The sequence below is a fragment of the Schaalia dentiphila ATCC 17982 genome (assembly GCF_000154225.1).
GTDB lineage: Bacteria > Actinomycetota > Actinomycetes > Actinomycetales > Actinomycetaceae > Pauljensenia > Pauljensenia dentiphila.
In genome coordinates, this window is the sequence record NZ_DS264586.1 from 30,527 (window position 1) to 88,197 (window position 57,671).

The following is a 57,671-nucleotide window of genomic DNA, read 5'->3' on the forward strand; positions in this document are numbered from 1 at the left end:
CCGATTATGCTATATTCCCGGCGGGCGTGGTTCAGTGATTCGTTATAGGATGATCCAGGCAACCGCGGATATTCTGATGTATAGACATGCATTACTCCATTCAGTATACAATGATTTCGGGGTTATGAGAAGAATAATGAACGGTCTAATTTCGCAATCTAGCGACTTCAACTGTAGCGCATTGTTTGGTGCGGCACCCTGTAGATAAGTGGCGGTTAGTCTCGATGCCTGTTGCAAGGAAGGGGATACGTAGCCTCGCGGAGCAAGGCGTCGAAAAGACAAAATGTGACCGTTCTGTGATGATATCTGATGTATAATGAAGGATGGCGCGTAGTGGACGGAACACTATGCCAGCAAACAATTCACTAGGAGAAGTAAATGAAGCTCGTTCACGCTAGTATTCAACGGTACCGCAGTATCGGCGAACCAACAGAGTTTGATGTGGAACCTGATGTAACAGCACTTGTCGGTAAGAATGAGTCCGGCAAAACCGCAGTGTTGCAGTCTCTCTATAAGAGTAATCCGGTGGATCGCGCTAAGTTTGATCCTGACCTTGACTTTCCAACCCATAGAACTAGAGAGATCGCAAAGGGGGCGACAGTTAAGGTTACTGATTTAACCTATGAACTCGACGGTGATGATATCGCTGCTATCGAAGCATCCCTTTGTCCTGGGGTTCTCGACGATAAACGTGTTGTTGTCGCGGCTGGATTTCGGTTCAATAGAACAAATTGGTCAATATCTGTAAATAGAGAGAAAGTACTGAATTCTCTTCGCGATAGTCTCGACCTGCCCGCAGCAGATAAAACGAAGGTGGAAGGCGCCTCGACTATCGACGGTTTGGTCGAGATTCTTCAACGTCTTGAATCGGACACACCGACCGCCACCGCTACGTTGGAGAAAATCAAAGCCTGGCGTGACAGCGATCCTGTTCTTGCTGCGATTGACATCTTGAGCAAACGTCGTCCGAAGTTTGTCTACTTTGGTGACTATGATGTCATGCCTGGTAAAGTCTCTATCCCGAGATTGATCTCTCACCGCGATAGTGGTGCGCTTGAGCGTGGCGAAGAGGCTCTTTTGGCACTTCTGTCAATGGCCGAGGTGGAACTTGAAGACTTCAGCTCTCCGGATAGTCACGAACATCTGATTCGACAGATGGAGAATGCATGGAACACTATCAGTGACGAAGTCTTTGATTACTGGAGCCAGAATAAAGAACTTCAGGTGAGATTGCAAGTTATCGCAACAGCTGAGGCAGGGGCGGAAGCTCCACTTGACCAAGCACCGCTTCTGCAAGTTCGTGTGGAGAACCGACGTCACCGCGTCACCGTCCCGTTCGACGAGCGCTCCCGTGGGTTCGTCTGGTTCTTCTCGTTCCTGGCGTACTTTTCGAAGTTAGAAGAGGAGTCGACGCAGCCACTTATTCTTCTGCTTGACGAGCCTGGTCTGAGTCTTCATGCGACAGCACAGCACGATCTTCTTCGATTTATAAATGAACGTCTTGCGGCGCGCCATCAAGTAATTTTTACCACGCACTCACCGTTCATGATTGATCCACATAATTTCGGTTGTGTGAGAACAGTGATTGATGCTCCTGAAACAGGCACCACTGTGTCGTCTGATATCCTTAAGACAGATGCTGAGTCGGCGTTCCCATTGCATGCAGCCCTTGGGGTTGAGCTGACGCAAACGCTTTTTGTTGGGCCAAACGTTCTATTGGTCGAAGGTCCGTCAGATGTTATCTATCTACAGTACCTTTCTGAGCAACTTATCAAGGCTGGAAAGACTGGACTTGATGATCGGTGGGTTCTCGTTCCTGGTGGCGGTATTTCGAAGCTTGCTGCGTTCCTGACGCTCTTTGGAGCAAATCAGATGAAGGTATGCGTCCTTGCAGATTCATCAGCGCAGAACAATAAGACCATCGGAAGATTGAAAGCGAGCGGCAAGCTGTACGATGCTGGAATCGTCCAGATCGGTAATGCCTCCGGGACCGAGGAGGCTGATATCGAAGATCTTTTGCCTGCGCAGCTGTATGTTGATTTGGTTAATGAAGCCTATCGTGGTGAACTCGCTGGCACGTCTCTCACACTTGACGAACTGCCTGATGGGCCAAGGATCGTTAAGCGAGTTGAGGATGCTTTCGTTTCCCGCAGTCTCAACAATGGTCGTTTCAATCACTACTCGCCTGCTGGTGCGCTACTGAGGATGAAAGAAACCACCGAAATGTCAGAGGAGCAGTTATCGGCGTCAGAGGTTCTGATTCAGCAAATTAATGCGCTCTTGGATTAGGGGTATAAGAGAGCGACACAGAGGCCTCTATTTCACGTTGCCTAGAGGCGATGGGCAACCTATAGAAACTCGTTGGTTGTCGTTCGTCGGGATCGGCGCAGTGCTGTAGGAGTGCTGCGCCGATCCTTCTCCTACACCTCCAACCCGCTCACCAGCCCACCGGCGTCGGTGTCTTGGGCGTGGGCGATGCGGAGGATGCTGTGGAGGCTGAGGTTGCGTTGGCCGCGTTCGACCTGGCCGATGTACGACCAGTGCAGGGTGGTGCGCTCGGCCAGCTTCTCCTGCGATAGGGGCTCTTCATAATTGGGGGTGTAGTTGGGGTCTGAATCCTCCGGTTTCGAGGAGTGCTCGGGTGATGTAGTGGGTGAGGTTACGGAACCCGAGGGCGGAGCCGCGTAGGTGTTCGAGGCGTCCGTTGATGGCTTCGGTGGGGCCATTGCTGGTGTGGGGGTGGTCGAAGTAGGCCAGGATGTCCCCGGCTCGGAGTTTGAGCGTTCTTCCCAGTGTGACGATCTCCGTGAGGGAGCTAGGCACGCCCGCGTCGCTAAGACAGGCTATTTCGGCTTGCATCAGGGCCTTACCGCGGATTTTGTTGGGATCACGGTAGGCGCCAGGTGATGTTCTGGTGGGCGCTCCAGGTGACTTCGAGGGCGACGTGGTAATCGCTGGCGAACAGGTCGAGGATCTGGTGTTGTTGGCGTGGCGTGAGCAGGCATGAGCGGGTGTGTAACATTCTGCGGGCCTTGTAGAGGGGGTCGGTGGCACGCCCGCGCCGGTGGTGGAGTTCTTGCTGGATGCGCCTGCGGCACTCATCGAGAGCATCACCGGCAAGGTGCACGACGTGGAAGGGGTCCATGACTGCCCTTGCGTCGGGGAGTTCTTCGGCGGCTGCGCTTTTGAACCCGGTGAATCCATCCATCGCGACGATCTCGATGCGGCTGCGCCACGTGTTGGGGCGGGAGGCCAGCCAGGTTTTGAAGACCCGCTTGGATCGGCCCGGGACCATGTCCAGGAGCCGAGAGGGGTCGCTGCGTTCTCGGATGGGTGTCAAATCCAAGATGACGGTGACGTACCTGTCCCCATAGGGGGTGTGGCGCCACACGTGTTCATCCACGCCAATGACACGCACGCCTTCACACCGTGCTGGATCATTGATCAGCAGACGCGCCCCTTCAGCCAGAACAGCGGTGTTGGCGGCTCTTCCAGGACACGCCGAGGGCCTGGGCGATGCGCGTCACCGTCACATGATGAACGACCAGCCCAGTGAGCGCCCAGCGCACCGCTGCGCGCGAGAGCTTGGCGCGTGGATCGGCCGCTTGGCTCATGTCTTGGCGCCACACGTGAGCACACGTCTCGCACCGGTAGCGGCGCACGCTCACGTGCAAGATCGTGGGACGCCACCCGCAGGGCTCGTGCGCCAAGCGCCTGACCACCGTGTCACGAGAAATGCCCTGGCATCCGCAGCGTCGACACCACCGATCCTCACCAGCAATCCGGCACGCCAACACTGCATGGTCTGGCCACATGCGCTGGCCCGTCACCTCCAACCCCAGGTCATCCAGGCGCGTGAACGCGCTCAGATCAGGGCGATCAAAGATAGTATTGGCCACGTCGAGGTCTTTCAGATGGACGGTGTAGGAATCTCCATCATCGAAAGACCTCGACCCCTACCCGGCCACGACACACCCAACCCCGCCCACAACACCTACACCCTCAAATGCGAAGAGCCGCCAATCTCCTGCTTCCCGAAGTTTTTCTGCGGAATATCAACGTCTAAAGAAATCACTTCAAAAGCCGCGGAAGAGAATTACGTGCGAAGTTAAAGAAGATACACGGAATCGAGCACCAGCCGTTCGTCATTTATAGATGGAATGGACGCAGATGTGCATGCCCCCTCCTACCCTACCTACGTGGAAGGAAGGAGGTGACAAATGAACATTCGAGAAGTACGCCGACATGGCGACGGGTGGGGTGTTTTCGATCCGAACGCATCCAGAGCATCCGCGGTTGAACCTACGCAGGCAGCTGCTCAACAGCGCGCACGCGACATTCTGGCTAATCAGGGTGGCGGCGAGATGCGGACGCGAGGAGAGAACGGGAAGATCCGCGCCCAGGACACCATCAAGCCTGGGAACGATCCCCGTCGAAGCAGGGGCTAGTTACCACTGAGGGGGCGGGTCTAACACCCGCCCCCTCAGTTCGTTATTCGGCTTTCTTCTCGGGGAAGGACAGCAGGCGATCCCTGTAGTGCTCGTACTGGGCGCGGCGGGCCGCAATCTCGGCGGGGAGACCCGACGAGATATCGTTGACGAGGGCGTCGAAGCGGTCGAGTAAATCGGCAATAGTAATTTGCGTCTCGATCGGAGGAACACAAATCTGTTGTTGCAGAATTCTATTGTTATACAGACGCTTGATAGTCCCTCCATCAGTAGTCCATCTTGTATTCAGATAGACATAGTATAGATAGCGATTTAGAACAATCGATTCGTCATGTTCGAGCCAGACAATATTTGAGTCCTGAAAATATGCATCAGCTCCATCAAACCGAACTATCTGTCCAATGGTGCCAGCAGCTGAAATCAGAAGGTCACCTTTCTTGGGATAAGGATATTTATCTTTGTATTTCCCATACAGTTCAGCAGAAATGAAGGATGTTGGCGTTCCACCAAATGTGGATATCTTAAAGAAAGGAATATCGCCCTGAATGCTTGTCTCAGCCTTATGTATTCGTTTACACATTCGAACAACACCGACATCTTGCAACTCAATCACATTGACCGGACCTCGAGCAGCAAGTGATTCATACGAGAGCAAGTGGGTGCGGTAGTGCGCATACTGGGTCCGCCTTGCTTCCAGCTCCGCTTCCAGCTCCGCTTCCAGCGTCGTGAACTGATCCAGTATTCTCACAATCTCCCGCTGCACTTCCAGCGGAGGAACCGGACACCTCAGTTTCGCCACATCCTTTGGATAGACATGCGGAACGCCGCCGCCACTCTTCAGCGCATGAATCGCCTCCTGCCTACCACTCAACCAGTGATAGACGAATCGCGGTTGCAGAACGCTACGGTCAACCACGATAGAAAATGCATCGGAAACAAAAATAGGCTCATCCCAAAACGACACAAAACCAGCGTAGGCACCCGAACCCGCAATAACGATTGTCTCCCCCTGCCGATTCGAACGATCGATATAGTACGCAGGCTCGCGACCACCCGCGATAACGGGGACTTGCCCCTCCACGACCTCCTTGCGTGTCACCGCCTCCCCGCGTTTGAGTTCTGCGACATCTCCAAGGGCTCGATACTCCACCCCGTCCGGGCACAGCTCCGCAATCAGGTCAGCGAGGCGGCTCATCGGTCGGCCTCCAGTTCTGCGACGATCGCGTCGATGGAGGCACGCAGCTCACGCTGACGCTCCACGATGCCGGCGATCCGAGTGTTCAGCTCAACGATGTCCACCTGCTCGCGCGTGTCCTCAGGCTCGACGTAGGAGGACACCGACAGGTTCCAGTCATTGTCCTTAATGTCGTCGATCGACACCAAGGCAGCCACATGGTCGACGGCCTGACGCTCGGACACAAGAGAGAGGATCCGCTGCTGATTCTCCGCCGTCAGGCGATTCTTGTTCCCTTCACGCACGCACTCGGCGGACGCATCCACGAAGAGGACGCTATGGTCGGGGCGCGCCTTCTTGAGCACGATGATGCAGGTCGCGATCGTGGTCCCAAAGAACAGGTCCGGCGGCAGCTGAATCACCGCGTGCACGAAGTTGTTTTCGACCAGGTAGCGGCGAATCTTCCCCTCGGCACCGCCGCGATACAGGACACCCGGGAACTCGACGATCGCGGCCGTCCCATCCTCAGCCAGCCAGTGCAGCATGTGCATGGTGAAGGCCAGGTCAGCCTTAGATTTGGGGGCCAGAACGCCCGCCGGCGCGAAGCGCGGATCATTAATAAGAGCGATGTCGTCCTTGCCCACCCACTTCGTCGAATACGGAGGGTTCGAGACGATCGCGTCGAACGGCTGATCGTCCCAGTGGGCAGGTTCCGTCAGGGTGTCCCCCAGCGCGATGTCGAAGTTCGAGAAGTTGACGTCGTGCAGGAACATGTTGATGCGGCACAGGTTGTACGTCGTCAGGTTGATCTCCTGGCCGAAATACTGGCGACTGCTCGACGGCCCGAGAAGCTTCGCGAACTTCAGGAGCAGAGACCCCGAGCCCGCGCAGGGATCGTACACGCGCGCGACGTCGGAGCGCCCATCCAGGGCGAGGGTCGCGAGGACTTCGGCGACCTCCTGCGGCGTGTAGAACTCGCCGCCCGACTTGCCCGCACTCGAGGCGTACATGGTCATCAGGTACTCGTAGGCGTCGCCGAAGGCGTCGATCTGCGCAGCACCGTGCTCCAGGGGCAGATCGCCGATGGCGTCCATGATCTTGACGAGCTTCGCGTTGCGCTGAGCGACCGTGTTCCCGAGCTTCGTGGAGTTCACGTCCACGTCGTCGAAGAGGCCGCGAAGATCCGACTCGGAGCCGCTGCCCCGCGCCGAGTTTTCGATGAAGCGGAAGGCGTAGGAGAGGGTCTCGTTCAGATTCTCATCACCGGCAGCCTGAGCGCGCACGTTCCCAAACAAGTCAGAGGGACGAATAAAGAAGCCTTTTTCCTTGACGATGCCGTCACGTGCCGCTTCCGCATCCTCGTTGCTGAGGGTCGCATAATCGAAGGCCGCGGCCTCTTCGGGGGTTCCACCTTCGGCGATAATTGCCTCACGCTCAGTGGCGTTCACGTAGTCCGTCAGATTCTCCGAGATGAAGCGATAGAACAGGAATCCGAGGACGTAGCTCTTGAAGTCCCACCCGTCCACACTGCCGCGCAGGTCGTTGGCAATACGCCAGATCGTCTTATGCAGCTCCGCTCGCTCAATCACTGCCGCCACGATGTCCTCATTTCCGGCGTAGAGCGCATCAGCTGCGCCCCCACTTGGTCTTTTCATCTCTGCTAGCCCGCTATAAACCCAAGGTGCCGGCCGCACAAATTAGCTTACGGCACGACCCCACATCTGCAGACCATCGCGCTCCGAGAGGCGTCGATGTCCGCCTCCCGCCCCGGCCTCGTCACTATGAACGAGGACGCGGCCGAGTCGAGCGGTCAGATCACCACTGCGGATTCAACGCATGGCGTTCAGCTCAGGACCTTCATGGCCTCGTCACGCGCCTCGGGGGTGGAGAGGCGGTCGAGCGCACCCGGCGTTGTCTGGTAGTAGGTGAGCAGGCTTCTCACGCGCGACGGACGGATGCGCAGAGTCGTGAACACGACGAGACATTCGATATTCTGTCCGGCACCAATCAACAGGCTCCTACCACTGTTGCGCTGCCCGATCACCCTGGGCTGGTCGCTCCACGGGATCGAATAGTGGATGCCGCCCTTGCCCCACATATCCACACGCTGCTGGCTCACGACGATGCATTCACGGCTCTGAGATCCGATAATCTTGGCAACCAGGTAGAGCGCGACCACTGCGGCTGACAGCACGTTACCACCCGCGATGCTCCTGATATCAGCGTCTACGCTGAAGAGAGACACGTAGAAGAAACACACTCCCGCGGCACTGGCAAGTAGCGCTGTGAGGACACGAAGATACATCACGGTGGAACCGGGACGCACGAGAATCGTTCCGTCGGGCGTGGACACGACACTGACAAACCAGGGTGACCGGCCTCCCTCTGCCGCTCCCAGCAGCAGGCAGACGACGCCACCGGTGATCGAAGCCGACGCGTAGAACCATTCGCCGCCCTCGATACCGATCCACGTGAACAAGGCGGCGCACGCCAGCCCAATGCTCCAGATGAGCCAGCGGCCCAGCGATCTCCCGTCCTTGTCTGTGACCGCGTAGAAGGTGCCGTAGCTCGACCTCGCCATCTGCAAACCAGGTTGCGCCACGGGAGCCGGTGCGGGCGCCCAAGGCTGGCTCATCGGAGCACCACTCCCCTGATTCCATGCGCTATTCGGCCCGGGCACCGGCTGGGCAGCACCAGCCTGCTCGGCGGGCACAGTCCCGGGAGCGGCGTTCTCGTCGCCTGTGGGCGGCGCAAACTTGTTCATACGTCTCCGATCCTCCTCGCGTGGTGCCCCGAAGGCACTCATGCATCCAGCCTATCGCGCACGCACTCCTCGACCGCAATCGGCCAGTCCTGCGCGCACGGTTCGGCCCCGACCTCGTTCAGGAATCAACGAGGCCGGGGCCGAGCCTGACGCTCAGGGGCCGTCAGGAGCGAGCGACCTCCACGGCGGTGGTCTGCGCGAGGTTGGACAGAGCGGTCACGAACTGCGCGATCAGCTTGCGGTTGCGGCTGTCCTGCATGAGGTTGGGCAGACCTTTGGTCGTGCAGGTGACTTCAACGATGGTGCTGCCCACGGAGGGAATAAAACCGGCGACGATGTTCTCGCCCCAGGACATCATGCCCATCGGGGTATCGAAGGTGACAACCTGACGGTTGGGGTCGGCGAGCGTCACAGTCGCCTTCGGAACGGACTGCGCGGCCGGGGTGGCGAGCTGGAACAGCTGCTCGAACGGCACCTCGAACTGGAATGCCTGCGTCGTGGAACGCATACCCATGGGAGTGTCTCCTTAAAATCTCAGTGTGCGCAGTCGGCGCGCACAGGTCACGCGTCGACCGGCGAAGAAGGGGCCACGCGCACCGACACCGTCGCCTCGATGTGACGCTGCGTATGCGCGACTTCTTCCAGATGGTTCAGCCTAGCAGCACACGCCCAAATCTCATATTCCGTCACCAGAAATGACCGCGACCTTCGTTGAGAAAGCAAACGCCGTGCCGATAGACGCAGACGAGCGGCGAAACATCATCCGTCTCGCCGCCCGCCTCACGAATTAGCTGGGCCCGCGCGTTCAGGAACGCGGCTCGAAGGGGCTCACCGACACCGAAGGCATCTCCTGGCACACGCGCACGGTCAGCTGCAGGCTCGTCGCGCCGGTGCCCGCCTCGGGCATGATGTCGACCAGCTCCGAATCAGCGGGGTTACACCCCTCAACTCCGTCCGTCGATTCTGCTGTCAGTGTCACGCCCACGCGGCCACCCTGAGCGATCGTGTAGACGTTGCCGGGGTCCTCACCATCGCGCACGGCGGTGGAGATGACGGAGCCGCCGCCGGAGAAGATGATCTGCGGGAAGCCGTCAATCCAGCACGATGGCCCCTCGTTCGTGAAGCCGATTTCCACGTAGGTGGTGCCGCCCGCTTCCTGCTGAGAATCGATGGAGGGCTGCAGGTTCGTCAGGTCGCAGCGCTGGTCGTTGTCGGCGACATTGACGTCGGGGGCCTGGTTTCCCTCGTCGGGCACGCCGCTCTGAGGGCCAGCGCCGCTCTGGGAGGGCATGTCGTTCTGAGAGGCGGAAGCGCTCGGGGAAGCGGACGAGGCCGTCGACCCCGACTGGGGCTGCGCGCCCTGCGGGGAGCAGGCGGCAATGCCCAGGCCCAGGATGGACAGGGAGGTCACGGCAAGAATGCGTCGCGTGTTGATCATGGCCCCATCCTATGAAGTGCCACGCCGCTCACGCACCGCCACGCCGGGCAGAGCCCAGGGGAGACAAGGGGCGCACCGGGTGTTAACTGCCCACCCGGCCCCGGCCTCGTCCCCTCTATCGAGTGACAGGCTCGATCTCCACGGGGGCCACGTCCATCTCAGCCAGCGGCACCACCCGATCCTTGCGCGCGACGTGGTAGCCCCACCAGACCACGCCGAACAGCGGCAGGCCGATGTAGGAAGAGGCAACCTCCCAGACCTGGCCGTGAAGCACAGCTTCATAGTTCTGTCCCGCCATGACCACCAAGCACATGACGAAAGCGATGATCGGGCCCGCCGGGAAGAACGGCGATCGATATGGCAGGTCCTCGAGGCGATACCCCTGCAGCAGGTAGGCGCGGCGGAAACGAATATGACTGACCGCGATACCCAGCCACATGATGATGCCGGAAATACCGACGATGTTCACCAGCCAGATGTACGCGTCGTTGAAGACCAGCTGTGTAAGGAAGCCAAGCGCCGCAGTCACCGTCGTCACCGCCATCGCGTAGGCGGGCACGCCGCCCTTGGTGACGCGGGCGAAGATCGCGGGCGCCTGGCGCTTGAGGGCCATTGAGTGCAGCATGCGCGAGGCCGCGTACAGGCCCGAGTTGCCCGCGGACAGGATTGAGGTCAGGATGACCGCGTTCATGACGGCGGCCGCCGCGCCGATGCCCATGCGCGCGAACACGAGCGTAAAGGGCGACTGTGCGATGTTGTTTGCCGAGTCATCGGCCGCGCTCAGCAGACTCGGGTCCGTGTACGGTAGCAGCGTACCGATGACCGCGATCGCACCGATGTAGAAGAACATGATGCGCCAGAAAACCGTGCGAATCGAGCGCGGCACATCCCTGCGAGGATTCTCAGACTCACCCGCTGCCACACCCACCAGCTCGGTGCCCTGGAAGGAAAAGCCCGCGATCATAAAGACTGCAATAACGCCCACGAAGCCGTTGTGGAAGGGCGCGTCCCCGATCGTCCAATTCGACAGGCCCGGAGAGTTTTCGCCCATCACGCCGGCGATCATGAAGACGCCCGACAGGACGAAGACGATAACAATGACGACCTTGATGGCCGCCAGCCAGAACTCGGCCTCACCGTAGACTCTCGCCGAGAGCGCATTGAGCCCGACGACGATCACGAGGAAGCCCACCGCCCATAGCCACGACGGCACGGACGGGAACCAATAGGCCATGACGAGGCCCGATGCCACGAGGTCCGCGGCCACCGTCACCGCCCAGTTGAACCAGTAGTTCCACCCCATCGCGAAGCCGAAGGACGGGGAGATGAACTTCGTGGCGAAGGTCTGGAAGGAGCCCGCGACCGGCTGGTGCGCGCTCATCTCACCCAGGGACTGCATGAGGAGCAGCACCATCAGGCCAATCGCCGCGTAGGCAAGAAGGGCACCGCCGGGACCGGCGTTCGCGACTGTCGCACCGGAGGCCAGGAACAGGCCCGTGCCGATCGCGCCACCGATGGCGATCATCTGCATGTGACGCGACGCCAGGCCGCGCTTGAGCGCGGTGTTGGAGCGCTCCTGCACATCGTTGGCGATGTCGTCGGGAGTGGGGGTAGCCATGAGTCGGTTCCTCATCTGTCGATCGTCGAGTCCCATATTAGTCCCACAAACGCTTGTGTCGACATTGGTAGATTCTTTTCTCATTCTTTAACGAGGCCGGGGCTCTCCTTCCGTTTATGTCACCCCGTTGCCCACCACGGCCTCGCCCGCACCAAACGAGCCACACACCCGCCGGGCAGTTACACTAAACCCACCCACGCCACCGCAGGAGGTTCCTATGACGCAATCCCTCATGAGCATCGGTTGGATGCTCCTCGCCCTCGTCCTCTCTGCATCCATCGGCCTCGAACGACAGATCCGAGGCAAGAGCGCGGGCATACGAACGCAGGCCATCGTCGGCCTCACCGCCTGCCTCATGATGCTTATCTCCAAGTACGGATTCTCCGACATCCTGGTCGACGGCATCACCCGATATGACCCCTCTCGCGTCGCCTCGCAGATCGTCTCCGGCATCGGCTTCCTCGGCGCGGGCATCATCCTCACCCGTCACGGCGCGATTCGAGGCCTCACGACCGCGGCCACCATCTGGGAAACCGCGGCGATCGGCATGGCGTGTGGCGCGGGCCTGTGGTGGCTTGCCGCGGCCGGCACGGTTTTGCATTTCATCGTCATCGCGCTCCTGACGCCCCTCGTTCAGTTCATCCTCATGCGCACCCATGGCCACAACGTGACGCTCACTATCCATTACACGCCGGGGCACGGCGTCCTCTCCACACTCCTCAGCCAGGTATCAGCCCTCGGCTGGACCGTCTCTGCAGTGTCGACCCACACGGATTCAAGTGACCGCGCGACCACCGCGCGATTCACCGCATCGACGCGCCAGGACCTCTCACGCTCCCTGCTGGTGACCACCCTGGCCGACCTCGATGGCGTCGCAGGCGTCGACTTCAGCGAAGACGACGACGAATAGCGCTCACCGCATAGACGAGGGGCCCGCGGATCACCGCGGGCCCCTCGTTCATGCCATCAGGCTCTCAGCGCATCACGCCTGAGGACCGAAAGGATTGTAGGGCTTGTCGCCCAGCTGGGGCTGCTGGCCCTGCTGCTGGCCAAACTGAGGCTGCCCGGCCTGGGGAGCCTGGGGGGCCTGGAAGCCGCCCTGCTGCTGGCCGTACTGAGGCTGACCGGCCCGCGGGGCCTGGAAGCCGCCCTGCTGCTGGCCGTACTGAGGCTGACCGGCCTGCGGGGCCTGGAAGCCGCCCTGCTGCTGGCCGTACTGAGGCTGACCGGCCTGCGGGGCCTGGAAACCACCCTGCTGCTGACCGAACTGGCCCTGCTGCTGGCCCATCTGCACGCCAGCGAACGCGCCACCGAAGGCATTCGGGTTGTTGATCGGAGCAACCGCACCGGTCTTCAGTTCCATGAGCAGGAGGCCGCCCGCAGCGCCGAGCGCGATAGAGAACAAAGCCAGCAAGAACGCACCGAAGCCCGCGTCGACGTACTGATTAGAAAGCGCGACAATGAACTGAATAATGCCAAGCAACGCCACCACAAGCGCGCCGATGCCCGCCGACAGGAACGCCCACTTCTGGTTCGTGAACCAATAGGCGACGCCCAGGCCGACAACAGCAATTAGCAGGATGAGGTGGAATGCCGAGTAGCCGCCCTTCACCTCGAACATCGACGCGGTCATACCATAGCCACTGAAGTAAGGCAGGAACATCGAGATGAGGATCAGCACTGCCGCCGCGGCAATACCGATGAGCGAGTAGGTCGCGCGAACGGAACGGCCGCTCACCTTGCCCGTTTCGGCCACAACGGCCGTCTGGAACTGGTTGAACGCCGAGTTCGCGGCAGCACCGAACTGCTGGGCGGCAGCACCGAACTGCTGGCCCGTCGACTGGCCGGCCGGAGCATAACCCGGCTGACCGTACTGCTGCTGGCGGGGCTGACCGGGCTGGCCGAAGGGGGCCTGCTGGCCCTGCTGCGGCTGCGCGCCGAACTGGGGCTGACCCTGCTGACCCTGCTGGGGAGCAGTACCGTACTGGGGTTGGCCGGGCTGGCCAAAGGGGGCCTGCTGGCCCTGCTGCGGCTGCGCGCCGAACTGGGGCTGACCCTGCTGACCCTGCTGGGGAGCAGTACCGTACTGGGGTTGGCCGGGCTGGCCAAAGGGGGCCTGCTGGCCCTGCTGCGGCTGCGCGCCGAACTGCGGCTGTCCCTGCGCCTGCACGCCCACCTCGGGCTGACTCTGCGGCTGAGCGTCTGTCTGCGGCGGGTTACTGAAGGGAGACTGCGCGACCTGCTCCTCGGTCGACTGGGCGGGAGCGGCCTCGTCGACAGCGGGAGCCTCGGACTGCGCGGCGCCCTCGAGGATTGCCTGCTCGAGGTTATCGTCGGTGGCCTCGCTCACGGGAGCCTCGGGCTCGACGTGAGCGACCTCGGGCTCTGCGGGAGTCTCAACGTGCGCCTCTTCGACCGCGGGCTGATCGACGGGAACCTCGGTCAGGGCGGCCTCGGCCTCGGGCTGTGCTTCCTCGTGGCCACCGGCGAAAGGCTCGGCCTGCTCGCTGGTTTCCTCCGCGGGAGCCTCGGGCTCGGCGACCGCAGGCTCCTCGGCAGCCGGAGGCTCCTCGGCAGCCGGAGGCTGCGCGGGAACGACGCCCTGGTCCGCCAGCCACTGCCCGAGGGCAGGGTACAGCGACGGGTGCGTTGCGACGTAGGGACGCAGGTCCGGGCGAGCGGCAGTGATATCCGCGAGATCCTGGGCCGAAAGCGCCGGATTGCTCAAGTCGGCAGCGGTGAGCTGCGACGGATCGATAGTGCTCATCTGTATTCCTCTCGCACCCGTAGGTGCAGTTCCTGATGGCGAACAGCCAATACTATCGCGCCGAGGGTTGTATACGTCAAGACGTTCACACCATGAAACACGGGCGTGAAACAAAAGACCCGGCCCCTCACGGGACCGGGTCTGTGGTGGTAGCGGGGACAGGATTTGAACCTGCGACCTCCGGGTTATGAGCCCGGCGAGCTACCGAACTGCTCCACCCCGCGTCGGCTCTAGATACTCTAGCGCATCGACCGGGAGGGCACAAACTGTGCGCGGTGATTTACGTCCCAGCGGTCAGTATCTGTCAGCGGGAACGACTCGCTTCCGGTCGGGGATCGCCAGAAGGATCGCAGCCACGATACACGTCAACGACAGAACCCACGTTGCTACCGACCGCAGGCTATCCATCCCACTGTAATACGGCTGATGCATCGGCAGATACGGGGTGTACCAGGGCATCCTGAAGGCCACGGCCACCCACGGCTGCATGATCAGGTACGTCACCAGAACGACACCAGCAACGATGTAACGAAGCGGGTTCACACGCCTAGCAAGGTAGATGATAAGGAAGGCAATGAGCACGCCATTCACCACCATCCAGAACCAGAATGACGTCCCTTGAGCACGCGATGCGTACAGCGCCGAGAGCTCATTGCTCCAGGGAAAAAACATATCGACGAGGAGCACCAGCTTCGCGAACAGGAGGATGCACGCGGCAACCACCCCACGCCGGGTAGCCACGGCTTTACTCTCCGGCACCACTCGCACGTAGGTCGGGGCATTCACGTAGCCCGTCGGCATCTGCGCAGCCCGCTGCTCATCACTGTTTACGGGACTGGAACATGGGTATCGGGGGCCGCCATCATTCTCCTTCCGTCGGCGAGAAGCGGCGCATTGATCCGATCCTAGCCGCTCACGCGACCGCGTCCACACGGCTCAGAGCAGTTACTGGGGCGCGGCGAACACTGACACGTTCGTCGCCTGAACGGACGAGTCCTTGGGCGCCGCCTCGGACGAAGCACCCTCGGGCGTCACCGCCGGCGAGGTGACGTGGCCGGCCGGGGCCGCTCCTGCGGCAGGGACGGGAGCGCTCATCGCGTAGGGCGAGGGCGCCGGCTTGAAGTCAGGGATCGCGAGCAGGATCGCGGCGATGACACAGACCCAATCGAGCACCCGCATCAGGAGCAAGCGCGCACCCAAGAGTCCGAGCTCATAAATACCGGGCTCAGGCACGAACGCGTAGTACCAGACAGAATCATTAGTAACCAACACGATCGGCGTAACAACAAAGAACAAGACCAAAATGACGCATGCGGCAACATAGCGCGCAATGGCAGCACCCTTACGGATATAGAGCACCGCAAGCACGATGACAACGATTTCCATCAGACGCCACAACCAGAACAACGGGTTCGAGAACCGGCTAACGTAATCATCGAGATGATCAAACCGATAGGGAATGAATCCGTGCACCAGGGAGATACTCTGGCAGACGATGAGCGTCCACGCCGCAATGCGTCCGCGCATGGATCGCGACGAGCGCGCCGAACTCACTGCGCCGGTGTGCAGGGGCGCCGCGCCAAAAGGATGTGCGGCCGGCGCCACCATCACGGGAGCACCCGTCGGAGCCGGCAGCGACGAAGCTTCCGCCGGCTCCTGGCTCGGCTGAGGCACGCCCGAGGGCGTAGCGAAGGGATTATTGGGCAGAGTCATCGTCTTCCTTCCACGATGTCGATGGGTCCCAGGACAGACGTCCTCACCATAGCAACGACGCACCAAGGCGAGCCGGTCAACAACTCATGCTGGGATAAGCTCCCCCATGCCGTTGTTGCCGCAAACCACAGACGACCGCGCGCCCGCCCCCTCACGACATGTGATCGGCGGGACCGGGCGCGCGGTGGCTTCCGTCAGCGGTTATGAGCCACTTTGTGCACCGCTCGTGGCAGATGGGCTCGGGCTGGGCGTCGCCGCGCCGAGCTCCTGCTGGGCGGCCTCGGCGCGGGCCAGGGCGTCGCGCAGACGCGTCTGTGCCTGGCCGAAGGCGGTCCAATCGGACTTACTCATCGCTGAATCGGCGTCACGCATGGCCTGAGCGGCATCGTTGATGGCCTGCGTCAGGCGGGCGTTCGCGTCGCCCGAGGCGGCCGGTGGGGTCGCACCCGACTGGCTGCCGTCGTCGCTCGCCGGCGGCGTCTGCGGGGTCTGCGGCGTCGTCGCACTACCATCGTCGGCGACCAGCTGGCGCAGCGATTCTTCCAGGGTCGGTGCGAAGCCGACCTTGTCGCCGAAGGCCGTCAGGACGGAACGTAGCACCGGGTAGGACGCCGAGCCCGTGCCCTGCACGTAGACGGGCTGCACGTAGAGCAGGCCGCCGCCGACCGGCAGGGTCAGGAGGTTACCGCGGATGACCGTGGAGTCAGCCTGGTTGAGCAGGTTGAGCTGGGTCGCGATCTTCTCGTCCGAGTCGTACTTGTTTTGCACCTGGCCGGGGCCGGGAACGGTCGTCGAGGACGGCAGTGCGAGCAGGCGCAGCTTGCCGTATCCCTCGCGCACCTGGCCGGGGGTGTTACCGGTCTCGGAGTCGACGGCGAGGAAGCCCGCCATGGCCTCGCGCCGGCCCTCGCCGCCGCCACCGGGCACGAAGACCGAGGTCAGGGAGAACTCAGCGCTGTCCTGTCCGGGCATCTGCATGGTCAGGTAGTACGGCGGCTGCAGTGCGGTCGGAGCGGGCACGGGGTTGCCCGCCGCGTCCACGCGCGTGGAGGAGTCGGAGCTGGAGGCAGCACCGTGGGTGGAGGTCTCCTCGGCCAGGCGCCAACGGTCGCCGCCGGAGTAGAAGCCAGCAGCGTCGGTCACGTGGTACGTGGCGAGCAGGTTGCGCTGAACCTTGAACATGTCCTCCGGGTAGCGCAGGTGGCTCATGAGATCGCCCGAGATCGCCGAGACGGGCTCCACGCTGCCGGGGTAGATCTTTTCCCAGGTGCGCAGGATCGGATCCTGGTCATCCCAGCGGAACAGGCGCACGGAGCCATCGTAGGCGTCGACGATGGCCTTGACGGAGTTACGCATGTAGTTGATCTTGTTGGCCTGGACGTACTGGCCGACCTCAGTGGAGCGAGAGTCCACGGTGGCATTCGAGAGGGTCTCGTGCTGCGCGTACGGGTAGTTATTCGTGGTCGTGTACGCGTCGACGACCCACACGAGGCGCTTGGGGGTCGACGGGTCGCCGTCCATGTCGACGACCGCCGGGTAGGCGGACTGTTCGAGCGTCAGGTAGGGCGCGACCTTCGCGACGCGCTGGAGGGGATCGCGATTGTAGAGGATCTGCGAGGCCTCGTTCGTCTGCGAGGAGAAGAACAGGTCTGTGGATCCGAACTTGATCGCGTACAGGAGCTTGTTCCACACGTTGCCCACTGAGGGGCCGCCGTTGCCGACGAAGGTCGTGGATACCTGGCCGCCAACCGCGGTGTCGTCCGGGTAGTCGAGCTCCTGAGGCTCGGAGCCCTCGGGAGCACCGACGATCGAGTAGTCGGGCGAGCCGGGGCTGAAGTAGACGCGCTCCTCGTAGTCACCCATCTCGCCGACGGAGGGCACGGACTGTTCCCAGTAGGAGGGCAGGCCATCGCTGGTCAGCTGGTTGCCGTATGCGGCGACCGCGCCGTAGCCGTGGGTGTAGACGGTGTGCTGGTTAACCCAGGTCTGCTGCTCGGCGGACAGGCCTGAGAGGTTGAGCTCGCGCACAGAGATCACGGTGTCGCGGCGCTCCCCGCCCACGTTGTAGCGGTCGACCTTCATGCCCGAGTTGAAGCCGTAGTACAGGCGAGACTGCTGGAGCTGCTGGACAGTCTTTGTGATGACCTGCGGGTCGAGCAGACGCACCTGGGAGGTGAGGGACTCGGTGTCGAATTGACCGGCCGAGGCCGTGGTGGCCGCGTCGTAGTTCGTCTGATAGTCGACGTCCTGCAGGCCGTAGGCGGCCAGCGTGGCGTCGATGTTGCGCTGAATGTAGGGAGATTCAAGGCTGCGCTGGTTAGGGCGCACGCGGAACTGTTCGACGAGGGCCGGGTAGGCGCCAGCCAGGACGAGGGCGGCGATCACCGTCACCGCGACGCCGGTGACAGGCAGGCGCCACGTGCCCTTGAAGGCTGCGACGACGAAGAGGACAGCAACGAGTCCGGAGATGACCGCCAGGATGGAGTGCGCGGGCAACGTCGCGTTGATATCGGAGTACATAGCGCCATGAATGGAGCCGGAGTCCGAGGTGAGCAGCTCGTAGCGGCCCAGCCAGTAGTTCGCGGCGATGAAGAGCGATAGGCAGGCGGCCATCAAGCCGGACTGCAGGCGCGCCTGCTTCGAGGCGTGGGGGCGCGGTGCCAGGCGGATCGTTCCGTACAGGTAGGACACGATGAGGGCTGCGATGAGGGCGATGGTGGTGACGGTCATCAGGAAGGATACGAGGACCTTCAGTGCGGGCAGGACGAACACGAAGAACGAGATGTCTAGACCGAACTGGGGATCAACCTGATCGAAGGAGGAACGGTTGAGGAACTGGAGCAGCGTCTGCCACTCCGTGGCCAGACGAGCACCGTTCGTGAAACCGAAGAACAGAGCGACACCCCAGAACGCGAGTCGGCGCACGGGCTCGAGAGCCTTCTGGTAGGCGCGCAGGGAGGCCGACGCCTGCCCGCGCGTCGAGGACGCGCGATGCCGGTACGCGTAGGACATCGAGAAGAAAATGAGGGCCGCTGCCACGATGAAACCAACGACGAACAGGCCGATGTGCGCGCCCCACTGGGTAAGAATGACACGGGTGGCGCTCATCTGGCGGAACCACAGGATCTCGGTCCACACGATCGACGCGGCGTAGATGATAGCGCCGATCGCGATGAGGACGCCCAGAGTGATCGCTCCGGGGCCGGGCTTATGCATCTTCAGCTCGACGGGTGGGCTATCGGGGTCTCGGGGCGCACGCGCTCCCCCCGGTGGGAAGACCGAAAAATTGAAGCTCACGGCAGTCCTCTCTGTAAAACCGATCAGCTCCGATCCAGTGTAGCCGCGCACATGCACTTCTTCGTCTCTGTCTTATTCGCTCTCCGTGAGATTATGGGGGCATGACTGTTGAAATGATGCCGAGCGCGCGCGAGATCGCGCTGGCCAACGTGGTTGTCGATATTGAGAAGGGCGCGGCCCGCGTGGGTTGGGATCACGCCCCGTCCATCTACGCGCTGGTACCGACGGCGATGCTGCTGGCCGACCCGAATCTGCCTGCTGACATTGCCGAGCAGCTGCGCACTGGTTGGGATGGGACCGAGGACCACCTGAGCGCGATCATCCAGGAGGACCTGGCTGACGACGACATTGAGCAAGTTCTGGCGCATCTGGCCTGGCCCGAGACCGTTCCGGGCGCCGCACTGACCGTCGAGCGTATCGTCGTTCCGCCGGAGGTCGAGGACGAGGCCCCCGAGGACCCCGACGAGGCCCTGGCCTTCATCTCGAATCACCCCCTGCGAACGGACGTGCGTCTGGCCGTTGGCGTGATGCGTACGGGCGAGTCGTGGTGCGCTTTGCGTACCCGCGCCTTCGACTCAGACGACAAGGTCGGGCAGGGCTCGGCGCTCGTCCCCGCGCTGGTGGATGCCCTGCGAGCGTCTCTCGAGCCGGTGACGGACGAGCAAGCCTGACAGCGTTAAGAGGCCCCGGCCTCGTCCGGACCAGATGGACGAGGCCGGGGCCCTTTGTCGCCTACCTGACGAAAGTCGGTGGGCGGGCTTGAGAGCGCCCCCGCGCTACTGGCAGGTCGGCAGGGCATCCCCGGTACCGTCGGCGATGGAGCGCACGGCGTTCACTGCCTCGTCGAGGGTGGACACCGAGACGACGCGCAGCCCGTCGGGGACGTGTCCAACGACCTCGTTACAGTTCTCGGAAGGGGCGAGGAACCACTGGGCCCCGTCGCGGTGCGCACCCCACAGCTTCTGCTGAATGCCACCGATACCTCCGACTTGCCCGTCGTAGGACATGGTTCCAGTGCCCGCGATGACCTTGCCGCCGGTCATGTCACCGGGGGTCAGGCGATCGATGATACTCAGTGAGAACATCATGCCAGCACTCGGGCCACCAACGCCGTCGATGTTGACGGTGATGTCGACGGGCAGGGCGGGGTCGACGGAGAGGTAGACGCCGAGCTTGGAGCCGCTCTCGTTGGCGGACGCGGCGACGGATGCGAAGGAGACGTCCTGCGTGGCACCTTCTCGCTCGATCGTCAGCGTCATCGTGGAACCGGCCGGCACCGAGCGCATGAGTGCGAAAGGAGTTGCGGCGCTGGTGATCTCGTGACGTACTCCGTCGGGGGTCGTGATCGCGCGGAGGATGTCTCCCTGTTGGACGATCCCTTCCGCGTTGGTTCCCTCGACCGCACCCTCAATCGTGACCGTCGCGGGGACCTCCCACCCGAGGTACTCGAGGGCGGCGACCTGCGAGGTCGTCTGCGAGTTGCGCATCATGGCCAGCTGAGCCGCGCTCGACCGTTCCTGCGTCAATCCCTTGGGATACACCGACTCGTAGTCCACGATCTTGCTGTGCGGGTCAAAGTACGCGGCGATGAGCTGCGCGAAGTTCAGGCGAGACTTGGGGTTTCCCGATTCGGAGACCGTCACCATGCGCAGCTGCCCCTGCCCCGGCTTCGCGGGTGCCTTGTACGAGGTGGACTGAGGCTCGTCCTGCTCGATCGCTTCCCCCGTTGTGGGGTCGGTTCCCTCGATCTGGAGCATGGGAACTCCGTTGTCGGATCCCAGCACATTGAAGGTCGGGCCAGGGCTGTTAACCACGAAGGGAACAGGGATCCAGAAGAGGATCACCACCATGGCGAGCGCGGCGAGGACCGCCGTGACAATCCGCCAGCTGACGATGGGGATACGCCGGGTAGAGTCGTCCTCCTGCAGGGGCACCAGCTCGATATTCTCCGAGGTCATCTGCGCATCGTTCACCGTGTCATTGTGTCCCACCCGCTGCCCCTGCGCACGCGCGCCGCGCGCCACCCCTTCAGCTCTCAGCGTTTTTGCAGAAGATTGTCAGCCCCCGCGAACAACGGGCGGCTAGTCTGTTGTCATGAACGAGTTTGACTCCGGCACCCCGTTTGAGGACTTCCTGCGCTCGATCCTGGGCGAGGAGGCGGCAGCTGAGGCCGCGCGCGCCCTGCAGGCTCAGGGTTTCGATCCCGCGAATCTTCCCCCGGAGTTTTCCGATCCCGCGCGTATGCGCGCGGCGATGGGCCAGTTCCAGTTCCTCATGAACACGACGGTAGGCCCCGTCAACTGGCGCGTGGTGGAGGACAGCGCAAAGCAGGCCGCGTACGCGAGCGGCGACCCCTCCCCCACGGCCACGGAGGCCGAGGCCGCACGTCAGGCGATGACCGTCGCGGACCTGTGGCTCGACGCGGTCACCGATTTTGCTTCCGGCCCGGTTACCCGCGACGTGTGGAGCAAGGTCGCGTGGGTCGAGCACACCATTCCGACGTGGAAGCGCATCTGCGAGCCCGTGGCACTCAACGTCTCGCGCGCCCTGTCCGCCGCCCTCTCGGAGCAGTTCGGTTCCGAGGGCCTGGGGGACGCAGTCTCCCTGCCGGACGGTATGGCTGCAATGCTCGGCAAGACACAGGAGATGATGCCGCGCCTGTCGGCGATGATGTTCTCCGCGCAGATCGCACGCGCGCTGGCGGCCCTGGCCGGCGAGTCGTTCGGCACCTTCGACACGGGCATCCCCCTGTCGGATAGGTCGCACGCCGCCCTACTGCCGCACAACGTCGCGCAGTTCTCCGAGGGGCTCGACATCCCCTTCGATGAGGTCCGTCAGTTCCTCGCCGTGCGCGAGGCCGCGCATCGCCGACTCTTCGCCTCGGTCCCGTGGCTGGAGGGCGACCTGGTGCGCGCGGTCGAGCGCTACGCGTCCCAGATCGCGATCGACACGGAGGCGATTTCCGAGGCTGCGCGCTCGGTGGATCCCTCGGATCCGCACTCGGTGGAGTCTGCCCTCAGCGGCGGCGTGTTTGCGCTGTCGACGACGCCCGATCAGCGTCGTGCGCTCACACGCCTGGAGACGATGTTGGCCCTCATCGAGGGCTGGGTCGAGGTCGTGACGGCCCGCGCTACCCTGCCCTACCTGCCCCACGCGGACGCGCTGCGCGAGATGATGCGTCGCCGCCGCGCGTCGGGCGGCCCCGCGGAGGAGATCCTCGGGACACTCATGGGTCTGCAGATGCGCCCGCGTCAGGCGCGCGGCGCCGCGTCGATCTTTGCGCTGGTGGAGGCCGACGGCGGGCGCGACGCTCGCGAGGCCCTGTGGTCGCACCCGGATATGGTTCCCTCCGAGACGGAGCTGGCCACGCCGGACACCTTCCTGACGCTGCGCCGGGCAGCGGCCGAGGAGGACGCGGATATCGACGCCGCACTCAACTCGCTCCTGGATGGAACGCTCGGCTGGGCGGATGGGCTGGAACCCGGGGACGAGGCCTCGGCCGGCTCGAGTGACGACCCCGAAGACCCCGAAGCACCCACCCCCAAGGACGCGACAGACTGATACATACAGGAATGATCTGACAAGTTATCCACAGATTTTCCAAAACGCCACGCGGGCGACACACATAGGTTCATCATGTCTCTAACAGTCACAAACTGAAGGAGACCATCATGAACCTGATGCATCACACGGCGATCCTGTGGCGCGGCCCAGGCAGCGTCCAAATCGGTGGCGACCGCGCCCGACACGTGCGCCTCGACGACCTGCACGCAAGCGACCAACTCTGGCTCGCCAGCCAGGCCGGGCCCGTTCACGCTTCGGACTCTCCCGAGGCTTCCCCCAGCCTCCTCGCTGCGCTGGCCCTGGCGGACCTCGTGGAGCACCCCGACCGACGCCCGCTCCTGTCCGTAGGAGTTCTCGGGGCGGTACCAGCCGCTATCCTCGCTCTCCGTTCGCTGGTCGACACCCTCGCACTGCGGCTCCGCATCGACGCGCCCACCCTGGTGGACGGCGACTGGGATCGCGTGTTTGGCGGCGTCTACACGGGCACGCCGCGCTCGCGTGCGGTGCGCCGAGAACTCTCCTCACTGATCCCGCTGCCCGACCTGCATGCCCAGGACGCGCCGGACGTTGCCCTCGTGTCGGCGGATCGGGCGCAGGACCCCGGAATCCCCTTCGAACTGATGGCCACAGACACGCCTCACCTGCTCATCACGCGCGGAGAGCACTCCTACGAGATTGGGCCATTCGTCATTCCCGGCTCCACGCCATGCTTCCACTGCATCGAGCACGCGCGAGCCGAGCAGGACCCCTACCACCTCACCCACCTGCGAGAACTCGCCCAGTGGCCACTCGGGCCACTCCCCCAGCTGGCACACTTCGCGGCCGCCCTGCGGATTGCCCGCCTGCTGCGCGACTTCGCCTCAGGGGCACTCACCCCGCACCTGTGCGCCGAGATCGCCACGGTCGACGAGGACGGAACCATCACCGTCGAACGCGCGATCGGCGCCCACGAATGCGTCTGCGGCATCGAGGGCGTCGCCTGCTAGCTCAGGCCTCTTCGTCGACGATGACCTCTTCGCCGCGCACCAGTGCGAGCACCGGGGCGGCAAAGCGTTGCACCTTCACGTCACCGATGCCACGAATAACGCGCAGCTGCGTCGTGTTCTTTGGCATGGCCTGGGTAATGTCGCGCAGGGTCTGATCGGTAAACACGGCGAAAGGCGGCACGCCCGCCTGACGCGAGACCTCGAGACGCCACGCCTTGAGGCGCCCGAAGAGCTCGATCGCCTGGGGCGAGGCCTCCTCCTCGAAGGCCTGATTGAGGGCGCGCGTGGAGGCACGCGCCTTCTTCTTCGGCGCACCCACTCGCGCGTCTTCGGGCCAGATACCGTCGAGCAGGCGACTGCGCTTGCGTTTGCCGCGTCCATCGGTGCCCCTCGAGCGCGCCCACGACAGGGTCAGCAGGTCGCGGGCACGGGTGACGGCCACGTACAGCAGGCGGCGTTCCTCCTCGCGGGCGGCCGCAGTCTTTGCGTACGAGATCGGGAGGAGGCCTTCGGCCACGCCGACGAGGAAGACAGCGTCCCATTCGAGGCCCTTGGCGGCGTGGATCGTAGCCAGCTCGACGCCTGCCTTGTCCGGTTCGACCTGGTAGGCGACCCGTTCGTCGAGCTCCGCCACAAAGGCGGCGAGCGTCTCCGCCTTGCTGTCGTCCGCCCAGCCAACGATCGCGTTCATGTTCGACCAGCGCTCAGACCCCGCCTGGCCAGAGGGTGCCTCGGGTGCCCAGCCAACGCCCGAGAGGACATCACGCACGATCTCGCCCACGCTCCCGTCGTCGGTGGCGGCCGCCGCCGCGGCCCGCAGGCGTGAGATTGCGGTACGCACGTCATCGCGGGCAAAGAAGGGCTTTCCCCCGGCGACGGCGATGGGGATACCGCGCGCTCCCAGGGCCTCTTCGAAGGCCTGGGACTGGCCGTTCGTACGCATGAGAACTGCGATCGAGTGAGGCGCCATACCGCCCGCGATGAGGTCTGCAATCGAGGCTGCGACCCCCTCGGCCTCGGCCCGATCGTCGTCGTAGGTGCGGTAGGAGACCTGGGCGCCGCCGTAGCGCTGGCTGGATAGGCGCACCGTGCCCTCGCGCTGGCTCGAGCGTGCCAGGACGTCGTTCGCCAAGCTCACGATCTGCGGGGTCGAACGGTAGTCGCGGGTCAGCTCGACGATGCGTGCGCCCGGATGCTTGCGTCCGAAACCTGTCAGGTAATCCGGGGACGCTCCCGTAAAGGAGTAGATCGTCTGCGCGACGTCGCCGACGACGCACACATCGTGGCGCCCACCCAGCCACAGGTCGAGCAGGCATGCCTGGAGGAGGTTGACATCCTGGAACTCATCGACCACGAAAGAGCGGTACTGCTTGCGCACGATCGAGGCGACATCCGCGCGTTCCTGCAGCATGCCGCACAGGTAGATGAGGATGTCCTCAAAGTCGATGACGCCGCGTTCGTTCTTCGCGTCCTCATACACGTCGAGGAGGCGCGCCATGTCGCCTGCATCCAGCCCGGCGGGCACATCGCGGCGCAGGCGAGCCACGCGCGAGGCGTAGTGGGCGGCATCGATCATCGAGACCTTCGCCCATTCGACCTCGGCCGCGATGTCGCGAACGTTCGTGCGATCGATCGTGATCCCCAGGCGCGCGGCGGAAGCCGCGACGAGGGAGGCCTTGTGCGGGATGACGTCAGGCAGCGGACCTCCCACGACGGTGGGCCAAAAATGGCGCAGCTGGCGCAGCGCGGCGGAGTGGAAGGTGCGCGCCTGAGCCTTAGGAACACCCAGCTGGGCCAGGCGGTGACGCATTTCGAAGGCCGCGCGCTGCGTGAAGGTCACGGCGAGCACGTTGGATGGGTCGAAGGCACCAACGGCCGCCCCGTACGCGATGCGGTACGTGATCGCGCGGGTCTTGCCGGTGCCCGCACCCGCCAGGACGGCGAGCGGGCCAGCGACCTGCGTGGCGACGGCGCGCTGATCGGGGTCCAGGGCCTCCAGCAGTTCCTCGGGGTTCATGGTCCCCATTGTTCCATCGCCCATGCTCAGTTGCGTCCCTCGCCGTCCAATCCGCTCGGCAGCTCCTCGCCGTACCACTCCCGCAGCAGTGCGTAGGCGATCGAGGCGCGACCGGGTGCGCTGATCTCCCCGTTATCCAGCGCGCGGGTCAGCTCGTCGCGGCTGTAGAAGCGCGCCCACTCTATCTCCACACCATCCGCCTGCGGGGTGGGGCGCGGCAAAGCGGTGCGAGCCCGGTAGCCCATCATCTGTGAACGCCCGAACGGCCACGGCTGCGTCGCGACGTAGGTAGGCGTCTCGATGTCGACGCCCACCTCCTCGGCGACCTCGCGGGCAACCGTGATGTCCGGGGATTCCCCGGCCTCGACGTAGCCGGCGATAATCGACACGAAGCCGGGCCGCCACAGGGCGTTGTGCGCCAGGAGGACGCGCCCATCATGATCCTCAACGAGGACGATGATCGCTGGGTCCTGGCGCGGATACTCAAGCCGATCGCATGCCTCGCATCGCGCGGCCCATCCACCGGACACCAGCTGCACCGGAGCCCCACAGCGCGGGCAGAAGCGGTAGTTGGCGTGCCAGCCCGCGAGCGCGAGCGCAGTCAGCGCGAGGGCCGCGTCGTCACCGTCAAGCTGCCACCCGACCGCGCGCAGATGCTCCCAGCGTCCCCAGGCCTCGTCCCGACTCACCTCGATCGCGACGACGGAGCGTCCCTGCGCGACACCGATGAACGAGGCCGTCCCTCCTTCAGCAGCACGCACGGCCTCGTCCCCACTCAGGCGCCGCAGGACAGGGGCTCCCGAGGGGGATGCCTCAACCTCGTCAAGGAGAACGAAGCCGGCACCGTCCACGAGAATGACATCGGCCTCACCGGCGCGCACCAGGGCGACGGGAGCCACGGATTCACGCAGCGCGACGGCCGCGTCGACGTGACCGCGGACGAGAGGTAGATCAAGACTCATAACTCCACGGTAACGCGGTGGGCTACCCTAGGCACTATGACAAATACTCCCCTGCGCGCCGATGGGCGCACCCCGTCCCAGCTCCGTCCCGTCTCCATGACCCGCGGTTGGTCGGGCACCGGTGAGGGTTCCGTCCTCATCGAGTTCGGCAACACCCGCGTCCTGTGTGTTGCGTCTTTCACCGAAGGCGTGCCGCGTTGGAAGCGCGACTCCGGCGAAGGCTGGGTCACCGGCGAGTACTCGATGCTTCCGCGTGCAACCGAGCAGCGCTCCTCCCGAGAGTCCGTCAAGGGCAAGGTGGGCGGCCGCACTCAGGAAATCTCGCGCCTCATCGGCCGCTCCCTGCGCGGCATCGTCGACGTCTCCGCACTCGGCGAGAACACCATCGTCTTGGACTGCGACGTTCTGCGGGCCGACGGCGGCACCCGCACTGCAGCGATCACGGGCGCTTACGTGGCCCTCGCCGACGCCGTGAGCTGGGCGAAGGAGCAGGGCATCCTCAAGCCCTCAGCCAAGGTCCTCACCGACTCGATCTCCGCGATCTCCGTGGGCGTCATCGACGGCACCCCCATGCTGGACCTGCCCTACGTCGAGGATGTGCGCGCCGAAACCGACATGAACGTCGTTCAGACGGGCAGCGGTCGCTTCATCGAGGTGCAGGGCACCGCCGAGCACGCTCCTTTCAACCGCGACGAGCTCAACGAGCTGCTGGACCTGGCAACCCTGGGTAACGCCCGGCTCGCAGAGGCGCAGAAGCTCGCGCTTGAGGCTCCCCTCATGGAGCGCGTCGAGGTGCGTCCGTGAGCGCGCGCCTGGTCTTCGCGACCTCCAACGCGCACAAGGTCAGCGAGCTCGAAGCCATCCTGGCCCCTGCATGGGAGGGCTTCGAGGCCGGCTGCGTGGCGCGCATGAGCGATTTCGACGTGGCTTCCCCGGTCGAGGACGGTGTGACCTTCGAGGAGAACTCCCTCATCAAGGCCCGCGCGCTGGCTCGCGCCACCGGTCTGGCTGCCATCGCCGACGACTCCGGTATCACGGTGGACGTTCTGGGCGGGGCGCCCGGTATCTTCTCCGCGCGCTGGGCCGGCTCCCACGGGGACGATGCGGCGAATCTGCGTCTGCTCATCGATCAGCTCTCCGACGTTCCCGACGCCCATCGCGGAGCGGCATTCGTGTCGGCCGCTGTCCTCGTCACCCCGGACGGTCGCGAGTTCGTCGAGCGCGGCGAGGTGCGCGGCACCCTAACGCGTTCCCCTCGCGGCGAGGGCGGGTTCGGCTACGACCCGATCTTCGTCCCCGAGGGCTTCGAGGTTACGACCGCTCAGATGAGTGCGGATCAAAAGAACGCGATCAGCCACCGCGGCATCGCTTTCCGAGCCCTCATACCCCACATCGTGGAATACCTGCGCGGCTGAGAAGCACCGCAGACACAAATGTGCCGGGCACCCGAGGGTGTCCGGCAGATTTGTGTTGCGCCCGCAGGCGCGCCATCAACGGGCGACGAGGTTACCGAAGATGGGGCGGTCCATCGAGAACTGCAGCGGGTTGCGCTGTTGGCGCCACCTGCGGTGATGGGTGAGGCGACGAAGGAGTGATGCGACGAAACGAGACATTGTGTGCTCCTCTTTGAGTACAGTGCGATGGATCTGTCACCGCGTCATACTGACATAGTGCGCCCCAAAGCCCGTTTTTTCCATCGATGTTTTCTTATTTTTCTATGAAGCGCATCTTACGGACTTTTCCTTGGTACAGCTTGGAAAATTCTTGACCAAAGAGGGTTACTTCTCTTAGTTAATCAGCAGGTGGATACGGTGAGGGGGGCAGGCCCACGGCCTGCCCCCTCACCACCCCAATTCAGCGAAGAGTCAGCGAGCGCGCGCCAGGCGCGCACGACGCGGCAGGTAGCGGCGCACATCGAAGAAGCGGACGACCTTCATGATGCGGCGCGCGAGGCGGTCGCGCACGCGCCAGATCATGGCACATCCGACGCCGATAAAGATGGCGTTCGTCAGGAAGGACGGCCACGCGCCGGTCGAGGCGCAGGCGATCGCCAGCAGGATACAGCTGGAGACGTTCAGCGAGTGGTAGCGCAGGGAGTCAGGAGCGAAGCGCTTGGAGGAGACCAGGTAGTAGGCGGCGATGGAGGCGGCGGCGCCCACCCAGCCGAGGATCGTGATTGCGAGAGAGAAGATCGTCATGACTCATATGATGCACCTTCCGCTAGTCAAGCACAATTGAATGGTTCTATAGTTATCTTACAGTTTCACTTAACGAAGGAGTTCGCGTGGATATCGACCCCCGCCGCCTGCCTTTCCTTCTGTCCGTCGCGCGTGAAGGCGGCATCGTTGCCGCCGCCGACATACTCATGGTCTCGCCCTCGGCAGTGTCCCAGCAGATCCAGAAACTTGAGGAGGAAGTCGGCCTCAAGCTCGTCGAGCGCACCACGTCCGGCGCGATTCTCACCCCGGCCGGCACGATCGTCGCCGAAGCCGGCGAGCGCATCAACGCCGATATCGAGGAAGCCCTCAAGGCGCTACGTCCCCTCACCGGCCAGGTGACGGGAACGGTCACCATTGGGGCGTTCCTGACGATTTGCCGCTCCACCCTCATCCCCGCACTCCCCGACCTCACGGACGCCCTGCCCGGCGTCGACCTGCGCATCGAGGAAACAGAAGAGACCCCGGGCATGGCCGCGCTGCGCACCGGCCACTACGACATCCTCGTCATCGAACGAGACGAGGACCCGGGCCTCGCCCCTCGCGGGTACACGGACGTCCCATTCCTCGACGAACCCTGGATGCTCGTCACCCCGGACTCCGCTCCCCCGATCGGCTCGATCGAAGACCTTGCGGACCTCACCTGGTTGCGCGTCAATCCAGGCACCAGCGGCGACCACGTCATGCGCCGTATCACGAAAGCATTTCCGGACACACGCTGGGCACCTCACCTCTACACGACTTACGAGGCCGCCCGCACCCTCGTACGCGCCCGCACGGGCTCGACGATCCTGCCGGCCATGGCGCTGGCCGGGGCCCACACGGAGGGCATGCGCATCACCCCGCTACCGTCGCTGGGCACTCGCAAGATCCTGCTGCGCCACAAGAACCACGGTTGGTCCGAGGCGTCAGGCCCCGCGCGCGTGGCCACATACTTGGCGGAGTGGAAGCGTCACAACGCCTCATACTCGACATCCGGCGACTGACCGAGGAACCACCTCGCCTCACCCATCGGTGGTGCGAGGGTCGGCTCAGAGGCTGACCTGCATCCCGGAGGTCGCGAAGTCGAGGGGACCCGACCAGGTCTGTCGCACTTCGGAGGCCACCCGATCGCGGGGCGTCCACGGCTGGATGTGGGTCGCGATCATGCGGGCTACTCCGGCTCGCGTGGCGACCTCACCCGCACGCACGCCGTCCATGTGCATGTCGGGCTCGGTCTCGTCGCTCGTGAAGCCGACCTCGCTGAGGAGCATGTCAACGCCGCGCGCCCCCTCGATGATCGTGTCGCACAGGTCGGTGTCCCCCGTGTAGAACAGCGACACCAGGCGCTCAGGATCATCCTCGGAGGGCCCCTCGATGCGCAGGCCAAATGCCTCGACCGGATGCAGGGCGCGGTAGGGGCGGATCGTCATGGGACCAACCTGGTAGGCCTCGCCCAGCTGCATGTGGGTGAAGACGAATTCAGCCTCGTATGCCTCGTTGTCCGGGGCGTCTTCGATCTGGCGCACGCGACGCATCGTCTCAGCGGGACCGTACAGGGGCAGCGCAGATGCGGCCGCCCCCGGGCCCCACTTGCGGTAGACCTGCAGGGAGATGATGTCGCCCATATGGTCCGCGTGACAATGGGACAGCACCAGGGCGTCGAGGTCACATGGGCACACGTGCGCCCACAGCGCGCCGAAGGAACCGGGACCCAAGTCGCACGCGAGCGAGAAGGTCCGCTCCTCCCCCGATCGAGGGTCCAGGCCTCGGGCCTGAACAAGGTAGGACGAGGCCGGTGACTCCGGGCCAGACATCGAACCGGTAGCGCCGATGACAGTCAACTTCACGCGATACCACCGCCGGTGTTCACGCGGGCAACGGAGCCCACCTCGGGGCCAAGGAAACGGCGAGCCAGGCGCGGGAACAAGTCGGAAGCGCCCGTGGCCAGGAACTGGTGCTGCGGCCCTTCACCCGCGGGCCACGGGTCGTGAAGGAGCCCGCGGTCCACGAGCTCGTTATAGGTAACGTTCGCGGTCGCCTCCGAGGAGGTCACGAGCGTGACTCGCTCGCCCATAATGCGGCCGATAACACCGGTGAGCAGCGGGTAGTGCGTACACCCCAGGATGAGCGTGTCCACACCCGCTTCCTTCAGCGGCGTCAGATACTCGCGCGCCACGGCCTCAATCTCCTCGCCCGTGGTCACCCCGGCCTCGACGAAGTCAACGAAAGCGGGGCAGGCCTGCTGGCTGACCGTCAGCCCGGGGACGGCTGCGAGCGCGCGCAGGTACGCCTCGGATTGGATAGTGGCCTTCGTACCGATGACGCCCACATGGTGGTTACGCGTGGCGATAACGCTCTGGCGTGCCGCCGGGGTAATGACCTCGACGACGGGGATCCCGGCATCGATCCAGTAGCGTTCCCGAGCATCCGCAAGCGCGGCGGCCGTCGCCGTGTTGCAGGCGATGACGAGCGCCTTCACTCCGCGCGATGCCAGCTCGTCGAGGGCGGAGAGCGTCAGCGAGCGAACCTGCGCGATCGCGCGCGGGCCGTAAGGCGTGTGCTCGGTGTCGCCCAGGTAGATGATCTCTTCGTCGGGCAGCTTGTCGATGACTGCGCGAGCCACCGTCAGCCCACCTAGGCCCGAGTCGAAAATCCCGATCGGGGCGTTGTTCATGTATCGACCTTATGCGTTACTGGGAACTATTGACGGCTTCTAGGAGTGAGTCCTGCCACCATGTGATGAGCATATAGATGGCTGCGACGGTTTGCGAGCGCTCCCCCGTCGGCTCACTGAGCGCCAATTCTTCGATGCGCCGAGCGTCGTGTGAATCCGATAGGTCCAGCTCACCGGCTAAGCCGAGCCTAATGTCATTGAGCGCACCCAGCCAGGACCACACGGCCTCGGGCTGGATCCTCAGGGTGTCGCTCTCACCGTGGACGATGTGGTCAAGATCTCCGACGATGGCACGCAAACGGACGGACTTATCGGTGCGCAGAGAATCCTCGGTGAGGGCGCGCAGGCGGCCAGCATCTTCGTCATCCTCGCTCATCGAGGGCAGCAGCATACGCAGAGTGCGTTCGCGGGGTTCGTCTCGGCGCTGCTCGGTCTCGGTGGCGGCATTCACCATGGACGAGGTCGCGGCGTACTCACCGGGATCATCCAAGACAACGAGAACCTCCGTGGCCAACTGGCGCAGGAGGAGCGCCTCGCCGTCGCTCATCGACGAGGCGTAGACACCGTCTCGAAGAGCGAACCCTTCCATATCCTCAGTCCCGGTCCTCTTCGATGGTGGCGCGCAGACCGTAGGAGTGCATAGCCATGACGTCCGCCTCGATGCGTTCGCGCACGCCCGTGGAAACGGTGGCGCGCCCGCGCGTATGAACGGCCATCATGAGTTCCTCAGCGCGGGCGTTGGAATAGCCGAAATACTGGCGAAACACAGCGCTCACGTAGCTCATGAGGTTGACAGGATCGTCCCACACGACGGCACGCCAACGCGGCACCGCGGTGGGTGCCTCGTGCGTGCGGGACGCGGGTTGGAACATCGTTGTCATACGTCAACACTAAGACGTATTTGGGTATCAGGGAAGGAAATTCGCACCCCGGTGACACGCTTCTCAGGGTAGGCTCACAGTATGCCTGCATCGACATCTACTTCATTGCTGACTGATATGTACGAGCTCACGATGCTCGACGCCGCCCTGAAGGATGGCACCGCGCATCGTCGCTGCACGTTTGAGCTGTTTGGGCGCCGCCTGCCCGCCACACGACGCTTCGGCGTTGTCGCCGGCACCGGTCGCATTCTCGAGGCCCTGGAACGCTTCGAGTTCGACGCTGAGCAGATCGATTGGTTGCGCGACCAGGGGATCCTCTCCGAGGAGGCCGCCCAGTTCCTCGCCTCGTGGCGTTTCACGGGCGACATCTGGGGCTACGCCGAGGGCGAGTGCTACTTCCCCGGCTCTCCCCTGCTGACGGTTGAGGGTACATTCGCGGACTGCACGCTCCTGGAGACGCTGCTCCTGTCGATCCTCAACCACGATTGCGCGGTGGCTTCCGCCGCCTCGCGTATGACGATCGCCGCCCACGGCCGCCCCTGCATGGACATGGGTGCTCGCCGTGCCCACGAGCGCGCAGCGGTCTCCGCCGCCCGCGCCGCCATCATCGGCGGTTTCCAGGGCACCTCCGACCTCGAGGCAGCCAAGCGCTACGGGATCCGCTGCATCGGTACGGCCGCCCACGCGTTCACGCTCCTGCACGACAGCGAACGCGACGCCTTCGACTCTCAGGTCGCCAAGCTGGGCGCAGGCACGACCCTGCTTGTGGACACCTACGACATCAGGCAGGGCGTCATCAACGCCGTCGAGGCCGCGCGCGCTGCCGGCGGCGAGCTGGGCGCGGTGCGCCTGGACTCCGGCGACCTCGTCGCTGAAGCGTTCAAGGTGCGCGGCCAGCTCGACGCGATGGGCGCGACCACCACGAAGATCACGGTGACTTCCGACCTGGACGAGTACGCCATCGCCGCCCTGGGCGCGGCCCCCGTGGACTCCTACGGCGTGGGCACCAAGCTCGTGACGGGCTCGGGCGTCCCGACGGCCGCCCTGGTCTACAAGGTTGTCCAGCGCGAGGATAGCAACGGCCAGATCGTTTCCGTGGCCAAGAAGGCCGAGTCGAAGTCCACGGTCGGCGGACGCAAGGTTGCCGGCCGCGTCATGGGCGAGGACGGCTACGCAACCGAGGAACTCCTGCTCGTTGGCATGTCCTTCGAGGAGGGCCAGGCTCTGCTGGCCGAGCGCGGCGCCCGCCCGCTGCAGGTCCAGCTGGTCCGCGGCGGCAAGATCGACGCCGAAGCCTGGGGCCCCGAGGCACTGTCCCGCGCCCAGGAGCACCACCTGCGCGCCCGCAACGAGCTGCCCTACCAGGCGTGGCGCCTGTCCGAGGGCGAGGTCGCAATCCCCACGCGCTACGAGCAGGTCGACTGACCCTCACCTCTCACTGAACGAAGCCCCGGCCTCGTCCTTCTCTCGGAGGAGAATGAGGCCGGGGCTCGTTATGCATCAGGGCGCGGACAGTGCTGCGGGAGTGCGCGTCAGTGGCGGCCGACAAACCACTCGCGCAGCAGGGCGATGCGGGCCTCGATCTGCTCGGTCGTGGCCTGGGCAACCTCGGGGCCGCCGCAGCGCGAACGCAGGCGCGAGTGAATGGTCGCGTGGGTCTCGCCGGAGCGGCGTGACCACGTGGAGACCAGGTGCTGAAGCTCCTTGCGCTTGGCGGCACGCAGCTTGTGGGCGGGGATGCCGGCATTCTCTTCGCGCATCTTCTGCGCGGCGCGGGTCTTCTTCTGCGCGGCAACCTGGTCAGCCTGGCGAGCGCGCAGCAGGGTCGTCACCTGGTCGGCGTCCAGCAGGCCCGGAATACCCAGGTATTCCTGCTCTTCCTCGGAGCCTACTTCGGCGCCGGCACCCCATGCAGCACCGTCGAAGAGGACCCCGTCGAACTCGGCGTCCGCGCCCAGGACCTCGAACTGGGAGAGCAGGTCGGAGGAAGCTTTCTCCTCGCGGTTCGCGGCCGCGACAAGCGCGTCCTCAGGATTCCACATGTCGTCTTCGCTGGCCTCGTCGCGCTTGGGGCGATCCAGCGCATGGTCGCGCTCAACCTCCATGCCGCCGGCGAGCGTCAGCAGGGGCACAACGGAAGGGATGAAGACGGTGGCCGTCTCGCCGCGACGACGGGCTCGTACGTAGCGGCCGATAGCCTGAGCGAAGAACAGCGGCGTGGAGGCGTTGGTCGCGTAGACGCCGACCGCGAGGCGGGGCACGTCAACGCCCTCGGACACCATGCGCACGGCGACCATCCACTTGTCGGTGGAGTCGGCGAACTCGGAGATGCGGTCGGAGGCATCCGCGTCGTCGGACAGGACGATCGTGGGGGCCTTGCCGGTGATCAGGCGCAGGTGGCGGGCGTAGGCGCGTGCGTGCTCCTGGTTGGAGGCGATGACAAGGCCGCCCGCGTCGGGCACGGCGCGGCGCACCTCTTCGAGGCGCATATCGGCGGCGCGCAGGACGGCGGGAATCCACTCGCCCTTGGGATCCAGCGCGGTGCGCCAGGCCTGCTTCATCATGTCCTTGGTGAGAGGCTCACCCAGGCGGGCGCTCACCTCGTCGCCCGCGCTGGTGCGCCAGGCCATCTGCCCCGAGTAGGACATGAACAGGACGGGACGAACGACGCCATCCTTGAGGGCGTCGCCGTAGCCGTAGGTGTAGTCGGCGCGCGAGCGTCGGATGCCCTCCTCGTCCTCCTCGTAGGTGACGAAGGGAATCGGAGAGGTATCGGAGCGGAAGGGCGTACCCGTCAGTGCCAGGCGTCGCGTCGCGTCCGTGAAGGCCTCGCGCACGCCATCGCCCCACGACAGGGAGTCGCCGGCGTGGTGGATTTCGTCGAGGATGACGAGGGTACGGTAGGCACGGGTGCGCGCCGCGTGAACGGCCGGGTTGGAGCCAATCTGCGCGTAGGTGACAGCCACGCCATCAAAGTGCGAGCCGGCCACGCCCTGCGAGTTCGTAAAATCGGGGTCGATGTGGATGCCGAAGCGCGCGGCGCTCGAGGCCCACTGTCCCTTGAGGTGCTCGGTGGGGCACACGACGGTGAGCTTGTCGACGATGCCGCGGGCGATCAGCTCGGTCGCAAGCGTCAGGGCGAATGTCGTCTTACCTGCGCCCGGCGTTGCGACAGCCAGGAAGTCACGCGGGGACGTCGCCATGTAGCGATCCAGGGCAGCAGCCTGCCAGGCGCGCAGCCTGCCAACGGGTGCGCGCCGGGTCGTCTCGCTCACTTGTCGGAGCCCTTTCCGCCGTCGGAGAAGGGCCAGTTACGCCCGTTCTTTCCCATTGAGTCACGCAGCTCCTTACAGGTGGGACACACCGGGTACTGCGAGGCGTCGCGGGTGGGAATCCACACCTTGCCGCACAGGGCAACGACGGGCTGCCCCGTCACCATGGACGAGTTCGCCTTGTCCTTGCGCACGAAGTGGGCGAAGCGGTCGCCGTCCCCGCCGGTGCGCTCCTTGCGGGTCTCAGTACGCTCCAGCAGGCCGGTCGAGGACGCGGTGGAGGGACCGGAGGGCGCGGAGGGACCGGTGGGTTCGTCGAGGGCATTACGCATGGGGTCCATTGTACGTGCCGAGGTGTGCTTCCAACGGGTGGCACGCGTGCGCCGGGAGCGAAGAAGCGACGCTCACAATAAGGCCCCGGCCTCGCATTGACGAGGCCGGGGCGAAGTCGGGTGGGGAACCTATCTCACAGGTGTTCCTTCTCCCAGACCTCCCTGTAGAAGTCTGCGAGCTCGAGCTTGGAGGCGGCGGCCTCGTCGAGGAGCACGGTGACGTCGGGGTGGTGCTGGAGGATGGACGCGGGCCAGCGCTGGGTGACGCCACCCTCGATCATGGCCTTGACCGCGTCGGCCTTGCCTTCACCCGTGGCGATGAAGATGTGGGCGCGCGAGTCCATGATCGTGCCCAGGCCCTGCGTCACGCAGTGCGTGGGGACCTGGTCGATGTCGCCATCGAAGAAGCGGGCGTTGTCGCGGCGGGTCTGCTCGGTCAGGACGCCCACGTGGGTGCGCGACGCAAGGGTGCCGCCGGGCTCATTGAAGCCGATGTGGCCATCAGAGCCGATGCCGAGGACCTGAATGTCGATGCCGCCGTCGGCCTTGATGGCCTCGTCGTAGGCGGCAGCGCCGGCCTCAAGGTCATCGCACCAGCCGTCGGGTCCGTGTGCCGCACCCTCGGGCATGTCGACGAGGTCGACGAGGTTGCGGTGGATGAAGTTCGCGTAGCCCTCGTAGTGGTCGCGGGGCAGGCCCACATACTCGTCGAGGTTGTAGGAACGAACCTGGGCAAAGGAGATCTGACCGGCCTCGTAGCGGCGCACGAGCTCTGCGTAGAGCTTGAGCGGCGAGGAGCCGGTGGCCAGGCCGAGCACGAAGTTCGGCTTGGCGCGGTACACCTCGAGGATGCGGTCCGCTGCGAGGGATGCGATCTGATCTTCGTCGTTGAAAATTCCAATTCTCATGTGTTTAACCTTACACGGCTGACGTCGATTTGTCAGACGAATCGACGAAGATTTTTGGGAAACGTGTGAGCTGGGTTATCCGTGCAGGGCAGCGACGATTCGCTCGACCTCCGCCTGATCGGTTCCTGAGGTTCCGGGGGCGCGCATGTGGACCTCGCGTGCTCCCGAGGCAGCCACGACCTCGGCGACGTTATGAGCGCGCAGGCCACCCGACACCAGGATGATGATGTCGTCTCCCCCGCGCTCGACGAGACGGGCGAGGGCGTCCGGCTGCGCGACGGCCGGATCTCCACCCGTCGTCAGCACACGGTCGTAACCGAGTTCCATGAGAACGTCGAGACCGCGATCCTGATCCGCAACCTGGTCGAATCCACGGTGGAAGGTCAGCGGCGCGTCCTCGGCTGTGTCCCGCAGGCGCGCGGCCGCGTTCACGTCGATCTGCCCGTCGCGGGTAATGACGCCAACGACGAAGCCGAGGCGCACGTCCGATCCACGACCGATCGACGAGAGGGTCATGATATCGGAGGCGATGCGATCGACCTCTTCGCGCGTATGCACGAAGTCCCCGGGGCGCGGGCGCACGAGCACCTGAACGCCACCAGCGGGCGCCACCTCAAGGGCGGCGGCCACCTCGTCGAATGCGGGGGTCAGGCCGCCGCACGATAGGTCGGTGCAGATCTCGATGCGATCCGCTCCCCCGTCGCGCGCGCGGCGCACGCCCACGGCATCTTCCACGCAAATCTCTACAGTCGTCACGGCTGCCACCTCTCGTAGCACGTCGAGCCGCCCACGCGGGCAGCGAGGATCGCGGCGCCCCAGCGACCACCCGCACCCCCGAGGGATGCGCGGACGATCTCGGGAGCGTCACGGAATGTCAGCATCGAAGCGAATTCCTCGCGCAGCGGCGCCAGCAGGTTCTCGCCCGCGTGCGACAGGCCGCCGCCGATGATGATGCGCTCAACGTCGACGGTGAGCGTCATGTGGGTGAGAGATAGCGCGAGTGCACGAACCGCGGTGTCCCATACCTCGGTCGCGACCGGGTCGGTACCGATGCCGGCCTCGACGGCCTTCGCACCGATGTCCTCTCCGGTCGCCTGCTCGTAGCGTCGGGCGATGCCCTTCGCCGAGGCGTAGACCTCCAGGCACCCACGCGACCCACAACGGCAGGACTCACCACCGGGGAAAACGGGCGCGTGCCCGACTTCACCGGCGCTAAACGTCGCACCACTCCACAGGTTGTCACCGAGCATGAGGGCCACAGAGATGCCGGTACCGATGGGCATCATGAGGAAGGAGGAAGCCCCTCGGCCCGCGCCGAGGAGTCCCTCAGCCAGGCCGGCGGCGCGCCCGTCGTGCATGAGTGCGGCGGGTACGCCCGTGGCGTCCTCGACCGCGCGGGCCAGCTGGACGCCGCGCAGCTCGAGGTTCGCCGCGTACACGACGGTCCCGCTTTCCTCATCGACGAGGCCGGGGCAGATCAGGCCGAAACCGACCAGTCCCGGATAGTCGCTCGCGAGTCGCGCGCCGATTCGTCCCACCTGAGTGGCCACGGCCTCGCGGTCCGTCGGCTCGTTTCCCTGAGTGAGGATCGCGCCCGCCTCATCGACGATCATCCACTTGATGGATGTGCCTCCGATGTCGATGCCCGCAAATACCGGGCCCTCGGAATCCTTGACGGCGCTCATGGTACGACGACCTGAGCATGCAGATCGGGATCTGCCATATCCGGATCGAAGGGGAACATCGGGCGCTCAATCTTGTGGTGACCGAGGCGGATGAGGTCCTGATCGACTCCACCGGGGGTCAGCGCCATGAGCCAGCCCTTCTGGGTCTCGTACAGGTCGGGCTCCAGGTAACCGATCTTGACGACGACGACGTCGGCGGTGGTGATATCCACGCCGAGCAGCTCGAACTGGCTGTACATCGTGTACTGATTGCGGTTCGTGGTGATGATGAAGCGCAGGCCGCCCGTGCGCAGCAGCGCGGTGTGGCCGCCCATCGGGTCGTCGGCGAGGGCCTCGACCGTGGCGTGGACGTTCAGCGGGCCAGGCTCGCGGGTGTCAATGTGTCCACCGACCTCGAGGTCGACCTCGGCGCCGACACCAGCCTCCCACGCAACGGCGGCCGCGGCGGGATCGATGATCGAGGCGTAGATGACGTCGAGCGTCGCCTCCTGGACGGGCTTCCACGCGAGCAGGGCCGCGAGCGCGACCGTCACGTCGTCGGCGCCGCCGGCACCCGGGTTGTCGCCGGAGTCGGAGATGAAGAAGGGCTTGGGGCCCTCCTCGGCGGCTGCCAGGCACTCTTCCATGGAGGCAACGGGGGCCACAAACTCGAAGCGGTCGTGCACGTCCCAGAAGTACTGGCCGATGCGCTCGGCCTGTTCCTTGACGAGCTCCGCGTCGTCACCCGTGACGACGACAGCGCCCTTGCAGCGCGGCTGGTCGGCCCACGCGAAGCCGATCCAGATCGCGGCGTCCAGGATGCCGTCCATCGCTTCGATGGGGTCGATCATCTTGTAGAGGGATTTGGCGGGTTCGATGCGGGTCGAGGTCTTCTCGCCCGGGAGCAGGACGGGGACGTGGACGAGGGCCTTGACGGGCTTGGGCTGGCCGTTGAGGAGGCGCATGCCCAGGTTGTAGGCGGCGCGACGGCGCGACTCGAGAGCGTCCTCGTGGGGTGCGAGGCGGTAGCAGGTGAGGATGTCGCAGCCGTCGAAGAGGTCCTGGGAGACGTTTCCGTGCAGGTCCATCGAGGCGCTGACCATGGGATCGGGGCCGATGACGCCGCGGATGGCGTTGATGAGGTCGCCCTCGGCGTCGTCCATGCCCTGGACGCTCATGGCGCCGTGGATGTCGAAGAAGAGGCCGTCGAGGGGGCCGGCGGCCGCGAGGCCCTCAAGGATCTCAGCCTTCCAGGCGTCGTAGGCGCCACGCTCGACGACACCGCCGGGCAGGGCGCGCGAGTGCAGGACGGGGATCCACTCGATCTGGGTGGCCCAGTCCTCGTCGCGCCAGTAGAAGCGGTCCATCAGTTCCTCGCCGCGGGTGACGATGAAGTCGTCGGCGGTCGAGATGTAGGGGGTGAACGTCGAGGATTCGATGTGGATGCCGGCAACCGCGATGCGGGGCTTGGTCATGAGCGATTCTCCTTTGAGATCTTCGAGGGGGTAAGTGTCGAGAGTCCCCAGAGCGCCGCTTCGCGCCCTGATCGAGACGATTCGATCACGAGGTGTTCCATGATCGAGGGGAGGCAGGATTGGTGGAGTGCGGCGCGCACTCCGGCGGTGAAGGCGTCGACGGCGGAGAGTGCTCCACCGACGATGACTCCCTGGGGTGCCAGGAAGGAGACGAGGTGGGCGACGCAGTGGCCCAGGAGGGTGCCCGCCTGGCGTATGGCCGTCGCAACTTCGGGGATACCGTCGCGTGCTGCGGCCAGAAGCTGTGCGTTGTTCTCATAGACGAGGCCTGCTGCGGCCAGGTCTGCTCGGATCGAGTCGGCGGACGCGATCGTTTCGAGGCATCCGACGTTGCCGCACTTGCAGGGGCGGCCCGCGGCGGCCTCGACGGGGATGTGCGAGATATCCCCGGCCAGTCCGCCCTGCCCCACCTGCGGCACGCCATCGACGAGGTAGGCGCCGCCGATGGCGGAGCCAGCCTTGACATAGATAAGCGTATCGATGGGGGTCACACCCTGAAGTCGACGGCGGTAGACGGATTCGCCGATGGCTCCCGCGCGCGCGTCGTTCTCAATGAGGGCGGGCAGGCCGCACTGCTCGGTGACGGCCTCGGCGACATTGATGCCGTCCCACCCGGGCATACGGGCGGGGCGGATCACGCGAGAGCGCTCCGCGTCCACGGGACCGGGGACCGCCAGGGCAATGCCACCGACCCGCACGCCGGCAGATTCTTCCTGGCGGGACACCTCGTCTATGACAGCGTCGAGCACCGCCTGGGGGCCTTCCGCAATGTCGATAAGGAGGCTCGATGCCTGCCCGACTCCGCGGGTGGGGTCCGTCAGGGCAATGAGGCCGTGGTGGGCTCCCAGCTCGACGAGGGCGAGTGCTCCGGCGCCGTCGGAGGTGACAAGGCGGCGTGCGCGCCGCCCACCCGTGGAAACAGAGTGCTCCGCTTCCGCGATGACCCCGGCTTCGACGAGGCGAGACACAGCGGCCGACACCGTTGATGGTGCGAGGCCCGTTTGCTTGACAATCGCGGGCCTGGTGTCCGCTTGACCGGACCCAATCAGCGTAAGGACGGTCTCGTCGACATCGTGCGTGGCCATGACACCTCCTCTAAGTACGCATGCAGTAACTACAACGTTACACTGCGCTCATCGTTGAGAACATGATTCATTATGCCCCACCGAAGAAAGTCTGACACTTCTTTCGTCGAAATATCTTGTTATTTTTTCGTAACATTCCACATTTTGCCCAAAGTGGCAACATTCGCCGACAAACTGTCATATGATGAACGTCATCTGACAGGGTTGTCATCCGTCAGTGTCCCCGATCAACGTTGATTTGGAGCAGTCATGAACCTTAGAAAGAAGCGGTGGATGGTCACCGGCGCGGCCCTCGCAATGGTCGCCTCCCTGGGCCTGTCCGCCTGTGGTGGTAGCAGCAGTAGCGGCGGCGGCCAGGCAGCCAACTCGGAAACCGGAAAGAACGAGGTCACGATGGCCTCGCGTACCCCCAACTGGATCTTCCCGATCTCCGCAAAGGGCTACACACAGGGCGAAAACGGCCAGTTCATCCAGGCGATGTACCGCCCGCTCTTCGCCTACAAGTCCACCTCTGAAACCCCCTACAAGATCAACCTCCCCAAGTCCCTGGGCACCGTTCCCGAGGTCTCTGAGGACGGCCTGACCTACACCATCAAGCTGCGCGACGACGCCAAGTGGTCCGACGGCACGCCCGTCACCACCCGCGACATCGAGTTCTGGTGGAACCTCGTCACCAACAACAAGGACGAATGGGCCTCGTACAAGAAGGGCTTCTTCCCCGACGGTGCCGATCTGAAGATCATCGACGAGCACACGTTCTCGATCACCACCGAGACCAAGTTCGCCCCCGCCTGGTTCATTGACAACCAGATCAACAAGGTCGCTCTACTCCCCCAGCACGCCTGGGACAAGACCAGCGCCGACGAGGCCGTCTCCGACCTCGACCGCACCCCCGAGGGCGCCCAGAAGGTCTTCGCCTACCTGCAGGGCGAGGCCAAGAACCTGTCCTCCTACGCCACCAACCCGCTGTGGCAGACGGTGAACGGCCCCTGGAAGCTCGCGGAGTTCACCCCCGACCAGGGCCTCAAGCTCGTCCCCAACGAGAACTACTGGGGCGAGGACAAGCCCAAGATCGACGCGCTGATCTACAAGGCGTTCACAGGTGACGACGCTGAGTTCAACTCCGTGCGTTCGGGCGCCATCGACTTCGGCTACATTCCGGCCGCGCAGTACAACCAGCGCAAGGCCGTCGAGGACAAGGGCTACAACGTCTTCCTGTGGCCCGGCAACTCCATCACCTACCTGGCCCTGAACTTCCACGAGAAGGCCCCCGGCTCGAAGTTCATCAACCAGAAGTACATCCGCCAGGCGATGCAGCAGCTGATCGACCAGCCGACCCTGTCTGAGAAGATCTGGTCCGGCACCGCCTCCCCGACCTGTGGCCCCGTCCCGATGCCCGCTGAGAAGACCGGCACCACCGAGGGCTGCGTCTACAAGTTCGATCCGGATGCCGCCAAGAAGCTCCTCGAGGACCACGGCTGGAAGGTCGTGCCCGACGGTGAAACCACCTGCGAGAACCCCGGCACCGGCGCCAACCAGTGTGGCGAGGGTATCAACGCCGGCGACAAGCTGAACTTCAAGCTCATCTCCCAGTCGGGCTTCGTCTCCACGCACCAGATGTTCGAGGAGATCATCTCCCAGTTCGGCAAGCTCGGCATCAAGATCGACATGAACGAGGTCCCCGACTCGGTCGGCGCCTCGCAGGCATGTGACGACGAGACCCCCTGCACCTGGGACATGTCCTTCTTCGGATCCCAGACCTCGTGGGGCTTCCCGATCTACGCGTCCGGCGAGCGCCTCTTCGCCTCTGACGCTCCCGTCAACCTCGGCCAGTACAAGAACCCCGAGGCTGACAAGCTCATCGAAGAGTCGACCCGCTCCTCCGAGCCCAACGCTCTCCAGGCATACAACGACTACCTCGCGGAGGACCTCCCCGTTCTGTGGATGCCCAACCCGTACTACCAGATCACCGCGGTGAAGAAGACGCTCGACCTGGGCGAACTCGACGCCACCGGCGACACCTGGCCCGAGGATTGGTCGTGGTCGACCGAAGGTAAGTAAACCTTCGCCTTGACGCCTCACGGGGCAGGCGCCCGCACCCGCACATGCGGGCGCCTGCCCCCTTACTGTGGAGTTCGCAATGATCCAATTCATCCTCAAACGCCTCGGCCAGGCAGTCATCGTTGTCTTCCTGGTCACCATCATCACCTTCATCCTCCTCCAATCTCAGCCGGGCGGTGCAGCCCGAGCAGCACTCGGTAAGGATGCGACCCAAGAACAGCTCGCGGCCTTCGACCACGAGAACGGATACGACCGGCCCATCCCCGAGCAGTACGTCAACTACCTGAACAAAATTGCGCACGGCGACTTCGGCTACTCCTACCAGCACAACCAGTCCGTCAACGACCTGCTGGCTGCCCGCCTGCCGCGCACCATCTTCCTGTCTCTCCTGTCCACCATCCTGGCTCTCATCGTCGCGATCCCCCTGGGCGTGTGGCAGGCCGTCAAAAGAAATAAAGCCCCCGATTACATCGTGACGATTGCGTGTCTGTTGGCTTACTCGACGCCGATCTTCTTCGCGGGCCTGCTCCTCATCGTCCTCTTCTCCCAGGTGTGGCCGATCCTGCCCAACGACGCACCGCAGGGCGAGGCCCTGTCGGTCATGTGGGAACAGTGGGATCACTTGGTCCTGCCCGTGTGCGCGCTGTCGATTGGCACGATCGCCGCCTACGCACGCTACGTGCGCTCCTCGATGGTGGATAACCTCAACGAGCAGTACGTGCGTACCGCTCGCGCGAAGGGCCTGTCGGAGTTCCGCGTCGTCTTCGTTCACACGCTGCGCAACGCCATGTTCCCCGTCATTACGATGATTGGTCTGTACATCCCCGCGATGTTCTGTGGCGCCCTGGTCATCGAGACGCTCTTTAACTTCAACGGCATGGGCTACATGTACTACCAGGCGACCGGTAGGCGCGACTACCCGATTCTCCTCGGCGTCGCCCTGATCGTCTCCTTCGCGACCGTCATCGGCGCGCTCCTGGCAGACTTCCTCTACGCCCTTGCTGATCCCCGTATCCGACTGGCAGGACGTGCCAAATGACCACTGCAACCGCACCTATCGCAGCGCCGGCCAAGGCGCGCACCGCCCGCAAGTCAACGAAGCTGCAGGGCCTGCAGGTCTTCATGGAGAACAAGCTCGCCGTCTTCGGCGTGTGCCTGATCCTCATCCTGATGGCCTTCTCGTTCATCGGCCCGATGTTCTACGTGACCGACCAGATCCACACGGACCTGTCGAACTCGGCCCTACCGCCCTCCGCCGAGCACCCGCTCGGCACCGACATGGTCGGTTACGACCAGCTCGGACGCCTCATGAAGGGCGGCCAGACCTCGATCATCGTCGGCCTGTTCGCCGGCATCTTCGCCACTACGATCGGCACGCTGTACGGCGCGATCGCCGGCTTCGTGGGCAGCTGGGTCGACGCGATCATGATGCGCATCGTTGACGCGCTCATGTCCGTGCCCGTCCTCTTCCTCTTCATGCTGATCGCCACGATGATCCCGCCTACCGTCCCGGTCCTCATCATCATCATGTCGGCCCTGTCCTGGCTGGGAACATCCCGATTGATTCGAGGCGAGGCCCTGTCCCTGCGCACGCGCGAGTACGTCGTCGCGATGCGCGGCATGGGCGGCTCGATGCCTCGAGCAATCCGGACACACATCGTCCGAAACACGATCGGCACCGTCATCGTCAACGCGACCTTCCAGGTCGCAGACGCCGTCCTCTACGTCGCCTACCTGTCGTTCCTCGGCCTGGGCGCGCAGCCTCCCGCCACCGACTGGGGAGCCATGCTCTCCAACAGCCAGTCGCACGTCTACTCGGGCAACTGGTGGCTGCTCTACCCGCCGGGCGTCCTCATCATCCTCCTGGTCCTGTCGTTCAACTTCATCGGCGACGGTCTACGTGACGCCTTCGAAGTTCGACTGCGCAAGAGGTGAGTACTGAACTATGAATACTCCACTCCTTCAGATCAAAGATCTGCACACCGATATTGAGATCCGCAACGGCGTGGTTCGCGCCCTCTCGGGTGTCGACCTGCACGTGAACCCGGGCGAGACCCTGGGCATCGTGGGCGAGTCCGGATCGGGCAAGACCATGACGGCCCTGTCCCTCATGGGTCTGCTCCCCCAGGGCGGCAAGGTCTCCTCCGGCTCGATCATCCTCGACGGCCAGGACCTCACCCAGCTACCCCTCAAGGAGAAGCGCAAGCTGCGCGGCACGAAGGTCGGCATGATCTTCCAGGATCCGCTCACCTCTCTGAACCCGACCATGAAGATCGGTCTTCAGGTGTGCGAGCCGCTGCGCGTGCACGAGAAGCTCTCGAAGCGGGAAGCGCTCGCACGCGCCGTCGAGATCCTCAAGCGCGTCGGCATGCCTCGTCCCGAGGTCGTCATCAATAACTACCCGCACCAGCTCTCGGGCGGCATGCGCCAGCGCGTCATGATCGCCATGGCCCTCGTGTGCAAGCCGCGCATCCTCATCGCGGACGAGCCGACGACGGCCCTGGACGTGACGACGCAGATGCAAATCCTCGACCTCATCGACGAGCTGCGCGACGAGTACAAGATGGGCGTCATCCTCATCACCCACGACCTGGGTGTTGTGGCCGGTCACACCGACCGTGTCGCCGTCATGTACGCCGGCCGTATCGTCGAGACCGCGCCGACGAAGACGCTGTTCACCGAGCCGAAGCACCGCTACACGAGCTCGCTCATGGCGGCCCTGCCCGAGCGCGCCCTCGCGGCCGGCACCAAGCTCTTCTCCATCCCCGGCGCTCCCCCGTCGCTGACCAACCTGCCGGTGGGCTGCCGCTTCGCGGCACGCTGCCTGTGGGCCACCGACGAGTGCCGCGCCGGCTACCCGGACCTGAGCGGGGATGAGACCCACACCTTCTCCTGCTTCCACCCGGTGCAGGAGGGCGACGAGTCCCCCGCGGTTCTCCAGGGCAAGCTGGATTCCACCAAGGCCGAAGAAACGGCCTCGGTTGTCCCGCAGATCTCTCACGAGGTCCTGCTCGACGTCAAGGAGGCCTCACGCGAGTACGAGTCGGCAGGCTCCGGCTTCTTCAAGCGCGAGAAGGGCGTCGTTTCCGCCGTCGACCGCGTGTCCATCACGGTCAAGAAGGGCGAGACCTACGGCCTCGTCGGCGAGTCCGGCTGCGGTAAGTCCACCGTGGGTCGCCTTATCGCCGGCCTCGAGCCCCCGTCGGGCGGTGCCATCGAACTCGATGGACGCGACCTGGCTACGCTCAAGGGACGCGACGCTGTGCGCATCCACCGCGACGTGCAGATGATGTTCCAGGACTCCTACGCGGCAATGGACCCGCGCATGCGCATCGACCAGATCCTGGCCGAGCCCATGAGCATCCAGAAGACCGGCAACGCTCGCCAGATCGCCGAGCGCATCATGGAGATCCTCGAGCAGGTCGGCCTCACCGAGGAGATCCTTGACCGCTACCCGCACGAGTTCTCCGGCGGACAGCTCCAGCGCATCGGCTTCGCTCGCTCGCTGACCCTGGCTCCCGACCTGATCGTGGCCGACGAGCCCGTCTCGGCGCTTGACGTCTCCGTCCAGGCGCAGGTCCTCAACCTCATGAAGGACCTGCAGCAGGAGCTGGGCCTGTCCTACCTGTTCATCAGCCACGACCTGGCGGTCGTTCAGTACATGGCCGATCGCATCGGCGTCATGTACCTGGGCCGCATCGTCGAGGAGGGCCCCGCGCACGAGGTCGTCAAGAACCCGAAGCACCCCTACACGAAGGCGCTCATCGACTCGATCCCCGTGCCGGACCCCGAGTTCAAGCACGACGAGAGTGCCATCAAGCTCACCGGCGAGCCGCCGAGCGCCGTCAACCCACCCGAGGGTTGCCGCTTCCGCCCGCGCTGCCCGTTCGCTGGCGAGGAGTGCAAGGTGCAGCCCATGCTCACGGATGAGACGCACCGCGTGGCGTGCCACCACCCGCTCTTGACGCTGAGCGTCAAGGAAGAGGTGAACGCCTAACACACACGTTCATGCGAACTCCATGCGTTGCCCCCGGCCCGCTGACGCGAGCCGGGGGCAACGTTATGTGCGACAGCCACACCGTCGGGCCGTTATGCGCATCTGAAGGGCGCAGGGCTGTTTCGCCCTCCTAGTGCCCATCGCGGCTCGCTCCCAGGCATCGTCGAGGCCGCCGCCGTTGGGCTGGTGTGCTCGCGGGTCTGGCCGACCGTGCCCCTACCCCGTTCCCGTCAGTGATGCCCTACCGGCGTTTATCGGCACCCCACCGAGCGGCACTGCACCAGTGAGGGAGCCTGACGCCAGGGGTAATGGTGGGGATTTTGCAGCATGAGGAGCCTCCCTTTGGCGTGTCGCCGGCGAGTCGCGCCCCTCATGGCGCAAATGCCCCCATTGGGTGGCGGTGAGGTCGCGGTTCGGGGCGGTGCGGCACCCACATCGCAGACCACCTCGGTGAAAAACAATGAAAATGGGGGTCTGCGGCTGAGGCGGTGTGCGTGTTGGGCACAACGGTGCCCGGCCTGGCATGTAGCTCGCACGCCTCGGCGTACTGCGGACCTGAACCTGAGTACCCATACCGGGCCACACGTTCGGCCACGCTCCCACAATGAAACAACCACCGTCAATGTTCATCGTCGACCACCAGCAAGCCGACAAGTCACCACACAACCAACAGGTTTATCCTGTAAACCGCATGTACGAGGTCTCTGCACACCATTGGCGCCATCCGACGGTAGAGACGCGTGTGGGGCACGACCACTCGGTCGTGCCCCACAGGCTATTCGCTAGTGTCAGCGCGTCACTTGGAGACGGCCTTCTTCAGCGTGGAGCCAGCGGAGAGCTTCACACCGTAGCCAGCGGGGATCTTGATCTCTTCGCCGGTGCGGGGGTTACGGCCGGTGCGGGCGGCGCGCTCAACACGCTCGACGGAGAGCAGACCGGTCACCTTGACGGCCTCGCCCTTAGCCAGGGACTCAACGAGGACGGCCTGGAAGGCAGCCAGGGCCTCGTCGGCCTTCGCCTTGGTCAGGTCGGCGCGTTCGGCAATCTGAGCGACAAGCTCGGTACGGTTCACGGACATTGAGAAACCTCATTCCTGTTCGTTCTTGGTTACCACTGTCGTGGCCACGAATGACACACTACGAAATCTTTGGCGATTTTGCCGACTTTAGGGCCAGATTTCGCGGATTTCACGAAAATATCTCGTTTTTTTGCTCAAGAACCGTCAATTCTGTGCAACAGGTCACTCAAACTTGCCGAGTGGTTGCAATTCTGCGGAACTCAAATGCGTCGCCACCGGCACGTTTTTCGGTAACAGGAACTTTCACGCACACCGAGGACACACCCCTCTCATTAAAACGGACAAACATAGACGGCGACGCACACAGACCCCACCCACACATTCCGCTTCAGAAGCAGGTGTCGCCCATCCTCGCGGTTGCTCACGAGACGGAAAGAAACCGGGACACACACGTCACCCCACGAGCATACCACACCCCGCGGACGCCCCGCGGGCATACACAAGGGCGGGGAGCGACCTCATGGTCACTCCCCGCCCCGATGAGAAGCTTCGCGATGCCTCAGGCCGAGGTGCGCTGCTTGTTCCAGACGACGAGGCCCCAGCGGGGCAGCTCGGCATGCAGGGTGGCGACGTATTCACGAACGCGCTCGATCTCGCGCGCGAACTCGGGGGTCCATGTGTCGGGGTTGCGGCGATCCATTCGTACTCCTCACTGAGCGCCGATAACCATCGGATGGGTTAACGTTAACACTCACCCGCGCATAAGGCAAGCAAGAATACAAAAAAAGAGCCTCTAACGAGGGCAAACTCCCGTCGAACCGCGCACAACGAGGCGCGTTGGACGCACGTACGTGTCCACCGATTCACCGTCGAGCGCATAGCTGACCGCCTCAAGCGCGCAGCGCCCAAGGTCCGCGAAATCCTGACGCACCGTCGTCAGCCCCGGCCCCGCGTAGGCGGCCATCGGCACGTCGTCGAAACCCGCGACCGACACGTCACCCGGAACACTCACCCCGGCCTCGGCGAAGGCTCGGAGGAGGCCGACCGCGACCTCATCGTTCGCGCACATGACGGCATCAGGCAGGTCATCCTCGACGATGTTCTGTCCTGCAACGTACCCCCAGCGCGCCTCCCACGAGCCGACGAGGGGTTCGCGCATCGGCAGACCCGCCTGGACCATCGCCTCGCGCCACCCGGCCACGCGTTCACGCGCCTCGAACCACTCCTGAGGACCCGCCACGCAGGCGATATCGCGATGACCGAGCGTCATCAGGTGCTCCGCGAGCGCGCGCGCACCTCCGCGCTGGTCCGCGTGAACGACTGACACCCCGCGACCGAACGTGCGCCCGCCGGAGACCGCAACAACCGGCACAGACGCGCCCTGCGATGCCACGGTCTCGGCAAGAGAATCCACCGGCGCGATGACCACGATCGCCTCGGCCGCCAGGGAGGAGAAGTGGTCGAAGGCACTGGCCACGTCGTCGGGACCGAAACGATCGAGGGCCACAACCGACGTGAAAAGCCCGGCCTCGCGGGCGGCGACCTCCAGGGCCACCAGCATCGAGGAGGGACCGAAGTGGGCCGAGGTTGTGGTCACGACGCCGATAATGCCCGAGCGGGCGGTCACCAGGGCACGGGCAACCGAGTTCGGGCGGTATCCCAGCTGTTCAATCGCGGCCTGCACGCGCTCACGTGTCCGAGGCGATACGCGCCCCTTGCCGTTCACAACGCGAGACACCGTCTGATGCGAGACACCGACCATCTCCGCCACGTCCGCCATCGACGGAGGACGACCATTGCGCGACATACCGACCTCCCTCCCGCATACGTCCAGCTTTGTTCACATCGTAAACGAAAAGCACCCGGAACATATCACTCGCCACACTTTCTAAATAACTCATACAACACTTATCCCGATCGCAGAGAATGGAGGGGTCCCTTCAACACTTGGATAAAGGTCCAGGAGACACAGATGGCATCAAGCCCCTCGTCCGCTCCCCACCCCGTCGATCAAGTCCCTCCCTTTGGGAAACTCACCATTCTGGGCATTCAGCACGTCCTCGCGTTCTACGCGGGCGCCGTGGTCGTCCCGCTCGTCATTGCTTCCGGCCTCGGGCTCGACAACCATACGCTGGTCCACCTCATTAACGCGGACCTGCTTACCTGTGGCATCGCCACCATCATCCAGTCGGCCGGCATCGGCCGCTTCATTGGCGTGAAGCTCCCCCTCATCCAGGGCGTCACCTTCACCGCCGTCTCCCCCCTCATCGCAATCGGAGCAGCGGCCACGCCGCCCGGCGCCGACCCGACGACCGGCCTGGCCACCATGTACGGCTCCATCATCGCCGTCGGCCTCATCGTCTTCCTGGTGGCGCCCTTCTTCGCCAAGCTCCTGCGATTCTTCCCGCCGATCGTCACGGGTACGCTCCTGACCGTCATGGGCACGACGCTCCTGTCTGTCTCAGCCGGAGACATCGTCGCCTGGGCCGATCAGGCCACCGGTGATGCAGCGAAGGCAACCGCAACATTCGAGGCACTCGGCTTCGCTTTTGGAACGATCGCGATCATCGTCATCATCCAGCGCCTCTTTAAGGGCTTCATCGGGACCCTATCCGTCCTTCTCGCCCTCGTTATCATGACGGGCGTTGCATTCGTGATGGGCAAGACCGATTTCTCGGGCGTGGGAGAAGCCAGCTGGTTGGGCATCACCACGCCCTTCTACTTCGGCATCCCGAAGTTCTCCGCCACCGCGCTCCTCGCCATGATCATCGTCATGGCTGTGACCGCCGTGGAGACCACGGGCGACGTCTTCGCCACCGGCGAGGTCGTGGGCAAGCGCATCGCCCCGCGCGACATCGCTAACGCCCTGCGCGCCGACGGCCTATCCACGCTGCTGGGCGGCGTCCTCAACTCCTTCCCCTACACCTGCTTCGCGCAGAACGTCGGCCTCGTGCGCCTGACCCGCGTGAAGTCCCGCTGGGTCGTCACCGCCGCGGGCGTCTTCATGATCATCCTGGGCCTGTTGCCGAAGGCCGCGGCCATCGTCGCCGCCATCCCCTCCCCTGTCATCGGCGGCGCCTCGCTGGCGATGTTCGCCAACGTCGCCGTCGTCGGCATCCAGACCCTGGCGAAGGTTGACCTGCGCGACAACCGCAACGCCGTCATCGTCTCCACGTCGATCGGCCTGGCCCTCCTCGTGACTCTCAAGCCCGGCATCGTCTCGGTCATGCCCTCCTGGCTGCAGATCATCTTCGGCTCCGGCGTGACCATCGGCTCGCTGACGGCCATCATCCTCAACATCTTGTTCTTCCACATCGGACGCCAGGCCTCGCCGGACGTGGCCGTGGTGGACGGCAAGAAGATCAACCTGGACGACGTCAACGCAATGGATCGCGACCAGTTCGTCGCGACCTTCTCCTCGATGTTCTCGTCGCACACGTGGCCGGTCGAGCGTGCCTGGGAATCTCGTCCCTTCGCCTCCGTGTCTGAGCTGCGATCCTCCTTCGAGGACGCGGTCCTGGCGGCCAGCCCCGAGGAGGCCGAGGAGCTCATCGCTTCCTACACGGACGTCGTCTCCCTGGTCCTCGATGGTGCGGGCGACGAGCAGGCCAGCTCGGATACCTCGTCCCTGTCCGTGGGCGAGGTATCCTCCGAAGAAGCCGAGGAGCTACGCGCCCTGGCTGCCGCCTACCGCGAGAAGTTTGGCCGCCCGCTGGTCATCTGCGTGGACAACGTGGTGGACCGCAAGCATCTGCTGTCCTCGGGCTGGCGTCGCGTCGAGCACTCCCCCGCCCGCGAGGCTCGCTTCGCACTCGGCGAGGTCATCGACATCGCCGACCTGCGCTTCGATCAGCTGGTCGCAGACGCAAACCCCATGCGTGCCGCGTGGGACGCTGGCTTTGAGCGCCTCTGAGTAGCACTCAGAGTCTCCAAAAGACGAGGCCGGGGCGCGTTGGGAAATATGCCTGACGCGCCCCGGCTTTTGCGCGGCCTATTGTGGGCGATTTTACCCTGGTGATGTGCGTTGTGGACACCACAACTCCCCAATCAGCTGGCGGTGACACCGTTCAGCGGGGGCGCCGCATGAGGGTCCGAGGGAGGTCGCGTGACGCGATTACCTCAATCAACGACGGAATTGCACGAACAAGGGTCCGACACGCCGGCAACACGCGTTGAGAGGGTTTCGCGTCGTACCCCCTTAGCACTACCACTTCAGAGGCCACCGAAGGTGGCAAGCACCAACGAACTGGATAGGAAACGACGATCTGGATAGGTCATCGGCTTCTGGATAGGAAAATAACCTATCCAGAAGAGCCGTTCCTATCCAGAAGACAACTTCCGCCGTAGGAAATACGCACCACAGGCCTCACCACAAAACCGCACCGCACAGACTTCGCAGCATAGACCGCGGCGCCATCACACCAACGCATAGCACTTTTCACCCACAGTTCACCCGAGTCGCTCCAGGTGCAGATACGCCGAGGGGCCGACCTCGTGGTCGGCCCCTCGGCGTATCCCATCAACACAGTGCAAGTTGTCCCAGAAGGCTCCTCAATGATGTCTCGTCGGCATTGCTCGGGCCCGTGTGGCCCGTGCCGTATTCCCTTGTGATGACACCTACTGTAGGGACCCAACCTTGCGGCAATGGCAAGGTGAGCTGAGAATATCCTGGGAAATTAACCCCGCAGATAACTGAGTGATCCCAATACGAGTGTGCGCCCCCGGTTTCCCGGGGGCGCACACTGCGTTACGCGCTGTCAGTGCTGCGCGTTAGGCCTCAGCCGTTCCATTGGCCGTTCTCGGCGAAGTAGTACCACTTCCAGCCGATCCAGTGCCCGCCCGTGTACATGGCACCAGAGTCGGTGCTCAGGTAGTACCAGGAGGAGCCCTGTCGCAGCCAGCCGGTGGTCAGCGCGCCGCTGGAGTGCATGAAGTACCAGGATGAGCCGTCCTTGACCCAACCAGTCGCCATCGCGCCACTGCCGGGTGTCAGGTAGTACCAGGTCAGCCCATCGAGCAGCCAACCGGTGACCATGCGACCCGTCGCCGGATCCAGGTAGTACCAGGACGCACCATCCTTCACCCAGCCACTCGCCTGAGCACCCGAAGCGTCGTGGTAGAACCACCAACCAGCCTCGCTCACCCAGCCGGTGCGCATGTATCCGCTGGCATCGAAACGATAGGTGGCTCCGTCGATGAGGGCAGCACCGTTCCTGGGGTACGAACCGTCTGCGTAGCGGTACCACCAGCCGACAGAGTCGCTCACCCATTTGCCGTCCTGCGGGGCAGGAGCCGGAGTCGGCTCGGGAGCGAGCGTCGGGTCCGGAGTCGGCTCGGGAGCGGGCGTCGGATCCACCGTCGGCTCAGGTGCCGGGGTCGGATCGCCCTGGAGGCGCACCTCCTGCTTGGCGGGGTTGACGCCCCAGTCCCAGGCGAAGAGGTACGGGGTCACCGGGGCCTCGTCCGTGCGTCCCTGCTGCGCCCAGGCGGCCTTCAGCTCCGAGACGGGCACGGCGAAGTGGTAGCGATGCGTGCCGTCGGCCAGGATCTCGCCGTCGTCCTCGACGAGCTTGCGGTAGTACCACGTGCCGTCGGCATCCTCGTGGAAGTCGATGCCGGCCACGGGCGAGGCGTCGGTGACGTCGAAGGACACCGTGCGGGCGTCGCCCTCGCCGCTCACCGTCAGGTTGGAGATGACGGGGGCCTGCGTATCCAGCGTGAACTCGTAGCTCATCTGGTGCTTGTGCGAGGACGGACCATCCGTCGCAGCCTCGATCGTCAGCGTGTAGGCACCGTCGGGCAGCTCGTTGCCGGACTGGTCGTAGCCATCGAAGAAGGGTTCCTCACCGGCGAACTCACCCGGCTTCGTCCAGCCGGTCTCGAGGTCGTAGAGGGACTTGCGCACGCGGTTGATCGTGTAGGAGCGCACTGACTCGCCCGCGGAGTTGCGGTAGGTGACAGACATCGACGGGACCGAGCGCAGCATGCCGGTCATCGGCGCGATCCTGTCGGGGGCGCCCGCCCACTTGGCACGCGAGGTGATGAGGCGCTGCGTGTTGATCGTGGTGACCAGGTTCGAGTCCTGCTTATCCGACAGCGGGTTCAGCGCTCCCAGCGGGATGGACGAGTGCGCGTTGACCAGCGCAGAACGGAAGACGTGCACGGGTGTCGTCTCGTCGTCCGACCACTTGCCGTCGAAGACGTCCGGGGCTCCCCACGAGCCGTAGAAGCCCAGGTAGGGCACGGTCAGGCTCGGGGTCCCGTCCTCGCTCGTGAAGGTCACGGCGCCGTCGATGAAAGTGCCCTTCGGGGTGTTCTCCGAGGCAAAGGCCGCGAACTCGGACTCGGGGGTCACGGTGACGGTCACGGTGGCGTTCGACATCGCGGGGACCGTGATCTGCTGGGCGTCCCCAGCCTCGGCGACGCCGTCACCGGAGAAGGTCAGCGAGATTCCTGCGCCCGCCCAGTTCTGCGAGTGCTCGAGGAAGAGGCCCTCCTCGACCATCTCGGAGAGCGCCTGGCCGCCGAGGGTGTAGGTGTAGGCAGCGTCGGAGAGGTTGGTCAGCTGCACCTGGAAGGTCCAGCCCTTCGTCCCGTCGCCGAGGTCGGCCTTGGGTCGGGAGGGATCGGCGGCGCCGACGACGGTCGGGTAGACGGTCGCGGTGGTCGCTGCGAGCGCGTCGACGGCGCCCGCGCCGACCCTGCGCGGCGAGTAGTAGGTGCCGTCGCTCAGCTCGACGTCGATGAGCGGGTGGGCGGTGCCCATGAGGAGGTTGGTGACGACTGCGTTCTTCTGCTCGGCGCTCATTCCAGAGAAGGCAGGATCGCCCGCGAGGCGCTCGCGCACGAGGGCGCTGATTCCCGCGACCTGCGGGGATGCCATCGAGGTGCCCGACAGGCGCTGGTACTCGTTGCCGAGGTAGGCCGACATGATGTCGCCGCCGGGGGCAGCGATCTCAGGCTTGAGGGTCAGGTCGGGGGCCACACCCCACGCCGAGAACTCCGAGGCCGTCGGGTTGTTCGAGGCCAGCACGATGCCGGAGTGCGTGACGGTCACGGTGACGTCGGCTCCGTTGGCGGCGGCCAAGGCCTCGCGGATCGCCTCCCCGTCACGCTTGGTGATGGTCACCGTCGGCATCGACGTGGTCGAGCCGAGGATCGCCTGGTAGGGCGTGTCTGCCTCATCCGTATCGGCGACCATGAGGGCCGCGGGTGCCGGCGAGAGGGCCGTCAGGTTGCGCGCCTTGAGCTCCTCGGTCATGGCCGAGCCGTCGCGGGAGTCCGTACCGCCCTTATCCTCGAGGACGATCACGCCGGAGAGGTCGGTGCCCGCGTGCTGCTCGAGCCGGTCGGTGCCGCCAGCGCCGGCGTCGACGATGCGGTAGGTCTTCTCGGGGACGTCGCGCAGGCCGCGCACGGCCTCGCCCTGACCGTTGAGGGCGGTGCGGTAGGCGATTGTGCGATCGCCCAGGCTCACGTAGGACAGGGCCTCCTGGTTATCGACGGAGGCGACGGCCAGGGTGGACTTGTAGGAGGCGGGTTCGCCGAGCGTGCCCGTGTCGGGGTCGGTCGCGAACGGCTTGTTCTGGCCGGAGTTGTTGCCATAGGCGTTGGAGAAGGCGTTGCCGCCCGCCGCGTTGACGGTGATGCCAGCGGCGGCGAGCTTCTCGTACACGCCGGCGAAGACACTGTCCGCGTCGCTGCTCATGCCGGAGTCGTCGCCCAGGGACAGGTTGATGACGTCGGGCTTGATGACGAGCGCGTCATCGAGGGCCGCCAGCAGGGCGCTGTCGAGCATCGAGCCGTCCTCGTCCGAGGCGACCTTGGCGACGACGATCTGCGCGTGGGGCGCGGTGCCCTGCAGGACGTCCGCATTGGCGGCCGCGATCGCGGTGACGTGCGTACCGTGGGACAGGTCCTTCTCGGAATGGGGCACGACGTCGGCGTCGTTGTCCGCGTAGTCGTAGGCGAAGGGGATCTTGCTGTTGACGTACGTGCCCGCTCCGCCGTGCGGGAGCTTGCCCGCGAAGGCCTGCACGTCGGCCTGGCTCATGCGCACATCCACGCCGTCCATCGAGCCGGCGAAGGCGTCGTGGTCGGTCTGCAGGCCAGAGTCGATGACTTCGATGACCTGACGATCGCCCTTGAGGACGACCTCGTTCGCGCGCGTCATCGCCAGGGACGAGGCGTTCTTGAGGACGGGTGCACCGCTCCCCTCGGCACCGGTTTGCATCGGCTTGTGGACGCCCTCGATGAAGGCGGTCTTCACTCCCTCGACCTTCTGGATCGCGGCGAGAGAGGAGCCGGGCGCGTTGATGGCGAAGCCGACGAAAGCGTTGGTGTACTCGCGCACGGTCGCGACCTGCGCACCGGGGACGACTCCCTCGACAGCGGAGGCAATGCGGGCCTTCACGTCGTCGCGAGTGGCCTGCGTCGAGCTACCGGCTGTTCCATCCTCCAGCTGGACGATGATCGTCGTCGGGGTGTCGTCAGCCGCCTCCTGGGCGGACGAGGCGTCGGGCAGGGTCACTCCCCCGGCCTCGGCCTGGCGGATGGACAGCAGCGCGTCCTCGACTCGTGTACCCGACTGGGCGTCCTTCGACGAGGCGTAGGTGGGGTTGGCGGGGAGGACACCGCCCGGCTGCGGGCTCGCTGCGAGTGCCGGGACGCTCACGCCGGTCAGGGCGAGGGCTGCGGCGAGCGCGAGTGCCGGGGTGGAGTGATGGGTCATCAATGGCTCACTTACGTATCGACGAGATGACGATCTGGTGCGCGTCCGGGTGACGCGCCGTCCCATTATGCGAAAGTTCTTCCAGTTGTGCAGTATGCATGTCCGATAGATGGCCCAGTGTCCACACACTGACATTTTGTGCAGGCCCGAATATAAGCCGAGGGGCCGACCTTACGGTCGGCCCCTCGGCTTATCCCATCAACACAGTGCAAGTTTTCCCAGAAAGCTCCTTGAAAAAGTCTCGCCGGCATGTCCCGGACCCTCATGGTCCGTGCCGTATTCCCTTGTGATGACATTCATTGTGAGGAGCGAACCTTGCGACAACAGCAAGACAACCTGAAAAAACCCTGGGAATTTTGGCGCTTAACCGCTTCGACAGACGCCAGGCCCGCACACCCAACGCGAATCGGGGTGCGGGCCTAGACGGTCAGTGTCAGGGGCAACCTAGCTGATCAGCTGCCCCGTCTCAGAGAAGGTGTACCACGTCCAGAAGATGCGCAGTCGGCCCGTGGCCATCGCGCCGCTTCCGGTCTTCAGGTAGTACCAGGCACCGCCGTCCTTGAGCCA

46 protein-coding genes, 1 tRNA gene and 2 pseudogenes (1 of these 49 cut by a window edge) are annotated in these 57,671 nt (G+C 64.4%); 15 read left to right on the top strand and 34 right to left on the bottom strand.

All coding sequences use genetic code 11. The features are described from left to right. Positions 1-378: 378 nt before the first annotated feature. A complete protein-coding gene (locus ACTODO_RS00155; RefSeq protein ID WP_034511709.1) occupies positions 379-2,289 on the top strand; it encodes an AAA family ATPase in 1,911 nt (636 codons plus the stop codon). 131 nt (positions 2,290-2,420) lie between these two features. Here ACTODO_RS00155 and ACTODO_RS00160 read toward each other — a convergent pair. Further along, positions 2,421-2,567 (bottom strand): annotated as a pseudogene (locus tag ACTODO_RS00160) (helix-turn-helix domain-containing protein); the annotation flags it as partial. A 19-nt stretch (positions 2,568-2,586) separates the two neighbouring features. Next, positions 2,587-3,899, bottom strand: a pseudogene (locus tag ACTODO_RS00165) (ISL3 family transposase). A 321-nt stretch (positions 3,900-4,220) separates the two neighbouring features. Between ACTODO_RS00165 and ACTODO_RS10365 the strand changes: the two are divergent. Then, a complete protein-coding gene (locus tag ACTODO_RS10365) occupies positions 4,221-4,448 on the top strand; it encodes a DUF2188 domain-containing protein (RefSeq protein WP_003789971.1) in 228 nt (75 codons plus the stop codon). A 43-nt stretch (positions 4,449-4,491) separates the two neighbouring features. Here the strand turns inward: ACTODO_RS10365 and ACTODO_RS00170 are convergent, their stop codons facing one another. The 6 genes from ACTODO_RS00170 to ACTODO_RS00195 form a co-directional block, all read right to left on the bottom strand. Beyond that, on the bottom strand, positions 4,492-5,643 hold the full coding sequence (locus ACTODO_RS00170) for a restriction endonuclease subunit S (protein ID WP_003789972.1): 1,152 nt from the start codon (positions 5,641-5,643) through the stop codon (positions 4,492-4,494). Continuing rightward, positions 5,640-7,220 carry a type I restriction-modification system subunit M gene (locus ACTODO_RS00175; RefSeq protein WP_034511711.1) on the bottom strand — a complete coding sequence of 527 codons (1,581 nt, stop codon included), beginning with the start codon at positions 7,218-7,220 and terminating at the stop codon, positions 5,640-5,642. Before ACTODO_RS00175 ends, ACTODO_RS00170 begins: the two co-directional genes overlap by 4 nt. Before the next feature lie 245 nt (positions 7,221-7,465). Next, on the bottom strand, positions 7,466-8,386 hold the full coding sequence (locus tag ACTODO_RS00180) for a hypothetical protein (RefSeq protein WP_244262485.1): 921 nt from the start codon (positions 8,384-8,386) through the stop codon (positions 7,466-7,468). A 163-nt stretch (positions 8,387-8,549) separates the two neighbouring features. Continuing rightward, positions 8,550-8,900: a hypothetical protein gene (locus ACTODO_RS00185; protein ID WP_003789978.1), complete on the bottom strand. Its 351-nt coding sequence runs from the start codon at positions 8,898-8,900 to the stop codon at positions 8,550-8,552. Positions 8,901-9,191: 291 nt separating this feature from the next. After that, on the bottom strand, positions 9,192-9,824 hold the full coding sequence (locus ACTODO_RS00190) for a DUF4232 domain-containing protein (protein WP_003789982.1): 633 nt from the start codon (positions 9,822-9,824) through the stop codon (positions 9,192-9,194). Between the two features lie 115 nt (positions 9,825-9,939). After that, positions 9,940-11,442: an amino acid permease gene (locus ACTODO_RS00195; RefSeq protein WP_034511713.1), complete on the bottom strand. Its 1,503-nt coding sequence runs from the start codon at positions 11,440-11,442 to the stop codon at positions 9,940-9,942. A gap of 217 nt (positions 11,443-11,659) precedes the next feature. Here ACTODO_RS00195 and ACTODO_RS00200 point away from each other — a divergent pair, with 217 nt between their 5' ends. Further along, positions 11,660-12,352 (top strand): MgtC/SapB family protein, encoded by a 693-nt coding sequence (locus ACTODO_RS00200; protein WP_003789987.1) that lies wholly within the window; start codon positions 11,660-11,662, stop codon positions 12,350-12,352. A 72-nt stretch (positions 12,353-12,424) separates the two neighbouring features. Here ACTODO_RS00200 and ACTODO_RS00205 read toward each other — a convergent pair whose 3' ends face one another. The 5 genes from ACTODO_RS00205 to ACTODO_RS00225 all read right to left on the bottom strand — a co-directional run bounded on the left by ACTODO_RS00205 (position 12,425) and on the right by ACTODO_RS00225 (position 19,138). Next, positions 12,425-14,209: a variant leucine-rich repeat-containing protein gene (locus ACTODO_RS00205; RefSeq protein WP_003789989.1), complete on the bottom strand. Its 1,785-nt coding sequence runs from the start codon at positions 14,207-14,209 to the stop codon at positions 12,425-12,427. Positions 14,210-14,356: 147 nt separating this feature from the next. Continuing rightward, positions 14,357-14,433, bottom strand: a tRNA-Met gene (locus tag ACTODO_RS00210). Between the two features lie 70 nt (positions 14,434-14,503). Then, complete coding sequence (locus ACTODO_RS00215) at positions 14,504-14,950, bottom strand: hypothetical protein (RefSeq protein ID WP_131332735.1); 447 nt, start codon at positions 14,948-14,950, stop codon at positions 14,504-14,506. Between the two features lie 204 nt (positions 14,951-15,154). Continuing rightward, positions 15,155-15,922 carry a hypothetical protein gene (locus ACTODO_RS00220; RefSeq protein WP_244262486.1) on the bottom strand — a complete coding sequence of 256 codons (768 nt, stop codon included), beginning with the start codon at positions 15,920-15,922 and terminating at the stop codon, positions 15,155-15,157. A gap of 201 nt (positions 15,923-16,123) precedes the next feature. After that, a complete protein-coding gene (locus ACTODO_RS00225; RefSeq protein WP_003789994.1) occupies positions 16,124-19,138 on the bottom strand; it encodes a UPF0182 family membrane protein in 3,015 nt (1,004 codons plus the stop codon). Between the two features lie 182 nt (positions 19,139-19,320). Between ACTODO_RS00225 and ACTODO_RS00230 the strand changes: the two genes are divergently transcribed. Beyond that, positions 19,321-19,890 carry a PPA1309 family protein gene (locus ACTODO_RS00230; protein WP_003789996.1) on the top strand — a complete coding sequence of 190 codons (570 nt, stop codon included), beginning with the start codon at positions 19,321-19,323 and terminating at the stop codon, positions 19,888-19,890. A gap of 105 nt (positions 19,891-19,995) precedes the next feature. On the opposite strand, the gene ACTODO_RS00235 is transcribed toward ACTODO_RS00230, so the two are convergent. Next, positions 19,996-21,177, bottom strand: a complete 1,182-nt coding sequence (locus ACTODO_RS00235) for a YlbL family protein (RefSeq protein WP_034512520.1) — start codon at positions 21,175-21,177, stop codon at positions 19,996-19,998. A gap of 136 nt (positions 21,178-21,313) precedes the next feature. On the opposite strand from ACTODO_RS00235, the gene ACTODO_RS00240 reads away from it, so the two are divergent. Both ACTODO_RS00240 and ACTODO_RS00245 read left to right on the top strand, forming a co-directional pair. Next, a complete protein-coding gene (locus tag ACTODO_RS00240) occupies positions 21,314-22,780 on the top strand; it encodes a zinc-dependent metalloprotease (RefSeq protein WP_003790000.1) in 1,467 nt (488 codons plus the stop codon). Between the two features lie 110 nt (positions 22,781-22,890). Then, the gene (locus ACTODO_RS00245; protein ID WP_003790001.1) at positions 22,891-23,769 is read left to right on the top strand and encodes a hypothetical protein; all 879 of its coding nucleotides are present in this window, start codon (positions 22,891-22,893) and stop codon (positions 23,767-23,769) included. A gap of 1 nt (position 23,770) precedes the next feature. On the opposite strand, the gene ACTODO_RS00250 is transcribed toward ACTODO_RS00245, so the two are convergent. After that, positions 23,771-25,786 carry an ATP-dependent DNA helicase UvrD2 gene (locus ACTODO_RS00250; RefSeq protein WP_081445791.1) on the bottom strand — a complete coding sequence of 672 codons (2,016 nt, stop codon included), beginning with the start codon at positions 25,784-25,786 and terminating at the stop codon, positions 23,771-23,773. Between the two features lie 26 nt (positions 25,787-25,812). After that, positions 25,813-26,748, bottom strand: a complete 936-nt coding sequence (gene nudC / locus ACTODO_RS00255) for an NAD(+) diphosphatase (RefSeq protein ID WP_003790005.1) — start codon at positions 26,746-26,748, stop codon at positions 25,813-25,815. Positions 26,749-26,784: 36 nt separating this feature from the next. Between nudC and rph the strand changes: the two genes are divergently transcribed. Then, on the top strand, positions 26,785-27,552 hold the full coding sequence (gene rph, locus ACTODO_RS00260) for a ribonuclease PH (RefSeq protein WP_034511716.1): 768 nt from the start codon (positions 26,785-26,787) through the stop codon (positions 27,550-27,552). Then, on the top strand, positions 27,549-28,163 hold the full coding sequence (gene rdgB / locus ACTODO_RS00265) for an RdgB/HAM1 family non-canonical purine NTP pyrophosphatase (RefSeq protein WP_003790008.1): 615 nt from the start codon (positions 27,549-27,551) through the stop codon (positions 28,161-28,163). The genes rph and rdgB overlap by 4 nt, the downstream gene beginning before the upstream one ends. Before the next feature lie 75 nt (positions 28,164-28,238). Here the strand turns inward: rdgB and ACTODO_RS11030 are convergent, their stop codons facing one another. Both ACTODO_RS11030 and ACTODO_RS00270 read right to left on the bottom strand, forming a co-directional pair. Further along, positions 28,239-28,361 carry a hypothetical protein gene (locus ACTODO_RS11030; protein ID WP_003790010.1) on the bottom strand — a complete coding sequence of 41 codons (123 nt, stop codon included), beginning with the start codon at positions 28,359-28,361 and terminating at the stop codon, positions 28,239-28,241. Between the two features lie 252 nt (positions 28,362-28,613). Further along, the gene (locus tag ACTODO_RS00270) at positions 28,614-28,946 is read right to left on the bottom strand and encodes a CBU_0592 family membrane protein (RefSeq protein WP_003790013.1); all 333 of its coding nucleotides are present in this window, start codon (positions 28,944-28,946) and stop codon (positions 28,614-28,616) included. A gap of 86 nt (positions 28,947-29,032) precedes the next feature. Between ACTODO_RS00270 and ACTODO_RS00275 the strand changes: the two genes are divergently transcribed. Further along, on the top strand, positions 29,033-29,950 hold the full coding sequence (locus ACTODO_RS00275) for a LysR family transcriptional regulator (RefSeq protein ID WP_003790016.1): 918 nt from the start codon (positions 29,033-29,035) through the stop codon (positions 29,948-29,950). 45 nt (positions 29,951-29,995) lie between these two features. On the opposite strand, the gene ACTODO_RS00280 is transcribed toward ACTODO_RS00275, so the two are convergent. Genes ACTODO_RS00280 through clpS form a run of 4 tightly spaced genes read right to left on the bottom strand, consistent with a single transcriptional unit; the run spans position 29,996 to position 32,501 of the window. Then, positions 29,996-30,793 (bottom strand): MBL fold metallo-hydrolase, encoded by a 798-nt coding sequence (locus ACTODO_RS00280; protein ID WP_003790018.1) that lies wholly within the window; start codon positions 30,791-30,793, stop codon positions 29,996-29,998. After that, complete coding sequence (gene murI, locus ACTODO_RS00285) at positions 30,790-31,620, bottom strand: glutamate racemase (RefSeq protein ID WP_003790019.1); 831 nt, start codon at positions 31,618-31,620, stop codon at positions 30,790-30,792. The genes ACTODO_RS00280 and murI overlap by 4 nt, the downstream gene beginning before the upstream one ends. A gap of 16 nt (positions 31,621-31,636) precedes the next feature. Then, positions 31,637-32,209 (bottom strand): DUF2017 family protein, encoded by a 573-nt coding sequence (locus ACTODO_RS00290; RefSeq protein WP_003790021.1) that lies wholly within the window; start codon positions 32,207-32,209, stop codon positions 31,637-31,639. 4 nt (positions 32,210-32,213) lie between these two features. Beyond that, positions 32,214-32,501 (bottom strand): ATP-dependent Clp protease adapter ClpS, encoded by a 288-nt coding sequence (gene clpS, locus ACTODO_RS00295; RefSeq protein WP_003790023.1) that lies wholly within the window; start codon positions 32,499-32,501, stop codon positions 32,214-32,216. Positions 32,502-32,582: 81 nt separating this feature from the next. Between clpS and ACTODO_RS00300 the strand changes: the two genes are divergently transcribed. Continuing rightward, the gene (locus ACTODO_RS00300; RefSeq protein ID WP_034511718.1) at positions 32,583-33,926 is read left to right on the top strand and encodes a nicotinate phosphoribosyltransferase; all 1,344 of its coding nucleotides are present in this window, start codon (positions 32,583-32,585) and stop codon (positions 33,924-33,926) included. A 107-nt stretch (positions 33,927-34,033) separates the two neighbouring features. Here the strand turns inward: ACTODO_RS00300 and ACTODO_RS00305 are convergent, their stop codons facing one another. The 7 genes from ACTODO_RS00305 to ACTODO_RS00335 all read right to left on the bottom strand — a co-directional run bounded on the left by ACTODO_RS00305 (position 34,034) and on the right by ACTODO_RS00335 (position 41,297). Further along, positions 34,034-35,776 carry a DEAD/DEAH box helicase gene (locus ACTODO_RS00305; protein WP_003790028.1) on the bottom strand — a complete coding sequence of 581 codons (1,743 nt, stop codon included), beginning with the start codon at positions 35,774-35,776 and terminating at the stop codon, positions 34,034-34,036. Beyond that, positions 35,773-36,105, bottom strand: coding sequence for a DUF3039 domain-containing protein (locus ACTODO_RS00310; RefSeq protein ID WP_034464295.1), 333 nt, complete (start codon positions 36,103-36,105; stop codon positions 35,773-35,775). Before ACTODO_RS00310 ends, ACTODO_RS00305 begins: the two co-directional genes overlap by 4 nt. Before the next feature lie 134 nt (positions 36,106-36,239). Beyond that, on the bottom strand, positions 36,240-37,013 hold the full coding sequence (gene nagB / locus ACTODO_RS00315; protein ID WP_003790034.1) for a glucosamine-6-phosphate deaminase: 774 nt from the start codon (positions 37,011-37,013) through the stop codon (positions 36,240-36,242). 75 nt (positions 37,014-37,088) lie between these two features. Further along, entirely contained in the window at positions 37,089-37,769 is a 681-nt protein-coding gene (locus tag ACTODO_RS00320) for a copper homeostasis protein CutC (protein ID WP_034512522.1), read from the bottom strand. Beyond that, positions 37,766-38,698, bottom strand: coding sequence for an ROK family protein (locus ACTODO_RS00325; protein ID WP_003790038.1), 933 nt, complete (start codon positions 38,696-38,698; stop codon positions 37,766-37,768). The genes ACTODO_RS00320 and ACTODO_RS00325 overlap by 4 nt, the downstream gene beginning before the upstream one ends. Then, positions 38,695-40,152 carry a M81 family metallopeptidase gene (locus ACTODO_RS00330; RefSeq protein WP_003790039.1) on the bottom strand — a complete coding sequence of 486 codons (1,458 nt, stop codon included), beginning with the start codon at positions 40,150-40,152 and terminating at the stop codon, positions 38,695-38,697. Before ACTODO_RS00330 ends, ACTODO_RS00325 begins: the two co-directional genes overlap by 4 nt. After that, positions 40,149-41,297, bottom strand: coding sequence for an ROK family transcriptional regulator (locus ACTODO_RS00335; RefSeq protein ID WP_003790041.1), 1,149 nt, complete (start codon positions 41,295-41,297; stop codon positions 40,149-40,151). Before ACTODO_RS00335 ends, ACTODO_RS00330 begins: the two co-directional genes overlap by 4 nt. Positions 41,298-41,546: 249 nt before the next feature. On the opposite strand from ACTODO_RS00335, the gene ACTODO_RS00340 reads away from it, so the two are divergent. From ACTODO_RS00340 to ACTODO_RS00355, 4 genes are all read left to right on the top strand, one after another. After that, positions 41,547-43,358: a peptide ABC transporter substrate-binding protein gene (locus tag ACTODO_RS00340; protein ID WP_003790043.1), complete on the top strand. Its 1,812-nt coding sequence runs from the start codon at positions 41,547-41,549 to the stop codon at positions 43,356-43,358. Positions 43,359-43,437: 79 nt separating this feature from the next. Then, a complete protein-coding gene (locus ACTODO_RS00345; RefSeq protein ID WP_003790045.1) occupies positions 43,438-44,397 on the top strand; it encodes an ABC transporter permease in 960 nt (319 codons plus the stop codon). Continuing rightward, positions 44,394-45,293 carry an ABC transporter permease gene (locus ACTODO_RS00350; protein WP_003790047.1) on the top strand — a complete coding sequence of 300 codons (900 nt, stop codon included), beginning with the start codon at positions 44,394-44,396 and terminating at the stop codon, positions 45,291-45,293. The genes ACTODO_RS00345 and ACTODO_RS00350 overlap by 4 nt, the downstream gene beginning before the upstream one ends. Positions 45,294-45,303: 10 nt before the next feature. Continuing rightward, complete coding sequence (locus ACTODO_RS00355; RefSeq protein WP_003790049.1) at positions 45,304-47,355, top strand: ABC transporter ATP-binding protein; 2,052 nt, start codon at positions 45,304-45,306, stop codon at positions 47,353-47,355. Between the two features lie 796 nt (positions 47,356-48,151). On the opposite strand, the gene ACTODO_RS00360 is transcribed toward ACTODO_RS00355, so the two are convergent. From ACTODO_RS00360 to ACTODO_RS00365, 3 genes are all read right to left on the bottom strand, one after another. Continuing rightward, entirely contained in the window at positions 48,152-48,433 is a 282-nt protein-coding gene (locus ACTODO_RS00360; RefSeq protein WP_003790058.1) for an HU family DNA-binding protein, read from the bottom strand. 499 nt (positions 48,434-48,932) lie between these two features. Next, positions 48,933-49,073 (bottom strand): hypothetical protein, encoded by a 141-nt coding sequence (locus ACTODO_RS10370; RefSeq protein WP_003790060.1) that lies wholly within the window; start codon positions 49,071-49,073, stop codon positions 48,933-48,935. Between the two features lie 93 nt (positions 49,074-49,166). After that, entirely contained in the window at positions 49,167-50,180 is a 1,014-nt protein-coding gene (locus ACTODO_RS00365; protein ID WP_231126061.1) for a LacI family DNA-binding transcriptional regulator, read from the bottom strand. Positions 50,181-50,345: 165 nt separating this feature from the next. Here ACTODO_RS00365 and ACTODO_RS00370 point away from each other — a divergent pair, with 165 nt between their 5' ends. Next, entirely contained in the window at positions 50,346-52,286 is a 1,941-nt protein-coding gene (locus ACTODO_RS00370; RefSeq protein ID WP_003790066.1) for a solute carrier family 23 protein, read from the top strand. A gap of 864 nt (positions 52,287-53,150) precedes the next feature. Here the strand turns inward: ACTODO_RS00370 and ACTODO_RS00375 are convergent. Beyond that, positions 53,151-57,104, bottom strand: coding sequence for a S8 family serine peptidase (locus ACTODO_RS00375; protein WP_003790068.1), 3,954 nt, complete (start codon positions 57,102-57,104; stop codon positions 53,151-53,153). 444 nt (positions 57,105-57,548) lie between these two features. Further along, positions 57,549-57,671, bottom strand: partial view of a leucine-rich repeat protein gene (locus ACTODO_RS00380; protein ID WP_003790073.1) — the end only. The gene runs 2,622 nt beyond the window's last position; 123 of the gene's 2,745 nt are visible here — the last part of the coding sequence; its start codon lies off the right edge, out of view — the gene reads right to left on this strand; its stop codon occupies positions 57,549-57,551.

Coding starts and splice junctions, on each gene's coding strand:
- ACTODO_RS00155 (WP_034511709.1), top strand. CDS start 379: ATGAAGCTCGTTCACGCTAGTATTCAACGGTACCGCAGTATCGGCGAA.
- ACTODO_RS10365 (WP_003789971.1), top strand. CDS start 4,221: ATGAACATTCGAGAAGTACGCCGACATGGCGACGGGTGGGGTGTTTTC.
- ACTODO_RS00170 (WP_003789972.1), bottom strand. CDS start 5,643: ATGAGCCGCCTCGCTGACCTGATTGCGGAGCTGTGCCCGGACGGGGTG.
- ACTODO_RS00180 (WP_244262485.1), bottom strand. CDS start 8,386: ATGAACAAGTTTGCGCCGCCCACAGGCGACGAGAACGCCGCTCCCGGG.
- ACTODO_RS00185 (WP_003789978.1), bottom strand. CDS start 8,900: ATGGGTATGCGTTCCACGACGCAGGCATTCCAGTTCGAGGTGCCGTTC.
- ACTODO_RS00190 (WP_003789982.1), bottom strand. CDS start 9,824: ATGATCAACACGCGACGCATTCTTGCCGTGACCTCCCTGTCCATCCTG.
- ACTODO_RS00195 (WP_034511713.1), bottom strand. CDS start 11,442: ATGGCTACCCCCACTCCCGACGACATCGCCAACGATGTGCAGGAGCGC.
- ACTODO_RS00200 (WP_003789987.1), top strand. CDS start 11,660: ATGACGCAATCCCTCATGAGCATCGGTTGGATGCTCCTCGCCCTCGTC.
- ACTODO_RS00205 (WP_003789989.1), bottom strand. CDS start 14,209: ATGAGCACTATCGATCCGTCGCAGCTCACCGCTGCCGACTTGAGCAAT.
- ACTODO_RS00220 (WP_244262486.1), bottom strand. CDS start 15,922: ATGACTCTGCCCAATAATCCCTTCGCTACGCCCTCGGGCGTGCCTCAG.
- ACTODO_RS00225 (WP_003789994.1), bottom strand. CDS start 19,138: ATGCATAAGCCCGGCCCCGGAGCGATCACTCTGGGCGTCCTCATCGCG.
- ACTODO_RS00230 (WP_003789996.1), top strand. CDS start 19,321: ATGACTGTTGAAATGATGCCGAGCGCGCGCGAGATCGCGCTGGCCAAC.
- ACTODO_RS00235 (WP_034512520.1), bottom strand. CDS start 21,177: ATGACCTCGGAGAATATCGAGCTGGTGCCCCTGCAGGAGGACGACTCT.
- ACTODO_RS00240 (WP_003790000.1), top strand. CDS start 21,314: ATGAACGAGTTTGACTCCGGCACCCCGTTTGAGGACTTCCTGCGCTCG.
- ACTODO_RS00245 (WP_003790001.1), top strand. CDS start 22,891: ATGAACCTGATGCATCACACGGCGATCCTGTGGCGCGGCCCAGGCAGC.
- ACTODO_RS00250 (WP_081445791.1), bottom strand. CDS start 25,786: ATGAACCCCGAGGAACTGCTGGAGGCCCTGGACCCCGATCAGCGCGCC.
- nudC (WP_003790005.1), bottom strand. CDS start 26,748: ATGAGTCTTGATCTACCTCTCGTCCGCGGTCACGTCGACGCGGCCGTC.
- rph (WP_034511716.1), top strand. CDS start 26,785: ATGACAAATACTCCCCTGCGCGCCGATGGGCGCACCCCGTCCCAGCTC.
- ACTODO_RS11030 (WP_003790010.1), bottom strand. CDS start 28,361: ATGTCTCGTTTCGTCGCATCACTCCTTCGTCGCCTCACCCATCACCGC.
- ACTODO_RS00270 (WP_003790013.1), bottom strand. CDS start 28,946: ATGACGATCTTCTCTCTCGCAATCACGATCCTCGGCTGGGTGGGCGCC.
- murI (WP_003790019.1), bottom strand. CDS start 31,620: ATGAACAACGCCCCGATCGGGATTTTCGACTCGGGCCTAGGTGGGCTG.
- ACTODO_RS00290 (WP_003790021.1), bottom strand. CDS start 32,209: ATGGAAGGGTTCGCTCTTCGAGACGGTGTCTACGCCTCGTCGATGAGC.
- clpS (WP_003790023.1), bottom strand. CDS start 32,501: ATGACAACGATGTTCCAACCCGCGTCCCGCACGCACGAGGCACCCACC.
- ACTODO_RS00300 (WP_034511718.1), top strand. CDS start 32,583: ATGCCTGCATCGACATCTACTTCATTGCTGACTGATATGTACGAGCTC.
- ACTODO_RS00310 (WP_034464295.1), bottom strand. CDS start 36,105: ATGCGTAATGCCCTCGACGAACCCACCGGTCCCTCCGCGCCCTCCGGT.
- nagB (WP_003790034.1), bottom strand. CDS start 37,013: ATGAGAATTGGAATTTTCAACGACGAAGATCAGATCGCATCCCTCGCA.
- ACTODO_RS00325 (WP_003790038.1), bottom strand. CDS start 38,698: ATGAGCGCCGTCAAGGATTCCGAGGGCCCGGTATTTGCGGGCATCGAC.
- ACTODO_RS00330 (WP_003790039.1), bottom strand. CDS start 40,152: ATGACCAAGCCCCGCATCGCGGTTGCCGGCATCCACATCGAATCCTCG.
- ACTODO_RS00335 (WP_003790041.1), bottom strand. CDS start 41,297: ATGGCCACGCACGATGTCGACGAGACCGTCCTTACGCTGATTGGGTCC.
- ACTODO_RS00340 (WP_003790043.1), top strand. CDS start 41,547: ATGAACCTTAGAAAGAAGCGGTGGATGGTCACCGGCGCGGCCCTCGCA.
- ACTODO_RS00345 (WP_003790045.1), top strand. CDS start 43,438: ATGATCCAATTCATCCTCAAACGCCTCGGCCAGGCAGTCATCGTTGTC.
- ACTODO_RS00350 (WP_003790047.1), top strand. CDS start 44,394: ATGACCACTGCAACCGCACCTATCGCAGCGCCGGCCAAGGCGCGCACC.
- ACTODO_RS00355 (WP_003790049.1), top strand. CDS start 45,304: ATGAATACTCCACTCCTTCAGATCAAAGATCTGCACACCGATATTGAG.
- ACTODO_RS00360 (WP_003790058.1), bottom strand. CDS start 48,433: ATGTCCGTGAACCGTACCGAGCTTGTCGCTCAGATTGCCGAACGCGCC.
- ACTODO_RS10370 (WP_003790060.1), bottom strand. CDS start 49,073: ATGGATCGCCGCAACCCCGACACATGGACCCCCGAGTTCGCGCGCGAG.
- ACTODO_RS00365 (WP_231126061.1), bottom strand. CDS start 50,180: ATGTCGCGCAATGGTCGTCCTCCGTCGATGGCGGACGTGGCGGAGATG.
- ACTODO_RS00370 (WP_003790066.1), top strand. CDS start 50,346: ATGGCATCAAGCCCCTCGTCCGCTCCCCACCCCGTCGATCAAGTCCCT.
- ACTODO_RS00375 (WP_003790068.1), bottom strand. CDS start 57,104: ATGACCCATCACTCCACCCCGGCACTCGCGCTCGCCGCAGCCCTCGCC.